Here is a 57,142-nt window from a genome sequence, read left to right as displayed (position 1 = left end):
CCCCTCCGCGTCCAGCGCGTGGTCGGGGAAGACGGCGACCCCGGCGCTGGCCTCCAGCACGAGGGTGAGTCCGTCCAGGTCCAGCGGGGAGCTGAGCGCGGCCACGAGGCCCCGGGTGATCCGGGTCGCCGACGTGGTGGAGTCGGCGACGGGAAGTAAGACGGCGAACTCGTCGCCGCCGAGCCGCGCGGCCTCCGCCCCGCGCGGCAGCGCCTGCCGCAGCCGGTCGGCGGTCTGCAGCAGCAGCCGGTCGCCGGCCAGGTGCCCGAGCGTGTCGTTGACCGACCGGAACCGGTCGAGGTCGATCAGCAGCAGGGCGGAGCGGGCGCCGATGCGCTCGGCGTCGTCCAGCGCGGCCCACGTCCGCTCCAGCAGCCACTGCCGGTTGGGGAGCCCGGTGAGCGGGTCGCGCAGCTGCTCCTCGGCCCGGGCGCGGGCGATCCACAGCGTGGAGTCGAGGGCGATCAGCGGGATCGAGAACAGCGGCAGCAACAGCGGCTTGGCGACGGCGACCACGCAGATCAGCGGGGCGATGCCGAGCAGCGCGACGGCGACCAGTCCGTGTCTGACCAGGGCGCTGCGGGCGACGGTGGGCAGGCCGGCGCGCGGTGTCTGCAGATACCACAGCAGGGCGCGGGTGACGGCGAGGTAGGCGACCGCCACGAGCACCACCTTGGGCACCGCGTACACGCCCCAGGTGTTCGGGTCCCAGGGGTGCTCCACGGACGGTACGGAGCCGCAGACACCCAGCAGCAGGGCACCGGCGGCGATGCCGAGGATGTCCACCGCGCCGTGCAGGACGCCCTGCCGCCAGCGGCCCCGGCGGGCCACACCGACCAGGACCACGACCGTGAGGCTGACCATGCCGGCCGGGACCCACCCGTAGAGCAGCAGCACGGAGAGGGTGAGGGCGGCGCCCGAACCGGTGCCGCCCCACCAGCGGGAGCGGCCGAGCATGACCAGGTGGCCCACGACGACGCCGGTCAGCACGGCCAGGGACCAGCCGGCGATGCCGGACGGGAAGAGGGCGTTGCCGTCGGTGAAGGCCCGGTAGAAGCCGGCGCCCAGCACGAAGGCGGCGGCCGCGACGACCGCCGAGGGCAACGCGGGCCACTGCGGGTGCCGTTCGCCCCCGGTGTCGGACAGGGCTGCGGGGGGACGGGCGGCCGGCGGCGCGGAGTTGCGGGCGTCCGCCGCGGGATGCGGTGCGCCACCACCGTGCTGCCCGAGCCACCGGCTCACGCGCCACGCGCCCACCCTGTGGCGCACGCGCAGCCGTGAGCCCGCGGCGGCGCTCTCGGTCGGTTCCATTCCCGTCCCTCTCACAGCCGGCGGTGCCCACGCCACGCGGCCCCCGCCTCGACCACCATCAACGGCTCCGCGTCGGACAACCCTTCCCCCTGTCCCTGCGGGGCAGGAAAATGCCCCGACCGCAGCTGGGCACGGCAGGCGCACATCTCAACAGTAGGCCGCGGAGGGCTTCCTGGGGCACCGGTCGCCGACGGTTGCCCGAATGCGACCCGGCCACCCGTATGCATCTGGTATGCGCCGAACGGGTGGCCTTCAACCGCTATTCCTCGGCCGAAAGCGCCGCCCCGGCCGCGGCGTCGGGCCCCTGTTCGAGCAGGACGGTGAAACCGTCCTCGTCCAGGACCGGCACCTTCAGTTGCATCGCCTTGTCGTACTTCGACCCGGGGCTGTCGCCGACCACGACGAACGAGGTCTTCTTGGAGACCGATCCGGTCACCTTGGCGCCCCTGCTCTGCAGGGCGTCCTTGGCTCCGTCCCGGGTGAAGTTCTCCAGGGTGCCGGTGACGACGACGGTGAGCCCTTCGAGCGGGCGCGGGCCCTCGTCCTCGCCGGTGGACCGGTCCTCCAGCGGGACTCCGGCCGCCTTCCACTTGCGGACGATCTCGCGGTGCCACTCCTCGGCGAACCACTCCTTGACGGCGGCGGCGATGGTGCCGCCCACCCCGTCCGTGGCCGCCAGCTCCTCTTCCGTCGCCTGCTCGATGCGCTCCATGGACCGGAACTCCCGGGCCAGCGCCTGCGCGGCGACGGGACCCACGTACCGGATGGACAGGCCGTTGAGGAAGCGCGCGAGGGGGCGGGTCTTGGCTTCCTCGATGTGCTTCAGCAGGGCGAGGGTGTTCTTCTTGGGCTCGCCCTCCTTGTTGGCGAAGACCGTGGCGATCTTCTCCTCGCCGGTCTTCGGGTCGCGCTTGGGCAGCCCGCTGTCCGGGTCGAGGACGTACGCCCTGATGGGCAGCAGCTTCTCGACGGTGAGGTCGAAGACGTCGCCCTCGTCCACCAGCGGCGGGTCGGCCGGCTCCAGCGGCGCGGTCAGCGCGGCGGCCACGACGTCGCCGAAGTGCTCGATGTCCAGGCACTCGCGGCCGGCGAGGTAGGAGAGGCGGCCGCGCAACTGGGCCGGGCACTTCTGGGCGTTGGGGCAGCGGAGGTCGATGTCGCCCTCCTTCATGGCCTTCAGCGGCGCCCCGCACTCGGGGCACTCGGCCGGCATCACGAACTCCCGCTCGCTGCCGTCCCTCAGGTCGGCGACCGGTCCGAGGATCTCCGGGATCACGTCGCCGGCCTTGCGCAGCACGACGGTGTCGCCGATGAGCACGCCCTTGGCCTTGACGACCTCCTGGTTGTGCAGCGTGGCGAACTCCACCTCGCTGCCGGCCACGGTGACCGGCTCGACCTGCGCGTACGGCGTGACGCGGCCGGTGCGGCCGACGCCCACCTTGATGTCGACGAGTTTGGTGTTGACCTCCTCCGGCGCGTACTTGTAGGCGATGGCCCAGCGCGGTGCGCGCGCGGTCGAGCCGAGCCGCCCCTGGAGGCGGATCTCGTCGAGCTTCACGACGACGCCGTCGATCTCGTGCGCCACGGAGTGGCGGTTCTCGCCGTAGTACGCGATGAACTCGCGTACGCCGTCGAGGCCGTCGACCACCCGGTTGTGGGGGGAGGTGGGCAGGCCCCAGGTCCTGAGCAGGTCGTAGCCCTGGGAGAGGCGGGTCATGCCCTGGTAGCCCTCCAGGACGCCGATGCCGTGGACCACCATGTGCAGCGGGCGGGTGGCGGTGACGCGCGGGTCCTTCTGGCGCAGCGAACCGGCCGCCGCGTTGCGCGGGTTGGCGAAGGGCTTGTCCCCCGCCTCGTTCAACCGGGCGTTGAGTTCCTGGAACTTCTCCATCGGGAAGTAGACCTCGCCGCGGATCTCCACCAGGTCGGGGACCTCGTCGCCCCGCAGGCGCTCGGGGATGTCGGCGATGGTCCGGACGTTGGGCGTGATGTCCTCGCCGGTGCGGCCGTCGCCGCGGGTGGCCGCGCGCACCAGGCGGCCGCGCTCGTAGGTGAGGTTGACGGCGAGTCCGTCGACCTTCAGCTCGCACAGGAAGTGGTACTCCTGCTCGCCCAGCTCCTTGGCGATGCGCTCGGTCCAGGCGGCGAGCTCCTCGTCGTTGAAGGTGTTGTCGAGGGAGAGCATGCGGGAGCGGTGCTCCACGGCCGTGAACTCGGTCGCGTAGGACCCGGCGACCTTCTGGGTCGGGGAGTCCGGGGTGCGCAGCTCCGGGTACTCCTCCTCCAGCTCCTCCAGGGAGCGCAGCAGCCGGTCGAAGTCCGCGTCGCTGACGACGGGGGCGTCCTTCACGTAGTACCGGAAGCGGTGCTCCTCGATCTGCTCAGCGAGCTGCACGTGCTTCTCGCGCGCCTCGGCGGGCACGCTCGTCGTCTCCGCTTGCTTGTCGCCGGCCACCGTGTGGTCCTCCCGTTACTCTGGGTTGTCCGCGAGGGATCTCGCCGCCCGGACGCAGTGGGCGAGCGCACGGCGGGCGTACTCGGGGGACGCGCCCGCGAGTCCGCACGACGGGGTGACCGTCACCGCCTCCGCGAGCAGCCCCGGATGCAGCCCCAGCCTGCGCCACAGCGTCCTGACACCCATGACGCTACCGGCAGGGTCCGACAATGCGGCGTCCGTGCCGGGCACGACACCGGCGAACAGCCTGGTGCCTCCTTCGACCGCCTCGCCGATCGCCTCGTCGTCACGCTCGGTGAGGAGCGAGAAGTCGAAGGAGACGCCCGCGACGCCGGCCCGGCGCAGCAGGGCGAACGGCACGTCGGGTGCGCAGGAGTGGACCACGACGGGGCCGTCGCCGTGCACGGCGGCGGTGTCGCGCAGGGCGGCCTCGACGACCTGCCGGTCGACGGCCCGGTGGGTGCGGTAGCCGCTGGCGCTGCGCACCTGGCCGCGCAGGACGGCGGTGAGGGACGGCTCGTCGAGCTGGAGCACGGGCCGGGCGCCCGGGATGCGGCGGCGGACCTCGGCGAGGTGCTGACGCAGTCCCTCGGCGAGCGAGGCGGCGAGGTCGCGGCAGGCACCGGGGTCGGAGAGGACGGCCTCGCCGTTCCTGAGTTCCAGCGCGGCGGCGAGCGTCCAGGGGCCCACTGCCTGGACCTTGACCGGTCCCTCGTAGCCCTGGGTGAACTCCTCCAGGGCGTCGAGGTCCTCGCGGAGCCAGGCGCGGGCCCGTTTGGTGTCCCGTCCCGGCCGGTCGCCGAGCCGCCAGCCGCTGGGTTCCACGCGCGCGTACAGCTCGACGAGCATTCCGGCGGTGCGGCCGATCATGTCGGCGCCGGGGCCGCGGGCGGGCAGTTCGGGGAGGAAGGGAAAGTCCTCGGAGCTGCCGGTGGCGGTTTTCACGGCCTCGCGGGCGTCCTGACCCGGCAGGGAGCCGATGCCGGTGGCGGGGCCGAAGGCGGGCTGGCTGATTTCAGTCACCGCAGCAGCCTACGGAGTCGCCGCGGCAGCCTACCGAACGGCCCGGCGCCGTCACCGCCCCGGACGCACCGTCAGGTCGTTGACCTCCGCGTCCCGGGGCAGGTCCAGGGCCATCAGGACCGTCGTGGCCACGGACTCGGGGTCGATCCACTTCGAGGGGTCGTACTCCTTGCCCTCCTGCTGGTGCACCTTGGCCTGCATGGGGCTGGCGGTGCGGCCGGGGTAGACCGAGGTGACGCGCACGCCGTTCGCGTGCTCCTCCTGGCGCAGGGAGTCGGCCAGCGCCTTCAGGCCGTGCTTGGAGGCGGCGTAGGCGGACCAGCCGGCGTGCGCGTTGAGGCCGGACCCGGAGTTGACGAAGAGCACCTGGCCCTGGGCGACGCGCAGCTGCGGCAGGAGGAGGCGGGTCAGCTCGGCCGGGGAGACCAGGTTGACGTTGAGCTGGTTGCGCCACGTCTTGGGGGTGAGGTCGCCGACCGGACCGAGGTCGACCACCCCGGCGATGTGCAGCAGCGAGTCGACCCGCCCGGGCAGCGTCTGGTGCGAGAAGGCCCAGGAGAGCTTGTCGGGGTCCGCGAGGTCGCCGACCAGCGTCTTCGCGCCGGGGAACGCGGCGGCCAGCTCCTTGGCGCGGCCCGCGTCGCGCGCGTGGAGCACGACCTCGTCGCCGCGCTCGTGCAGGCGGCGGGTGACGGCGGCGCCGATGCCGGAGCCCGCTCCGGTGATCACATGTGTAGCCATGCCCGCCATGCTCGCATCACCGCGGGCTCACTCGATGCCCTGGCTCTCCTCCAGGTAGGCCAGCGCCCCGACCGGCTCCTCGGCGAAGAACACCAGCTCGGTGAGGGGACGCGGCAGGAAGCCCTCGTCCTCCATGCGGCGGAACTGCTCCTTGAGGCCGTCGTAGAAGCCCGCCGTGTTGAGCAGGACGACCGGCTTGTCGGTGTGCCCGTGCTTCTTCAGCTCCAGGATCTCCGTCGCCTCGTCCAGGGTGCCGGTGCCGCCCACCATGATCACCACGGCGTCCGCCTTCTCCAGCAGCAGCCGCTTGCGCTCGGCGAGGTCCTTGGCGATCACCATCTCGTCGGCGCCCTGGCGCGCCGTGGCCGCCAGGAAGTCCACCGAGACCCCGAGCAGCCGCCCCCCGGCCTCCTGCACGCCGTCGGCGACCACCTTCATCAGACCGACGTCCGACCCGCCCCAGACGAGGGTGTGGCGGCCCTTCCCGAGCAGTTCGGCGAACTCCTTCGCGGGGCGCGTGTAGCGCTCGTCGAGGTCGGCGGCGGAGAGGAAGACGCAGATGTTCATGGGGTCACGGTACGTTCGGCGCTCCGCCGGGAAGAACCCGGCTGCCGGGCGCGCTGCAGTGACCGGGGCCACCACCGACCGAGGAGGACCGTCGTGACCAAGGGACACCGCATCACCGTCGAGCCGAGCGACCGACATGTACGCGCCGTCCACGGCGACCAGGTTCTGGCGGAGAGCGACGGGGCGCTGGTCCTGCGCGAGACGGGCTGTCCCGACCGCTACTACATCCCGGCCGAGGACGTGCGGTTCGACCTGCTGACGCCGTCCGCCACCCGCACCCACTGCCCGTTCAAGGGCGACGCGACCTACTGGTCGCTGCCGGACGCGGCGGATCTGGTCTGGGCGTACCCGGACCCGAAGCCGGACGTGCGGGAGATCAAGGACCACCTCTGCTTCTACGACGTCGAGGTGTCCTGACCGCCTCGTGTCCTGAGCGATGAACCGCGTGCCGTAGGGCAGTCTGCTCAGGCATGGAGCACACTTCTTCGCGCGACGGCACGCGCATCGCCTACGCACGCACCGGGCAGGGGCCCGCGGTCGTCCTGGTCAGCGGCGCGATGTCCACGGGGGCCACGGTCGCGCCGCTGGCCGCCGCGCTGGCGGACCGCTTCGACGTCACCGTGTACGACCGCCGGGGTCGCGGGGAGAGCGGCGACACGGAGCCCTACGCGGTGGAGCGCGAGGTCGAGGACCTGGCGGCGCTGATCGAGGCGGTGGGCGGCGAGGCCTCGCTGTACGGCGTCTCGTCGGGCGGCGCGCTGGTGCTCCGCGCGGCGGCGAGCGGCCTGCCGGTGCGCCGGGTCGCCGTGTACGAGGTGCCGTACGCCATGGACGACGAGGCCGCGCGGGCCGGCGCCGAGTACACCGAGCGGCTGACCGAGGCGCTGGGGCGGGGGCGGCGCGGGGAGGCGGTGGAGCTGTTCCTGAGGCTCACGGGCCTCGGCGAGGAGATGATCCGCAGCGCCCGCCAGTCCCCCATGTGGGCGGGGATGGAGTCGGTCGCGCCGAGTCTGGCGTACGACGACGCGGTGATGGGCGACCACCGGGCCCCCCGGTCCGTGCTCGCGTCGGTCACCGCGCCCCTGCTGTCCCTGGCGGGCGGCGCGAGCGCGGAGTGGATGCGCGAGGCCGCGAGGACGGTGGCCGAGGCGGCCCCCCAGGGGACGTACCGCGCCCTGGAGGGGCAGTCGCACATGGTGGAGCCGGGCGTGCTGGCGCCGGTCCTCGCGGAGTTCTTCGCCGGTTGAGCGGAGCGGGGCGCCGCTCCGCTCAGACCACGCCGGCCGTCGCGCGCGTGGTGGACGCGATCGTCGCCGAGCCCACCACGCGGGTGCCGTCGTAGAGCACGATCGCCTGGCCGGGGGCGACGCCGCGCACCGGCTCGGCGAACGACACCTCCAGGGCGCCGTCGACCAGTTCGGCCCGTACCTCGGTCTCGCCGCCGTGGGCGCGGAGCTGGGCCGTGTAGGTGCCGGGGCCGGTCGGGGCGGCGCCGCACCAGCGGGGCCTGATCGCCCGCAGCCCGCTGACGTCCAGGGCGTCGGCCGGGCCCACCGTCACCGTGTTGGTCACCGGGGAGATGTCCAGGACGTAGCGGGGCTTGCCGTCGGGGGCCGGGGTGCCGATCCTCAGGCCCTTGCGCTGGCCGATGGTGTAGCCGTACGCCCCCTCGTGGGTGCCGAGCCGGTTGCCCGCCTCGTCGACGATGTCGCCCTCGGCCTTGCCGAGCCGGTCGGCGAGGAAGCCCTGGGTGTCGCCGTCGGCGATGAAGCAGATGTCGTGCGAGTCGGGCTTCTTGGCCACCGCGAGTCCCCTGCGCTCGGCCTCCGCGCGGATCTCGTCCTTGGTGGTGAGGGTGTCGCCGAGCGGGAACAGGGCGTGGGCGAGCTGGCGGTCGTCGAGCACACCGAGGACGTAGCTCTGGTCCTTGGCCATGTCGGAGGCGCGGTGCAGCTCGCGGGTGCCGTCCTCGCGCAGGATCACCTTGGCGTAGTGGCCGGTGCACACGGCGTCGAAGCCGAGCGCCAGGGCCTTGTCGAGCAGCGCGGCGAACTTGATCTTCTCGTTGCAGCGCAGGCAGGGGTTGGGGGTCCGGCCGGCCTCGTACTCGGCGACGAAGTCCTCGACCACGTCCTCCCGGAAGCGGTCGGCGAGGTCCCACACGTAGAACGGGATGCCGATGACGTCCGCCGCGCGGCGGGCGTCCCGCGAGTCCTCGATGGTGCAACAGCCCCGGGCGCCCGTGCGGAAGGACTGCGGGTTCGCGGAGAGCGCGAGATGGACGCCGGTCACGTCGTGCCCCGCCTCGGCCGCGCGGGCGGCGGCGACGGCGGAGTCGACTCCGCCCGACATGGCGGCGAGGACGCGGAGGGGACGGGTGCGCTGCGGGGAGTCAGTCATAACCCCTCCAGGGTACGGGGAGGCGGGAACCGGAGCGCGCGCGTATCCGTTCACGATCACATGGGGGCGAAGCACGAATCGACAGGCGCATCCTCCGGCGGGTCCGGGGACGCGGACCGGCGCATCGGCCGACGGGCGCTGCTCGTCGGCGGTGCCGCGGCGGCCGTGGGCACCGCCGTGCTGGCGCGCGACGAGCTGGCCCGTCTGTGGTGGCGCGCCCCGGGGGTGGAGAAGCCCCGCGAGGAGGGCGCGGTCGACTACGGCGGCGCGCGCTGGGTGGCGGCCTCGGACGCGAACTGGCGGCGTGCCGACCGGCCCGACGACTTCGGCGTCGACATGGTGATCGTCCACGTCACGCAGGGCAGTTTCGCCAGCGCGGTGAAGGCGTTCCAGGACCCGGACCACCAGGCGGCCACGCACTACATCGTCGGGCAGGACGGACGCGTCACCCAGATGATCCGCGAGCTGGACGTGGCCTACCACGCGGGCAACCGCGACTACAACGAACGCAGTGTCGGCATCGAGCACGAGGGCTTCGTGGACCGCCCGCAGGACTTCACCGACGCGATGTACGCGGCCTCCGCGCGGCTCACGGCCGGGATCTGCGCGCGGTACGACATACCCCTGGACCGCGAGCACATCCTCGGTCATGTGGAGGTGCCGGGCACCGACCACACCGACCCGGGGCCGCACTGGGACTGGGACCGGTACATGAAGCTGGTCCGGCGGGCGGCGACGAGCGCGCCGCCGAGCCCCTCGCCCGGCCGCACCGGCACCTGAACCCCCGGGGCCCGGTCCGCCCTAGCTGAGCCCGGCCGCCCGCGCCCGTTCCACCGCCGGGCCGATGGCGTTGGCCAGCGCCTCGACGTCGGCCTGCGTGGAGGTGTGGCCGAGGGAGAAGCGCAGGGTGCCGCGGGCCAGGTCCGGGTCGGTGCCGGTGGCCAGCAGCACGTGGCTGGGCTGGGCGACGCCCGCGGTGCAGGCGGAGCCGGTGGAGCACTCGATGCCCTGGGCGTCGAGCAGGAGCAGCAGGGAGTCGCCCTCGCAGCCGGGGAAGGTGAAGTGGGCGTTGGCCGGGAGGCGGCCCTCCGGTGCGGGATCGCCGCCGAGGATCGCGTCGGGGACCGCCGCGCGGACCGCTTCGACCAGGTCGTCGCGCAGGGCGCCGATCTCGCGGGCGAACCACTCGCGCTGCTCGGCGGCGAGGCGGCCGGCGACCGCGAAGGAGGCCACGGCGGGGACGTCGAGGGTGCCGGAGCGCACGTGGCGTTCCTGGCCGCCGCCGTGCAGGACCGGTACGGGGCTGTACTCACGGCCGAGGAGCAGTGCGCCGATGCCGTAGGGGCCGCCGATCTTGTGGCCGGAGACCGTCATGGCGGCGAGCCCGGAGGCGGCGAAGTCGACCGGGAGCTGGCCGACGGCCTGGACCGCGTCGGAGTGCAACGGGACGTCGAACTCGGCGGCCACGTCGGCGAGTTCACGGATCGGCATGATCGTACCGATCTCGTTGTTGGCCCACATGACGGTGGCGAGGGCCACGTCGGCGGGGTCGCGGGCGATGGCCTCCCGCAGCGCCTCGGGGTGGACGCGGCCGTGGGCGTCCACCGGCAGGTACTCGACCGTCGCGCCCTCGTGCTCGCCGAGCCAGTGGACCGCGTCGAGGACCGCGTGGTGCTCGACGGGGCCGGCCAGGACCCGGGTGCGGGCCGGGTCGGCGTCGCGGCGGGCCCAGTACAGGCCCTTGACGGCGAGGTTGTCGGCCTCGGTGCCGCCGGAGGTGAACACCACCTCGCTGGGCCGGGCACCGAGGGCCTCGGCGAGGGTCTCGCGGGCCTCCTCGACGCTGCGCCGTGCGCGGCGGCCGGACGCGTGCAGGGAGGAGGCGTTGCCGGTGACGCTCAGGTGCGCGGTGAGAGCCTCGACTGCCTCGGGAAGCATCGGGGTGGTCGCGGCGTGGTCGAGGTAAGCCATGGTGACGCCGATTCTACGGGGCGGCCCCACCCGGCCTCGGACCAGAGCCGGTCTGTCCCCTCGCCTCACAGGCTCCAGGACATCGTGTCGTCCGCGGCCATGAAGGCCACCAGGACCAGCAGGTCGGCGACGCCCAGGCCGAGGCCGAGGAGGGCCCGGCCGCGGCGGGCGGTGCCGCGCCACAGGGCGACGCTCGCCAGGGCGATGGCGATCGGGCCGAGGAAGACGTTGAGGACGAGCAGGCCGAGCAGGCCGAGGACGAAGGCGGCGACGGCCATGCCGTCGGTGTCCCGGATTCCGGTCCGGCGGGTGGCCGGTGCGGTGAGCTGCATGGTGTTCTCCCTACTGTGCTGCGGGTCCGTGCGTCAGTGGGCGGAGGTGCTCCGCCGGCGGCCGTGCCGCTCGCGGAGCGCGAAGACGCCGAGCCAGACGGCGATGACCGCGCCGACGGCGACGGAGAAGGTGAGCGGCGCGTGGGCGACGGTGCCCAGCACCACGCCGAGGAGCAGGAGGGCGGCGACGAGAAACAGCATGGAGCGGATCCCCCAACCTTCGGTGAACGGTTGTAGTTACAGTTGTTCACTGACTACCCAGCCTAGCGCGCGCCACGACTTTCCCTTTACAGAGAACAGTTGTTAACTGCATGGCATGAGTCACATCTCCGGCGTCCGGCAGGCCCAGAAGCAGAAGACCCGGCAGGCGCTCCTGGACGCGGCTCTCGGACTGCTGGAGGAGCAGAGCCTGAGCAGTCTCGGTCTGCGGGAGGTCACCCGTGCCGTGGGCGTCGCTCCGACCGCCTTCTACCGGCACTTCCGTTCCACGGCCGACCTCGGCGTGGCGCTGGTGGAGGAGGCGCTGGGCAGCCTGCACCCGATGATCCGGACCACGGTGTCACCGGCCGAGGACAGCGACGAGCGCATCGCCCGCGCGATCGGGCTGATCGCCGGTCATGTGGCCGCGCACCCGGCCCACGTCCGCTTCATCGCCCGCGAGCGGCACGGCGGGGTGCAGCCGGTGCGGGAGGCCATACGGGAGCAGCTGGCGCGGTTCGCCGAGGAGGTGCGGGCGGAGTTGGCCAAGGACCCCGCCTCGGCCCGGTGGAGCGACGCCGACCTGCGGATGCTGGCCGGCCTGTACGTCGACCAGATGCTGATCACGGCGTCGCTGTTCCTGGAGGCGCTGGAGGCACCGGACGCGCCGGAGGAGGAGCGCCGACGTGCCGCCGACACCGCGACCCGCCAGATGCGGCTCATCAGCGTCGGCCGGCGGCACTGGCTGGACTGACGGGGCGCCCGGCGACCGGGGGCGTCAGACGCACGCCACCGCGACGCGGAACGCCCCGGTGACGGCGGATCAGCCGAGCCGGACCCGGGCCAGCTGGCGGGACTGGGCCACCAGGCGGTCGGCGCTGTCCCAGACCTCGGCGTCCTCCTCCAGGAAGCCGCCGGCGAGGTTGCGCGTGGTGATGGCGACGCGCAGCGGGCCCGGCGCCGGACGGCACCGCACGTGCACGGTCAGCTCGACCGTCGGCACCCAGCCCTTGAGCCCCAGCTCGAAGGCGGTCGGGGGCAGCGCGTCCACCGCGAGGAGCAGCGACAGCGGGTCGGCGTCGCGGCCGTCGGCGAGCCCGAACCAGGCCCGCATCTCGCCCTTGCCCGAGGGCTGACCGAGGGCCCAGCCCAGCGTGGCGGGGTCGAGCTTGAGCATCAGCCGGTCGGCGATGGCGGAGCTGCCGTCGACGGGGGCGGGGCCGTCCTCCGGGCCGAAGCACTGGTCCATCGGCGGGATCGCCGGCGGTTTCGCCGAGGTGCGGACGTCGTCGGGCAGCGTGCCGAGGTCGCCGTAGGAGGCGAGGACGCGGATGCGCTCGACCTCGTTGCCCTCGTCGTCGTACTGGAAGAGCGAGGCCTGCCCCGTCGAGAGGGTGCGTCCCGCGCGGACGGTCTCGGTGCGCACGACCGCCGGGCCCGGCTGGGAGGCGGTGAGGTAGTGCGCCGAGACGGTGAAGGGGTCGGGGTGCGGGAGCGCGTCCGCGAGGGCGCGGCCCAGCACGGCCAGCAGATAGCCGCCGTTGACGGCGCTGATGATCGTCCAGCCGGCGGACAGGTCGATGTCGTAGACGCCCGGGGCGCGCCGGGAGACGGCGGTGTCCCGGTCGAACTCGCTGTCGCCGATGGTGGCACGGGTGACCGCTGCGGAGGCTGCTTCTGGCATGGCTGCACGGTACAACAGAGAGGCTACTAAGCGGTAGCTTTTGGCGAGTCCGGCGACGGGACGTCGTCCTCCTCGCGCTCGCGGAGGTACGCCGCCAGTTCGGCCGCCCCCGCCAGCATCGCTCGCCCGCGGGCGGAGACCCGGCCGTGCCAGTCGCGCAGGGTGGCCTCCAGCGGTTCCGGGCCGCCGGCCGTCCGCACCCGGTCGATCACGGGCGCGATCTGGTCCAGCAGGTACCCGCCCCGTCTGAGCAGGTGGACCAGGCGGGCGTCCCGCACGTCGGCCTCGGCGTAGAGGCGGTAGCCGGTCAGCGGGTCCCGGCGCGGGCGCACCAGCCCGGCGCGCTCCCACGTGCGCAGCGTCGCGGGCCGGATGCCCAGCTCCGCCGCCAGCGCCCCGACGAAGGTGCGGCCCGCGCCCGGGCCGACGGCCTCCGCGGCCGGCGCGGGGGCCGAACCGGGCTCCACCGCGGGCGTCAGATCGCGCAGCGCGTCCGCCACGGCTCGCAGGGTCCGCCGGTCGTCGAGGAGCCGGGCGTGGCTCTCGTCGACGAGCCGGAGGGCCTCGTCCGTGGCGCCCCGGTTCACGGCCCGCATGATCGACGCCGCGGACCGGTGCCCGTGGCCGGGCACCAGGGCGAGGAACGCCGCCAGCGCCTGCGCGTGCAGCGGGGTGTAGGCGCGGTAGCCGTGGGCCGAGCGGCCGGCGGCGGGGAGGATGCCGTCCTCCTCGTAGTTCCTGACGGCCTGGGTGGACAGACCGTGCCGACGCGCCAGGTCGATCGGCCGCATAGGGACCTCGCTTTGAAGGTTCCGGGCGTTCAGCCCCATGACGTTCGGCAGAAGTCTCCACCGAATCTTCAACGATACCTTTGAAGGTATGGCTACCGACATCACGGACGGCGCTCAGGCCGTCGAGGCCGCCGCCGTCCTGGGAATGCTCCCGGCGCGGCCCCGCGTCCTCGCACTGGGTGAGCCCACCCACGGCGAGGACGCCCTGCTCGCCCTGCGCAACGACCTCTTCCGGCGGCTCGTCGAGGAGGAGGGCTACCGGACGATCGCCGTCGAGAGCGACTGTCTCAGGGGCCTGGTGGTGGACGCCCATGTCACGTCGGGCACGGGCACCCTGGAGGAGGTCATGGAAGGCGGCTTCAGCCACGAGTGGGGCGCGTACGCCGGCAACCGTGAACTGGTGCGGTGGATGCGCGCGTACAACGACGGCCGGCCGGCCGCCGACCGGCTCCGCTTCGCCGGGATCGACGGTCCGCTGGAGATCACCGGCGCCGAGAGCCCGCGGCGGGCCCTCACCGCGCTCCACGGCTGCCTCGCGGCCCGGGTCGACGACCACCTGCTGCCCTGCACCGCGGAGACGCTCGACCGCCTGCTGGGCCCCGACGAGCGGTGGACGGAGCCCGCCGCGATGACGGACCCGGCCCGGTCCTTCGGGCGGTCCGCCGAGGCCGCACGGCTGCGGCTGCTCGCCGATGACCTGGTGTCGCTGCTCGACGAGCAGGCACCGCGGCTGCTCGCGCACGGGCCGCGGGACGCCTGGGAGCGGGCCCGCCTGCACGCGCGCACCGCGACCGGTCTGCTGCGCTACCACCACTGGATGGCCGACCCCTCACCCGCCCGCATGAACCGGCTGCTGAGCGTGCGGGACCACATGATGGCCGGCAACCTCCTCGCGCTCGCCGCCCGCGGCCCGGTGCTCGTCCACGCCCACAACTCGCACCTCCAGCGGGAGAAGAGCTCGATGCGGATGTGGCAGGGACCGGTGGAGTGGTGGAGCGCCGGTGCGCTGGTGAGCGCCCGGCTCGGCGAGGAGTACGCCTTCCTGGCCACCGCCCTCGGCACGCTCCGGCACCGGGGCGTGGACGCGCCGCCGCCGGACACCCTCGAAGGGCTGCTGTACGCGCTCCCGGAGGACCGCCGCCTCGTCGACCCCCGCCGGCTGGCCGACGCCCTGGGCGAACCGCGGCCGGCGCCCCGCGTCTCCCCCTGGTTCGGCTACGCCCCGCTCGACCCGGACCACCTGGCGGCCGTCGACGGGATCGTGTTCGTCAAGGACGTCACGTAGAACAGCCGGGGAGAGCGCCCGGGGAGAGCGCCGGGGAGCTGCGCTGCCGGGTCCTAGTCCCCTTCCACCACCGTCGACCGCCGGTTCCAGGCGCGCGGCGCCCGCCAGTGGAAACGCAGGGCCAGCAGGCGCAGGACGAAGGCGGTGACCACCGCGAGTCCGCTGGTGAACGGGGTGAGGGCCTCGTAGCGGATGCACAGGGCGACCATGGTGGCGCCGACGATGGCCGGGACGGCGTACAGGTCGCGGTCCCAGCGCAGCAGCGAGGGCACCTCGTTGGCGAGGACGTCCCGGAGCACGCCGCCGCCCACGGCGGTGGCCAGGCCCAGGCAGGCGGAGGCGGTCAGGCCGAGGCCGTAGTCGTACGCCTTGGTGGTACCGGCGACGCAGAACAGGCCGAGGCCGGCCGCGTCGAAGACGTTCACGCCGGTCTGGAGGCGCTCCACGTGCGGGTGGAGGAAGAAGACCAGCGCCGTGGCGAGCAGCGGCGTGACGAAGTACCCGAGGTCGGTGAAGGCCGCGGGCGGTACGGCCCCGATGACCAGGTCCCGGAACAGCCCGCCGCCCAGCGCGGTGACCTCGGCGAGGACGGCGATGCCGAAGACGTCGAAGTTCTTGCGTACGGCCAGCAGCGCGCCGGAGATGGCGAAGACGAAGATGCCGACCAGGTCGAGCGTGTGCTGGACGGTGGGGGTGAAGAGTTGCTCGTACACCCCGCCATTCTCACCTGACACCGAGCCCCCGCCTTGCGAACGAAGGCGGGGGCTCGGCGACGAGGCGGGATCACTTCTCCTTGGCGGGAGACTCCTCGTCATCGCTCTTCGCGGGCTCGGCACCCTTCGCGACGGGCTCGGCACCCTCATCGCTCTCGGCGGCCGGCTCCGCAGCCTCCGCGACCGGCTCCGCAGCCTCCGCGACCGGCTCCGTGGTCTTCGCGGCCGGCTCGGCGGTCTTCGCGGCCGGCTCGGCGCCGTCCGCCTCCGGCGCGTTCCCGGCGTGCTCGGCGATGGCCTCGACCTCCGCGGCCACCGCCGCCGAGGTCGCCGCGGACTCGGCCAGGGCCTCCTCCGACACCAGCTCCGCCGCCTCCTTGGCCGCGGTCAGCAGGACGACGTCCTGCGGGGCCTGGTCCTCGAAGTTCTCCGGGTGGTGGCAGGCCACCTGCTGGCCCGGCCGCAGCTCCTTCAGCGGCGGCTCGGTGGTCGTGCAGATCTGCGTCGCCTTCCAGCACCGGGTGTGGAAGCGGCATCCGCTCGGCGGCGAGATCGGCGAGGGCACGTCACCCTTGAGCAGGATGCGCTCGCTCTTGGCCGACTTGCGGGACGGGTCCGGGATCGGCACCGCCGACAGCAGGGCCTTGGTGTACGGGTGCATCGGCGACTTGTAGAGCTGGTCGCGGTCGGCCAGCTCCATGATCTTGCCGAGGTACATCACCGCGATCCGGTCCGAGACGTGCCGGACGACGGACAGGTCGTGCGCGATGATCACGTACGTCAGGCCCAGCTCCTGCTGGAGGTCGTCGAGGAGGTTGACGACCTGGGCCTGGATCGAGACGTCGAGCGCGGAGACCGGCTCGTCGGCCACGACCAGCTTCGGGTTGAGCGCGAGCGCGCGGGCGATGCCGATGCGCTGGCGCTGGCCGCCGGAGAACTCGTGCGGGTAGCGGTTGTAGTGCTCGGGGTTGAGACCGACCACCGACAGCAGCCGCTGCACCTCCTTCTTGACCCCGCCCTCGGGCTCGACGCCCTGGAGCTTGAAGGGGGCGCTGATGATCGTGCCGATGGTGTGGCGCGGGTTCAGCGAGGAGTACGGGTCCTGGAAGATCATCTGCACGTCGCGGCGCAGCGGACGCATGCCGCCGACCCCGAGGTGGGTGATGTCCTTGCCCTCGAACTCGACCTTGCCCGCGGTCGGTTCGAGGAGCCGGGTGATCAGCCGGCCCATGGTCGACTTGCCGCAGCCCGACTCGCCCACGACGCCGAGGGTCTCACCGGACCTGACCTCGAAGTCGATGCCGTCGACGGCGCGGACGGCGCCGACCTGGCGCTGCAGCAGGCCCTTCTTGATCGGGAAGTGCTTCTGCAGCCCGGTCACCTTCAGCAGGATCTCGCCGGGGGCGGGGTCCTTGGTGAGGGTCGCGGCGCCCTCTGCGCTGCCGGTCTGTGCGGGGATCGTCACCGCTTTGTCCTCTGCCTTGTCGCTCACAGCTTCGGCGCAATCTCTTCGGTCCAGATACGCTCCCGCTGCTCCTGCGACATGTGGCAGGCGGCCCAGTGCTTGCTGCCGACCTCGGTCAGCTCGGGGCGGACCGTGCGGGTGACGTCGTCCTTGGGCACGTCGGCGTACGGGCAGCGCGGGTTGAAGGCGCAGCCGGACGGGAGGTTGATGAGGGAGGGCGGGGAGCCCTTGACCGGGATGAGGCGTTCCTGCTGGTCGCGGTCGAGCCGCGGCATCGAGCCGAGCAGGCCCCAGGTGTAGGGGTGCCGGGGCTCGTAGAACACCTTCTCCGCCGGGCCGCGCTCGACGCACCGGCCGCCGTACATCACCAGGAGGTCGTCGGCCAGCTCGGCGACGACGCCCAGGTCGTGGGTGATGACGATGACCGCGGAGCCGAACTCCTTCTGCAGGTCGCGGATGAGGTCGAGGATCTGCGCCTGGACGGTCACGTCCAGCGCGGTGGTCGGCTCGTCCGCGATGAGCAGCTCGGGGTTGTTGACCAGCGACATCGCGATCATCGCGCGCTGGCGCATACCGCCGGAGAACTCGTGCGGGTAGCTGTCCACGCGCTTGTCCGGCTGCGGGATGCCGACGCGGTCGAGCATCTCCACGGCACGGCGCTTGGCGGTCTTCTTGTCCACGTCGTGGTGGATGCGGTACGCCTCCACGATCTGCTGCCCGATCGTGTAGTACGGGTGCAGCGCGGACAGCGGGTCCTGGAAGATCATCGCCATCTGCCGGCCGCGCAGCTTGCGCACGTGGTCCGGGTCGGCGCCGAGCAGCTCGGTGCCGTCCAGCCAGATCTCGCCCGAGATCTGCGCCTTGCGCTTGCCGTACTGGCCGGCGGTGTGCAGGCCCATGATGCCGAGCGAGGTCACCGACTTGCCGGAGCCGGACTCGCCGACGATGCCGAGGGTCTTGCCCTTCTCCAGCTGGAAGCTGAGTCCGTCGACGGACTTGACCAGGCCGTCGTCGGTCGGGAAGTGCACCTTGAGGTCGCGCACCTCCAGGAAGGCCTTCGGCGCGGGCGAGGTGCCGGTGGGCTCGCCCACGGCTGCTCCGCTCTTGCTCAGGTCGGTCATGTGAGCCTCACTCGGGGGTCGATCACGGCGTACAGGATGTCCACCACGAGGTTGGCGATCAGCACCGCGAGGGAAGTGATCAGGACGACGCCCAGGATGAAGGGCAGGTCCTGGGTCTGGATCGCGTCCAGCACCTTCTGGCCGAGGCCGGGGAGGCTGAACGTGGTCTCGGTCAGGATCGCGCCGCCCATGAGGGCGCCGAGGTCCATGCCGAGCATGGTGAGCAGCGGGGTCAGGGTCGACCGCATGGCGTGCTTGCGGATGACGACCTGCTCCTTGAGGCCCTTGGCGCGCGCGGTGCGGATGTAGTCCTCGCCGAGGATCTCCATCATGGTCGCCCGGGTGATCCGGGCGTACATCGCGGCGTACAGGAAGGCCAGGGTGACCCACGGCAGGATCATGCCGCCGAGCCATCCGGTGAAGCTCTCCTCCAGGGGCACGAACTGACCGTCGATCCAGCCCAGTCCGTAGGAGAAGACGGCCAGGCTGACCAGGCCGGTGAAGTAGATGGGGAGGGAGACGCCCGCGAGCGCGACGACCATCGCGCCGCGGTCCCACAGGGTGCCCCGCTTGAGCGCGGAGAGCACACCCGCGGCGAGTCCGAAGATCAGCCACAGCACGGCCGCACCGAGCGCGAGAGCCAGGGTCACCGGGAAACGCTCGGTCAGGACGGGCCAGACGGACTGCTCGGTACGGAAGGAGTACCCGAAGCACGGCGCGGAGCACTGGGTGACGTCACCGCCGGCCGCGTAGGTGCGGCCCACGAAGATGCCCTTGAAGAACTCCCAGGCCTGGACGAAGACCGGGTCGGACAGACCCAGCTTCTGTCGCACACCCTCGACGGCGGCGGGGTCCGCCTGCTTGCCCACGAAGCTCAGGGCGACGTCGACGCCCGCCCACTTGGGGACGAGGAAGAAGATGCCGAAGACCACCAGAATGATGACCACCAGCATCACTGCGGCGGCGAACAGCCGCCTGATGAGATAAGCGAGCACGGGTTGCGGCCCGCTGCGGACCACGGGCCGCCGGAGATCATCCGGCGGCCCACGGTCACGCCGCGCCGGCCTTCACCTGCCTTTCGTGCCGTACGGCGGGTGTACCGGTTACTTCTTCAGGCCGATGTTGACGAAGTCGTACATACCGCTGTAGCCGTCGGTGGTGTACACGTTCGCCAGTCGGCTGGAGCGCCAGTTGATGAACTTCTCGAAGACGAAGGGCAGGTAGTACGCGCCCTCCATGACCTTGTGGTTGATCTCGGTGGCGATCTTCGCCTTGCCGGAGTCGTCCAGCTCGGTCAGGTAGTCGGCGAACAGACCGTCGATCGCCTTGTCCTTGATCATCGCGAAGTTGTTGTTCGCGCTGTCGAGGATGTAGTCGCTGTGCCACAGCGGCAGGCCGTAGCCCTGCACGGACGGGAAGTCCGGGCCCCAGCCCATGATGATGATGCCGTAGCCCTTCTTGGCCACGTTGGTCGGGCTGCCGATGACGCTGGCGTACTGGGCACCGTCGTACTGGTAGATCTCGACGTCGATGCCGACCTTCTTGAGCGACGCCTGGAGCGACTCGGCGGTGGCGACCTCGACCGGCTTGTTGTTGCGGACCGCGACGGTGGTCTTGAAGCCGTTCGGCTTGCCGCAGGCCTTCAGCTCTTCCTTGGCCTTGGCGACGTTGCCCTTCTTGTTCTCACCGGCCATGCCGTACGGGTCGTACTTCTGGCCCTCGGAGCCCGGGACGGACGGCGGCAGCATGTTGGTGCCGATGTCGCCACCGGCGACCGGGCCGCCGCGCGCGGTCTGCAGGGAGACGTGGTCGGCCCCGTAGAGCACGGCCTTGCGGCAGTGGATGTTGTCGAAGGGCTTCACGTTCTGCGGGAAGGACGCGTAGCGGATGTAACCCGAGACCGGGTTGTCCAGGTTGCCCTTGTGCTCCTGCAGGGCGGTGGTGCGGCCCTGCGGGGACAGGCCGGTCTGGGCCAGGTCGATGTCGTAGTCACCGGCCAGCAGGCGGGCGTCCAGGTCGTTGGCGTTGGAGAAGAACTTGATCGAGATCTTGTCCGGGTACGCCTTGCGGACCGGGTCCGACTCCTGCTTCCACTCGGTGTTGCGGACCAGCTTGAGGTCCTTGCCCGGGCTGTAGGACTCGAACTTGTAGGGGCCCGAGGAGAACGGACGCAGGCCGTACTTCGCCTTGGTGTCCTTGTCCTGACGGACCGGGGACGCCGAGGTCAGCGCGAGCATCTCCTCGAAGTCCGAGTTGGCCTGCGGGAGCTTGAAGACGATGGTCTTGTCGTCCGGCGTCTCGATGGCCTTCAGGCCGAGCTTGTCCGCGGACTTGTCCTTGTACGGACCCTTGTACTCGTCCTTCGGGTCGAGCACCTCCTTGAGGTACGTCGGACCGCCGGACAGCACGTCCTGCGCCCAGACGCGCTCGATGCCGTACTTGACGTCCTTGGAGGTGATCGGCTTGCCGTCCTCCCAGGTGACGCCGTCACGCAGGGTGTACGTGTACGTCTTGCCGTCGTCGGAGACCTTGGCGACGTCGGTGGCGAGGTCGGGGGTGACCTCCGCGCCCGCCTTGCCCGGCTCGGTCTTGTTCGTGACGAGCTGGCGGCTGTAGTAGCGCGAGAAGTTCCACATGAAGCCGTAGTAGCCGCGGGTGGTGTCCCACGAGTCGGCGTCCTGCGCGCTGGCGAACTTCAGCTCGCCGCCCTTCTTGGCCTCGGCGGCCTGAAGGACCTTGTTGTTGGCCGCGTCGAACTGGGGCGCGCCGTTCTTCGAACCGCCACTGCTGTCGTCGCCGCCGCCGCCGCACGCCGCTGTGGTCAGCAGCGCGGCGACCACTGCGGCAGCGGCCAAAGCCTGCTTGCGCCGCCCTGAGGTGCGTTGGGTAGTCACGATCTCGGATCCTCCGGATTAGATGAGAGACCCCGTGCAAATACCACGGGTCGCTTGCCGGTACGGCAGGTCAGCGGGAGCCCTTCGGGTCCAGCGCATCGCGTACGCCGTCGCCGAAGAGGTTGAAGGCAAGAACGGTGATGAAGATCGCCACACCGGGGACCACCATGTACATGGGGTCCGACTTGTAGTAGTCGATCGCGCTCGAGAGCATCTGCCCCCACGACGAGGTGGGCGGCTTGACGCCCACGCCCAGGAAGCTGAGCGCCGCCTCGGTGAGGATGTTGGTGGGGATCATCATCGTCGTGTAGACGATGATCGGCGCCACCAGGTTGGGCAGCAGTTCCTTGAACAGGATGTAGAACCGTCCGGCTCCCAGGGACCGGGCCGCCTCGACGTACTCCCGCTCACGCATGGAGAGTGTCTGACCGCGGACCACGCGGCCGATGTAGGGCCAGCCGAAGAAGCCGATGACCAGGATCATCATGAGCAGACGGACGCCCGTGCCGCTCAGTCCCAGCATGTTGTCGGGCATGACGGAGACCAGCGCGATGATGAACAGCAGCTGCGGGAAGGCGAGCAGACCGTCCATGACCCGGCTGATGAGGGCGTCGACCCAGCCACCGAAGAAGCCGGCCAGGATGCCGAGGACGGTGCCGAGGACCACCGCGACGAGCGCGGAGAGGAAGCCGACGAGCAGCGAGATCTGGGCGCCGTGCACGATGCGGGCGAAGATGTCACGGCCGTTGACCGGCTCGACGCCCAGCCAGTGCTCGCCGCTGATGCCGCCCAGGGACCCCACCGGGGTGCCGAAGAGCGGGTCGATCCTGTCCTCGTTGAACGCGTTGGGGTCCTGCCCGTAGAGGGAGGTGATCACGGGGGCGAGCACCGCGATCAGGATGAGGACGAGCACCACCACGCCGCCCCCGAGGGCCAGCTTGTCCCGTTTCAGGCGCTCCCAGGCGATCCTGCCCAGGGAACGCCCCTGTACCGCCTTGGCTTCGGCGCCGGCAACCGCCGCTTCCTCGGCCGCACTCGGGGCCGCTTCCGCGGTCGGCTCGTGCAATGGTGCCGTCATCTGGCAGGGACCCCTCTCAACCGGCGGTAGCCGGCCCGCACTTGCCGCTGTAGCGGCGTGATCAGTCCGTCGTACACAGGGGCGAACAATCACCCCCTGTTGCGGGAGTCTTCAACGCTTTGGCGATCTGTAGCCAGACTTGGCGGGGAATGGATGCGTAACCGTGATGCTGTTTGAGGTGTTCCGTTATCCGGACACTGGGTAACGGGGGTCGGACGCGGACGAGTTGGGACATCAGGGACAAATAGGTGTCTTACGCCCTCGTCTACGCGCGAAGATGTCCGCCCAGCACCGAGACGGCGGCCCCGCGACGGTCAGTATCCGCCCCCGGCCGGAGGGTACCCGTAGCCCCCCGCCGGAGCCTGGGCGGGGGCCGCCGCGTGGGCTTCGCGGTCGTAGAAGGGCCGGGCGTTGTCACGCAGCCACATCGCGACCGGGTCGTGGAGGTCGGTCATCGCCACCGTCGACACCGGCAGCCCGTCCGGCACCGCGCCGACGGACTGCTGCATCATGGCGCGGACCGCGTCCACGGCGGGCGGGGAGGTGTCGTACACGTCGAGGCCGATGGCGAGGTACGGCGCCCCGAGGGCCGGCTGCACCCAGGCACGGCGCAGGGCGCGGACCGCCGGGGTGCGGTGGGCGTTCTGCGCGAGCAGCGCGTAGAACTGCGGAACCTCGATGGCCGGTTCGGACAGGCGCAGGGGCCCGGCGGGCTGGCGGTCCAGGCCGGAGGCGATGCGGCGCAGGTCGAGCCACGGGATGCCGACGCCGCCGCCCCGGGCGTGCGGGTTCAGCCAGAGGCCGTAGTGGTCCGGGTAGAGGGCGCGGGCCACTTCGAGCCCGTCCACCACCTCGTACGACCGGTTCCAGCCGCTGGCCGACAGCTCCTGGGCGGAGGTGACACAGGGCGCGTAGCCGAAGCCCTCGACCTCCATGTTCCCGTACTGCGCGTCCGGGGAGCCGGCCTGACCGTGCCAGAGCAGCATCCACACCTGGCCGGAGGTGGGAGTGGCGAGCGCGCGCAGCAGGGCCTCGTAGGCGTCGTAGCGCCCGGGCGTCACCTGGCGCAGCATGTGCTCGACCTGTCCGGTCGTGGTGCCGCTGGCGCTCACGCGTATCGCCCCTTCGAGAAGTTCCCCGGTTGTGGCACCAGCTTAAGGCTCCGCCGGGCAGGGGTCCCCTGCGCTCGGGGTGCTTCGTCCGTTCCCGGGGCGGGCTCCTCGTCGCGGGCCGCTCCTCACAGGTCCCGGTCGTAGAACGGGCGGACGTGCGCGCGCATCCAGTCGCAGACCGGGTCGTGGGCCGCCTCCAGGAGGACCAGGTTGACCTGCGTCTTCAGGGGGGCCGTGGCGAGGGCGCGGCCCAGGGCGTCCAGGGGCAGGGCGCGGGCGTCACCCTCCCAGTGGGTCAGCTCGACGCCGACGAACATGACCGGGTCGGCGGTCTCGACGGCGGCCAGGCAGCGGCGGGCGGTGCGCACGACGCCGATGGCGGCGAACTCGGCGGAGGCCGCGGCGAGGAAGTCCACCGGGTCGTCCTGCCAGTCCGGCTCGAAGAGGCGGACCCGGCCGCCGGACGCGGGCCCGTCGAGCGGGGTGCGGCCGGCCCGGCACAGCTCGGCCACGGCCGGGGGCGGCAGCGGGATGCCGACCACGCCGTCCGGGTTCACGGCGATGCCGATCTGCGGGGGCAGACCGCGGGCGAACTCCGCGGCGGGGGCGACGGTGTACGCCATCTGCGCGCCGGCGACCTGGCGGAGCTGCTCCTCGGAGCTGAAGACCGGCACGTAGGCCTGGCCCTCGATCTCCAGCGAGGGCAGGTCGAGGGGGCCGCTGTCCGGTCCGCCGCCGTTCGGCAGGGGGATCCACAGGAAGCTGCGGCCGAGGACCTCCACGATCCGGCCGCCGGCGCCCGGCACGCCGAGGGAGGCGGACAGCACCTCCTCCAGTTCGTTGCCGGGCCATCCGCCGTGCGGGTGGGGGTGCGCCTGGGCCGGGAAGCCGGCGGAGAAGTCCGCCGGGAGGCCCCCTGGGATGTCCATCTGCCTACCGCCTGCCTGGTACCGCTGCTGTGGCTGAAAAGGCTAACCCGTTCGGTACCGGGGGCCTACGGGGTGTCACCCCGTGAAGGCGATCCGGCGCAGCACGCCCGCGGCCTCCCGGTCCAGGAGGATCGCCGAGGTGCAGCCGACGGGCAGGGAGCCCTCGGTGACCGCGCGCAGCAGCCGGGCGTTGGCCGCGCGGTGCCGCAGGAACGCGTACCGCGAGACGCCTCGGCCGCGCTCGCGCTGGCCGGCCAGCGCCTCGTCGGCGTCGACGTCGATCAGCAGCAGGTGCAGGGTGCCCTTGCGGCGCCGCGCCTCGCGGGCCAGCCAGCCGCGCACCCAGACCTGGGTGCCGCAGTCGTGCACGACCACGCCCTCGCCGGAGCGCAGGGCGCGGCGCAGTCCGGCGTAGTGGGCGAGGCGGACGAGGGGGCGGTAGAGCGCGTACGGCAGGAAGCGCGGCATGCGGCGGTCCCAGCGGTCGCGGGCGTCCTGGGAGTCGATGCGCGGGCCGCGCACGGTGCGCTCCATCAGCGTGGACTTCCCGCTGCCGGGCAGGCCGGTGATCACCACCAGGTCCCGGGGTCCGAAGAGCAGGGCGTGCGGGCTGTGGCCGCCGCGGTCCCGCAGGTCGCGGACGACGGGCGCGGGCAGTTCGGCGCACTTCTCCGGGGCCGGGGCGGCGGGCTGCTCGGGCAGCGCGAGACCCGTGGTGGTGGCGTACGCCGTGGTCCTGTTCACCGTGATCGTCCTCCCCTGGGGCGGTTCACGAAGTCCCCTCCCCGTCGAGTGTAAAGAGAAGGTAATGCGCAGGTCTCGCGTTTTCGTTCGCTTACTGCCACAAGCCGGTTACAGATCACGGTCTGCCACGGATCGGCCCGGCATGCAATGATGGCGGCGCCAACTGCATACCGGCCGTTTGAATCCGCGCGGGAGAGTCCCCGGCCGTCGCCGGGGCGCCGAAGGAGCAAGTCCCTCCCTTGAATCTCTCAGGCACCGTTACCGCGCGGGCGAGGCACATCTGAAAAGCGGGCCGCCGCGCGACGGCTGCCCCACCCAAGGTGCAAGTCCTGACCGCCGCGCTCCGGTGGTCATGGCGAACCTCTCAGGTTCCGATGACAGATGGGGAGGATCGACCTCGCCCCGTCCTGTCCTGGGAGACGACCGACCGATGAGCAGTACCGAACTCCGCCGTACCGCGCTCGACGCCACGCATCGGGCGCTGGGCGCGACGATGACCGACTTCGCCGGCTGGGACATGCCCCTGCGCTACGGCTCCGAGCGCGACGAGCACCTCGCGGTGCGCACCCGCGCCGGGCTCTTCGACCTCTCGCACATGGGCGAGATCACGGTCACCGGGCCGGCCGCGGCCGACCTGCTGAACTTCGCGCTGGTCGGCAACATCGGCAGCGTGAAGCCGGGCCGCGCCCGCTACACCATGATCTGCCGCGAGGACGGCGGCATCCTGGACGACCTGATCGTCTACCGGCTGGGCGACGCCGAGGCCGCTTCTTCCCACTACATGGTGGTCGCCAACGCCTCCAACGCCCAGGTCGTGCTCGACGCGCTGACCGAGCGGGCCGCAGGCTTCGACGCCGAGGTCCGCGACGACCGCGACGCGTACGCGCTGCTCGCCGTCCAGGGCCCCCAGTCCCCGGCCATCCTGAAGAGCCTCACCGACGCCGACCTGGACGGTCTGAAGTACTACGCCGGTCTGCCCGGCACCGTGGCCGGCGTCCCGGCCCTGATCGCGCGCACCGGCTACACCGGCGAGGACGGCTTCGAGCTGTTCGTGAAGCCGGAGCACGCCGTCGGGCTGTGGCAGGCGCTGACCGAGGCGGGCGAGGGCGCCGGACTGGTCCCCTGCGGCCTGTCCTGCCGGGACACGCTCCGCCTGGAGGCCGGCATGCCGCTGTACGGGCACGAGCTGACGACGGCGCTGACGCCCTTCGACGCCGGGCTCGGCCGGGTGGTGAAGTTCGAGAAGGAGGGCGACTTCGTGGGGCGCGCGGCGCTCACCGAGGCCGCTGCCCTGGCGGAGCGGAAGCCGCCCCGGGTCCTGGTCGGGCTGGTCGCCGAGGGCCGCCGCGTCCCGCGCGCCGGGTACCAGGTCGTGGCCGGCGGCGAGGTGGTCGGCGAGGTCACCTCCGGCGCCCCCTCGCCGACGCTGGGCAAGCCGATCGCCATGGCGTACGTCGACCCGGCGCACGCGGCTCCGGGGACGCCGGGTGTCGGCGTGGACATCCGGGGCAGCCACGAGCCGTACGAGGTCGTGGCGCTGCCGTTCTACAAGCGGCAGAAGTAGACACTGGGCGACGGGGCCCGGCCGCTCCGCACACGCCCGCTGCCCGCTCTCGTCGTCCACCGGCGGTTTCAGCATCCCCCCTCGCATCACCCCCTTCAGCAGCACTCCCCCGCGTACAGGAGAATTCAGGCCATGAGCAACCCCCAGCAGCTGCGCTACAGCAAGGAGCACGAGTGGCTGTCGGGCGCCGAGGACGGCGCCTCGACGGTCGGCATCACGGAGCACGCGGCCAACGCGCTCGGTGACGTGGTCTTCGTCCAGCTCCCCGAGGTCGGCGACTCCGTCACCGCGGGCGAGACCTGCGGCGAACTGGAGTCGACCAAGTCGGTCTCCGACCTGTACTCCCCCGTCTCCGGCGAGGTCACCGAGGTCAACGAGGACGTCGTCAACGACCCGTCGCTGGTGAACTCGGCCCCCTTCGAGGGCGGCTGGCTCTTCAAGGTACGGATCACGGACGAGCCGGCCGACCTGCTCTCCGCCGACGAGTACACCGCCTTCACCGCCGGCTGAGGAGTCACGGACCGCATGTCGCTTCTGAACACACCCCTGCACGAGCTCGACCCCGACGTCGCCGCCGCCGTCGACGCCGAGCTGGACCGCCAGCAGTCCACCCTGGAGATGATCGCCTCGGAGAACTTCGCTCCGGTCGCGGTCATGGAGGCCCAGGGCTCGGTCCTCACCAACAAGTACGCCGAGGGCTACCCCGGCCGCCGCTACTACGGTGGCTGCGAGCACGTCGACGTCGTCGAGCAGATCGCCATCGACCGGGTCAAGGCGCTCTTCGGCGCGGAGCACGCCAACGTGCAGCCGCACTCGGGCGCCCAGGCCAACGCGGCCGCGATGTTCGCGCTGCTCAAGCCCGGCGACACGATCATGGGTCTCAACCTCGCCCACGGCGGGCACCTGACCCACGGCATGAAGATCAACTTCTCCGGCAAGCTCTACGACGTCGTGCCCTACCACGTCGGCGACGACGGCCAGGTGGACATGGCCGAGGTGGAGCGCCTCGCCAAGGAGCACAAGCCGAAGCTGATCGTGGCCGGCTGGTCGGCCTACCCCCGGCAGCTGGACTTCGCCGCGTTCCGCAAGGTCGCGGACGAGGTCGGCGCGTACCTGATGGTCGACATGGCGCACTTCGCCGGTCTGGTGGCGGCGGGCCTGCACCCGAACCCGGTCCCGCACGCCCACGTCGTGACCACCACCACCCACAAGACGCTGGGCGGCCCGCGCGGCGGTGTGATCCTCTCCACGGCCGAGCTGGCCAAGAAGATCAACTCCGCCGTCTTCCCCGGTCAGCAGGGTGGCCCGCTGGAGCACGTGGTGGCCGCCAAGGCCGTCGCCTTCAAGGTCGCCGCGAGCGAGGACTTCAAGGAGCGCCAGCGTCGTACGCTGGAAGGCGCCCGCATCCTGGCCGAGCGCCTGGTGAAGGACGACGCGAAGGCGGCGGGCGTGTCGGTCCTGACCGGCGGCACGGACGTCCACCTGGTCCTCGTCGACCTGCGCGACTCCGAGCTGGACGGCCAGCAGGCCGAGGACCGCCTCCACGAGGTCGGCATCACGGTCAACCGCAACGCCGTCCCGAACGACCCGCGTCCGCCGATGGTGACCTCCGGTCTCCGCATCGGTACGCCGGCCCTGGCGACCCGCGGCTTCACCGCCGAGGACTTCGCCGAGGTCGCGGACGTGATCGCCGAGGCGCTGAAGCCGTCCTACGACGCCCAGGCCCTCAAGGCCCGGGTGAAGGCCCTGGCCGACAAGCACCCGCTGTACCCGGGTCTGAACAAGTAGACACCGCGTGACCGGGGCGCCGGGCCCGCCACAAGCGAGCCCGGCGCCCCACCCCCGAGCACCGCCCTCTGCACCACCCCCGTTCTGAGGAGTCCCCGTGGCCATCTCGGTCTTCGACCTGTTCTCGATCGGCATCGGCCCGTCGAGCTCGCACACGGTCGGCCCGATGCGCGCGGCCCGCATGTTCGCCCGCCGACTGCGCGGCGAGGAGCTGCTGGGCTCCGTCGCCTCGGTCCGCGCCGAGCTGTACGGCTCGCTCGGCGCCACCGGCCACGGCCACGGCACCCCCAAGGCGGTGCTGCTCGGCCTGGAGGGCGACTCCCCGCGCACGGTGGATGTCGAGACGGCCGACGACCGCGTGGAGACGATCAGGTCCTCGGGCCGCCTCAGCCTGCTCGGCGAGCGCGAGATCGCCTTCTCCTACGACGACGACATGGTCCTGCACCGCCGCAAGGCACTCCCCTACCACGCCAACGGCATGACGCTGTGGGCGTACGACGCGCAGGGCGCCGAGGTGCTGACCAAGACCTACTACTCGGTCGGCGGCGGCTTCGTCGTCGACGAGGACGCGGTGGGCGCCGACCGCATCGTGCTCGACGACACCGTGCTGAAGTACCCCTTCCGCACCGGCGACGAGCTGCTGCGGCTGGCCCGCGAGACGGGCCTGTCCATCTCCGCCCTGATGCTGGAGAACGAGCGGGCCTGGCGCGACGAGGACGAGATCCGCGAGGGCCTGCTGGAGATCTGGCGCGTGATGCAGGCCTGTGTGGAGCGCGGCATGTCCCGCGAGGGCATACTCCCCGGCGGCCTCAAGGTCCGCCGCCGCGCCGCCAACACCGCGCGCAAGCTCCGCTCCGAGGGCGACCCGCTGGCCCTGTCGATGGAGTGGATCACGCTCTACGCCATGGCCGTGAACGAGGAGAACGCGGCCGGCGGCCGGGTCGTCACGGCCCCCACCAACGGCGCGGCCGGCATCATCCCGGCGGTTCTGCACTACTACATGAACTTCGTCCCCGGCGCCGACGAGGACGGCGTGGTGCGCTTCCTCCTCGCGGCCGGCGCGATCGGCATGCTCTTCAAGGAGAACGCCTCCATCTCCGGCGCCGAGGTCGGCTGCCAGGGCGAGGTGGGCTCCGCCTGTTCCATGGCGGCCGGCGCGCTCGCCGAGGTGCTGGGCGGCAGCCCCGAGCAGGTGGAGAACGCGGCCGAGATCGGCATGGAGCACAACCTCGGGCTCACCTGCGACCCGGTCGGCGGCCTGGTCCAGATCCCGTGCATCGAGCGCAACGGCATGGCCGCGGTGAAGGCCGTCACGGCCGCGCGGATGGCGATGCGCGGCGACGGCTCCCACAAGGTGTCCCTCGACAAGGTCATCAAGACCATGAAGGACACCGGCGCCGACATGTCGGTCAAGTACAAGGAGACGGCCCGGGGCGGGCTGGCGGTCAACATCATCGAGTGCTGAGCGGCGCCGGGCGCGCGGGGCACTGATCACGCGTCTCACATCGTGACATGGGACAACTGAAAAATGAGACGCCTGAGATCGTGGCGGTGCCAGCACCTTTCGCACGTGAAAGACCGAGACATGCCCGCACCAGCCTCAGGACCGTCCCCGGCGCCCGTCAATCCGCGCTCCCGCGTCCTCGTCGCCAGCCTCATGGGCACGACGATCGAGTTCTACGACTTCTACATCTACGCGACCGCGGCCGTACTGGTCTTCCCGAAGCTCTTCTTCCCGAGCAGCGACCCGACCACCGCCCTGCTCTCCTCCTTCGCGGTCTTCGGCGCCGCGATGGTGGCCCGCCCGATCGGGGCCGTCGTCTTCGGCCACCTCGGCGACCGGCTCGGCCGCAAGAAGACGCTGGTGGTCTCACTCCTCACCATGGGCATCGCCACGTTCCTGATCGGCGTCCTGCCCACCTACGCCCAGGCCGGCTGGGTCGCCACCGCGCTGCTGGTGCTGATGCGGATCGCGCAGGGCTTCGCGCTCGGCGGCGAGTGGAGCGGCGCGGCCCTGGTCGCCACCGAGAACGCCCCCCGCGGCAAGCGCGCCCTGTACGGGACCTTCCCGCAGCTGGGCGCCCCGCTCGGCTTCATCATCGGCAACGGCCTGTTCCTGATCATCGGGGCGCTGCTGCCCTCCACGGCCGGCGCCGACCCCACGCAGCCCTCCGACGCCTTCGTCGAGTGGGGCTGGCGCATCCCGTTCCTGTTCTCGGCCGTGATGGTCGCGATCGGCCTGTGGGTGCGCTCGCGGCTGGTCGAGTCGGCGGTCTTCGCCAAGACCCAGGAGGCCGGCCGGGTGCGCAAGCTGCCGCTGGCCACCGTGGTGCAGGGCCACTGGAAGCAGCTGGTCCTGGGCACCTTCATCATGCTGGCGACGTACGTGCTCTTCTACCTGATGACCACGTTCTCGCTGAGCTACGGGCGGGCCGCCGAGGACGCCGCCGTGCCCGGTCTCGGATACGGCTACACCACCTTCGTCCTGATGATGATCTTCGGCGTGCTGTTCTTCGCCGCGTTCACTCTGGTCTCCGGCCCGCTCGCCGACCGGTACGGCCGCCGTTCCACCCTGATCTGGATCACCGCGGCGATCGTGGTCTTCGGGCTGGTCTGGGTGCCGCTGATCGGCCTGGGCACGCTCGGTGTGGTGCTCTGGCTGGTGCTCGGCTTCACGCTGATGGGCATGACCTTCGGCCCGATGGGCGCGCTGCTGCCCGAGCTGTTCCCCACCAGCGTGCGCTACACCGGCTCCGGCATCTCGTACAACGTCAGCTCCATCCTCGGGGCGGCCGTCGCCCCGTTCATCGCGGTGGCGCTGTGGGAGGCCGGTGACGGCTCGCCGTGGCTCGTCGGTGTCTACCTCTCGGCGATGGCGGTGCTGACGCTGGTCGCGCTGCTCCTCTCCAAGGAGACGAAGGACGTCTCCCTCGACGACGGCGAGGCGGCCCCCGCCGACGCCGCCGCCCCCCGGGCCGCGGTCACCTCCTCCGCCCCCTGATGCGACCGGCGTTCACCCCTCCCGTACGCCGAGCGTCCTCGCGCCCGGCGTACGGCCGCCGATCCCGGGCATAACAACAACCTCCGTCCACCGGGCACTTCAGCCCCACAGGCTACGAGGGAGTTCTCATGCTGCGCGGCATCGACGTGAGCGCGTACCAGTCCTCCAGCTACGGCACGGACGGCCTCTCCTTCGTCTTCGTCAAGGCGACGGAGGGCCGTTCGTACGTCAACCCCAAGCTCGGCGCCCAGACGGAACGGGCCCGCGACGCCGGACTCGTCGTCGGCTTCTACCACTTCCTGTGGCCGGGCAACCTCACCGCCCAGGCCGAGTACTTCGTCTCCAAGGCACCCGACCGGCCCGGCGACATCCTCGCCGTCGACTGGGAGACGACGGGCGAGGGCACCCACGCGAGCAACGCGGAGAAGGACAGCTTCATCCGCAAGGTGAAGGCGCTGCGGCCGGACAATCGCGTCGTCCTCTACTGCAACCGCAATTTCTGGCTCAACGTCGACACCACCTCGTACGCCGGCGACGGTCTCTGGATCGCCGACTACGTCGCGGCCGGCAAGCCCCGCATCCAGGCCACCTGGCGCTTCCACCAGTACACCGACGACCCCGTCGACACGAACGTGGCGGACTTCGCGAGCAAGGCCGCGCTGAAGACGTGGGCCGACGGCGCCTGAGGCGGGTCAGCCGCGGAAGTCGGCCTGCCGTTCCGGGGACGCTTCCGCCAGCGCCTTGGTGACGCCCTCGACACCCTCGCGCAGGCCGTACACCGGGGTGCCGGGCTGCTGGCGCCAGGACTCGTCGAGGCCGCCCGCGTCTACGGTGTCGAAGCCCAACTCGTCGATCAGCGAACGGACCTTCGCCTTGGCCGCCGCGTCGTCACCGGCGACCGGGAGGGCCATGCGGTCCGGGTCGCCGGACGGGCGCGGGCGGTCCAGGATGTCCTGTGCGTAGGTGCCGTTGAAGGCCTTGACCACGGTGTGGCCGAGGTGGCGTGCGGTCCAGCGGCTCTCGGTGAGGCCCTCGTCCTCGATGGCGGCGATCCTGCCGTCGCGCTGGCGCGGGTAGTAGTTGCCGGTGTCGATGACGGCCACGTCGTCGGCCGCCCCGTCGAGCACGCCGGACGGAAGGTCGGGGACCGCCTTCAGAGGGACGGTGACGACCACGATCTCGGCGCCGCGCGCCGCTTCCCCGACCGGTACGGGGGTCGCGCCGGTCTCCTCGGCCAGTGCGGTGAGCGTGTGCGGGCCGCGGGAGTTCGCCACCGAGACGTCGTGCCCGAGGGCGGTGAGCCGTCGGGTGAGGTTGCCGCCGATGTTGCCCGCGCCGATGATGCCGATCTTCATGATGCTGACTCGCCTGGCCTTCCGGAGGTCGTGTCGTGCGGAGACCGGCGGCTCGCGCCGGTCTCCGGTGCCAACACGCCCGCGCCGCCGGGTGTTCCGCGGCCCGCCGGACATGCCGCAGGGGCGCCCTCCGGGTGACCGGAGGGCGCCCCTGTGCACGGCGTCGTCACTTGTTCAGGTGGGCCTGGAACTCGTCGAACGACAGCAGCTTGTCCCCGTCGAGGTCACGGCCGGCGATGATCGCCTCGGCCACCGACTCGGTGACGTTCCAGTCGCCGCCCTGGGCCAGTGCGGTCTTGAACTCGGCCGCGGTGATGAAGCCGTCACCGTCCGTGTCGATCCGGTCGAACTGCTTGCGTGCTTCCTCGATGTCCGCCACCGATCCGCCCCTCATTCCGTGCTCCGCCCGTACGCTGGTCACCCCAGCGGACGCGTCTGACGCAGGTCAGATTAGCTGCCCCCGCCCGCCTGCGACGCGGCGACCACCCCCGGGCGGACGAGACACGAGGAGCACGGTGTGACGGGGAGTCTGCGCGACATTCTGGACTCGGTGGCGCGGGGCGTCTTCCCTGCGGCCGACGGCGGTACCACCGTGGTACCGCAGCACGGCACCCGGGACGCGGGCGTGATCGCCTTCACGGCGCACTCGGTGGTCTTCACGGACGAGGACCCGGGGTGGGTGCGCAAGACGCTGGACGGGCTCGGCTGCGATCCCCTCGCCGCGACGATGAACGCCCGGTTCCTGACTGCCTTCGCGGAGCGCACGGGCAGGACGACGGACACGATCGACGTGCTGCTGACCGGCGCTCCGCTTCCGGGCGGGCCGGGCACCGCGCTGACGGAGGTCGCCGATCCCGGGCATCCCCGGGTGGTGGCCGCCCGCAGGCGGCGCGACGAGGTGCGGGTGTGGGCGGCGGACGGCGGCGTGCTGGTGCTGGGCCGGGGGGTCGCCGGACGTCTGGAGGTCGCCGTGGAGGTGGCGGAAGGGGCCCGGCACCGGGGGCTGGGGCGGCACCTGGTGACGGCGGCGCGGCAGTTGGCGGGGGGTGAGCCGGTGTGGGCGCAGGTGTCGGCGGGGAACGCCCGCAGCCTGCGGGCGTTCCAGGCGGCGGGCTACACGCCGGTGGGGTCGGAGGCGCTGTTCCTGCGGCCCTGAGCGGGCCGGGGCGGTCAGTGCCAGGGCTTGTAGTGCGGGTTGCTCTCGCACTCGCTCATGATCTCGGTCTTGGTCTCCCGGTCGACCGGGCAGACGCCGATGATGTACTGCCGCTGGATGCCGCCGGGGAAGGCGACCTCGAGCTGGTCGGCCCACCTGTGCGTGTCGCCGATTGTCTTGTTGACGTCGATGCCGCCGGGAGCGTCGACGTAGTAGTTGTAACCGGACTTGTACCAGGTCTTGTACAGGTCGTGGTCGTAGGTGGTGGAGACGTACGGCGAGGGCTGGTTGACCAGGACGTACTTCTCGATGTCGTACTGGCCGTTCTTGACGTCCTTGGCGTGGAAGCCCTCTTCGAAGACGACCTGCGGGCCGCGGCTGTCGCTGCGGTAGAGGGTGCCGCAGGAGGTGCGCCAGACCGGCTCGGGGGTGATGCGGTCGACGTCGACCGTGCGGTCGGTGGCGGCCTCGATGCGGTCGTCGAGCAGGGGGCAGGCGGGGGCGGCCTTCGCGGGCGCCGTCGTGGGGGCCGCTTCGGGCACGGTGGCGGCCGAGGTGGCGAGGATGGCGGAGAGGGAGAGGACGGCGGCGGCGGCCCGGCGCCGCAGGCGAGTCGTGATCATGCGGGTACGATCCCGGCTGCCGGGCGCCGGAGGGCGGATCGTCACCCGTAGGCGGCGTGTTGGGCGAACGGGGTTGCGCGCGGCGGCAGATGGGTCGTCAGCGGTCCAGGACCCGCATCTCGAACCAGGTGGTCTTGCCGCGCGGCAGCAGGTCGACGCCCCATCGGTCGGACAGCTTGTCGACGAGGAAGAGGCCGCGCCCGCTGATGTCCGTCTCCTGCACCGGCATCAGACAGGGCAGGCCGCGGGAGGGGTCGCGGACCTCGACGCGGATCCAGCCGGGGCGGCGCCGCATACGCAGGCCGAAGATCCGGGCGCCGGTGTGGCGTACGGCGTTGCCCACCAGTTCGGAGACGAGCAGGACGGCGTCTTCCGTGATCTTGGGGCCGAGGTTCCACTGGCGCAGGGCGACGATCTGGGCCAGTCGGCGGGCGGTGGCCGCGGACTCCGGGAGGGACGGCAGCGGAACCTCGCACTCTGTGGGGCTGCCGAACAACTCGAGTGCCTTCAGTGCGCGTTCGTCCTCCACCGCCGGCGACCAGCGCGCCGCGGTCGCACGTCCGGCTCCCCGCGGCTGTTCCGTGTCCTCCAGCCCCGCCATATCCCCATCATGGCCGCCCCCGGGGGCCACCGGGGGCGTTCCCGGCGAATACGCACCCGCGGGGGCGGGGACGGACGGCGTCCGTCCAGCATATGCCAGAGGCAGTTCAGGAGCCGAAACAGCCCCACTGACCTGCGCGGACGGATGGACCGGTAACAAGCTGGGAGCTCCCTCGGCACGACGCGCTTAATGGTGCGTTAAGGCTGCCATAAACCGCCCCATCGAGGGACCCGGATCAGACACCGCGTCAACTGCGAGAGGTGAGCGGGGACTTCGCGGGCGGGTCGCGGAGGTCCCTCAGAGGAACTTCGCCTTCCCCGGGCCCTCCTCCACGAAGCTGCGCATCCCGCGCTCACGGTCCTCGGTGGCGAACAGGCCGGCGAACCAGTTCCGCTCGACGGCGAGACCGGTCTCGATGTCCGTCTCCAGACCCGTGTCGACGGACTCCTTCGCCGCGCGCAGCGCGATCGCGGGGCCCTTGGCGAGCCGGGCGGCCCAGGCGTGCGCCTGCTCGTACACCTCGCCGGCCGGCACCACCCGGTCCACCAGGCCGAGGGTGAGCGCCTCGTCGGCCCTGACCTGGCGGCCCGTGAAGATGAGGTCCTTGGCCCGGGAGGGGCCGATCAGCCGGGACAGCCGCTGGGTGCCGCCGGCGCCGGGGATCAGGCCGAGCAGGATCTCGGGCTGGCCGAGCTTGGCGTTCTCGCCGGCGATGCGGAAGTCGGCGCAGAGCGCGAGTTCGCAGCCGCCGCCGAGGGCGTAGCCGGTGACGGCCGCGACCACCGGCTTGGGGATGCGGGCGACCGCCGTGAAGGAGTCCTGGAGGGCACGGGCGCGCACGATCATCGCCGCGTGGTCCATCGCCTGCATCTCCTTGATGTCCGCGCCGGCGGCGAACACCTTCTCGCCGCCGTACAGCACGACGGCGCGTACGTCCTCGCGGCGGGTGGCCTCCTCGGCCAGCTCCTTGAGCCGGTCCTGGGTGGCGATGTCCAGCGCGTTCATGGGCGGGCGGTCCAGGCGCAGCGTGCCGACGCCGTCGGCGACTTCGAGATTCACGGTCATGCCCAGCAGGTTAACGGGGACTAACGGCATCGGCCCCGGTGCCGTACCTCACACGGAGGTCGGTACCGGGGCCGCGGGCCGGTGCGGGCTCAGGCCTTCCACTTCTCCCAGGACATGTTCCAGCCGTTGAGGCCGTTGTCCGGGGCGATGGTGGCGTCGTCGGAGTTCTTCACCACGACCACGTCGCCGATGAGCGAGTTCTCGAAGAACCAGGCGGCCGGCGCCTTCTCGTCCCAGCCGCCGCGGACGTCGCGCAGGCCGATGCAGCCGTGGCTGGCGTTGCGGTTGCCGAAGGCGTCGCCGCCCCAGTAGTTGCCGTGGATGAAGGTGCCGGAGGTGGACAGGCGCATGGCGTGCGGGACGTCCTTGATGTCGTACTCGCCGCCGTAGCCGACGGTCTCGCCGTTCATGCGGGTCACGGGGAGCCGCTCGGTGATGACCATCTGGCCGTTCCAGGTCTCGTAGCCGGGCGCGCCGGTGGTGACCGGGATGGTCTTGACGGTCTTGCCGTCGCGCACGACCTTCATGGTGAGCTTCTTGGCGTCGACGACGGAGACCTGGCTGCGGCCGACGGTGAAGGAGACGGTCTTGGCCTGTTCGCCGTAGACGCCGTCGCGGCCCTCGACGCCGTCGAGGGCGAGGTCGACGGTGACCTCGGTGCCGGGCTTCCAGTACTTCTCGGGGCGGAAGTCGAGGCGGTCGTTGCCGAACCAGTGGCCCTCGACCTCGACGGCCGGTTCGGTCCTGATGCGGATGGCCTTCTCGACGTCCTCCGGGTTGGTGATGCCCCGGGAGAAGCGGATCGAGAACGGCATGCCGACGCCGACCTTCGAGCCGTCCTCCGGTGTGAAGGTGCCGGTGAAGGTGTTCTCCGGTGTCAGGGTGGTGAAGCGGGAGTCCTCGGCGGCCGTGCGGCCCTCGGAGTCCTTGGCGACCGCGTGCACGGTGTAGGTGGTGGAGGCGGCCAGGTGGGTGGACGGCGTCCAGGTGGCGCCGTCGCCGGCTATCTTCCCGTCGACCCTGCCGCCGTCGGCGTCCTTGACCACGACCTCGGTCAGCTTGCCCTTGGCGGCGCCTATCTTCAGGTCACCGCTGGTGTCCACGGCCTTCGCCCCGTCCTTCGGGGCGATCGTGACCACGGCCTCGGACTGCTTGCCCTGGGCGGCGGTGGAGTCCTTGGCGTGTCTGCCGCCGTCCCCGGATCCGGCGCCCGAGCCCGATCCGCCCCCGCCGCAGGCGGTGACCGTGAGCAGTACGCCCAGTGCCAGCGCCGGCAGTGCCCTGCCGCGTCCCTTGCCGCCCCGTCCCCGGATGCCCGCCGGTGACGCCCCCGATATCGGACGCACGTTCAACTCGTCTCCCCTCGCCGGGCCCGGTCCGGGGCCCGCACCCCAGTGCGCCCGCGCGCACCGGCGCATCGTAACCGCAGGCCAGGGGCGCCGGGGACCGTGCAAATGTCACTGTTCCGTACCGAGTTGCGGGGGCGCGTGTCAGGGTCACTTCACCGCGGTGCCCGCCTTCCACTTCTTCCAGTTCATGTTCCAGCCACCGAGCCCGTTGTCAGGGGCGACGGTCTTGTCCTTGCTGTGGACCACCTCGACGACGTCGCCGATCAGGCTGCGGTCGAAGAACCACCCCGCCGGGGTGTCGGCACCACCGCCCTTGACGTCGCGCAGGCCGACGCAGCCGTGGCTGACGTTGGCCCGGCCGAAGGTGTCGGTGGGCGCCCAGTAGTTGCCGTGCAGGAAGGTGCCGGAGCTGGTCAGACGGATGGCGTGCGGGACGTCGGGGATGTCGTACTCGCCGCCGAAGCCGACCGTGCGGCTGTTCATGCGGGTGACGTCGAGCATCTCGGTGATCACCATCTTGCCGTTGTAGGTGGGGGTGGACGGCGCTCCGGCGGTGATCGGCACGGTGGTCAGCAGGGTGCCGTCGCGGCGCACCTGCATGGTCCGCTCGGCCGCGTCGACGAGCGAGACCTGGCTGCGGCCGACGGTGAAGGAGAACGACTTGCGCTGGAGCCCGTACACCCCCGGCGCGCCCTCGACGTCCCGCAGCCGCAGGTCGACGGTGACCTTGGTGCCGGGTTTCCAGTACTCCTCGGGGCGGAAGTCGAGGCGGTCCTTGCCGAACCAGTGGGGGCGGATCTCGGTGGCGGGCTTCGCGGTGACCGAGACGGCGCGCTCGACGGCGGCGCGGTCGGTGATCTCCCGGCTGAACGACAGCGAGACGATCATGCCGGTGCCGACGACCGAGCGGTTCTCGGGAGCGGCGTACGCGATGAAGCGCTCCTCGGGGACGTAGGTGGTGAAGGTGGTGTGCCGGGCCGCGCGGCGCGCGTGGCCGTCCAGGGCCACGACGTCGACGGTGTACTTCGCGGCGAGTGCCAGCCGGTCGTCGTCGGGCCGCCAGCTCAGGCCGTCGTCGGAGATCCGGCCCGGTACCGGGGTCTCCCGCGCGTCCTGCGACCTGACCACCTTCACCGACTCCAGGCGCCCGCCGGGCACCCGGACCGACAGCTTCCCGTCCGGCCGGACGCCCTTGCTGCCGTCGTCCGGGGTCACCCGGATGACGTCCTCGGCGGCGGGGGGTTTGCCGAAGACCTCGCCGATCCCACCCCCGTCCGAGGTGCATCCGGCGGCCCCGGCCAGCAGTCCTGCCCATGTCAGTACGGCGGCCAGAGCGGCCCCCGCGCGCCGTGCGCGCCCATGTACGTGCCTCACATCCACCCGTAACGACCGGTCCGCCCTGGGGAAACGTGAGTGCGAGCCATGCGGTGGGCAGAACAGTGGGGAGGACGACGCGACGGGGAGCAGCGGTGGGGACGCCGCGCCCTTCTCCCCGTAGCCGGCACGTCGTTCCACGAGCCGCAGGAGGCTGACAGGTGTCCAGCGCAGCCGAGCAGGAGGCGGTGGCCGGGAAGCCGGCCGCCGAGGACGGGCACCCCGCCGTCGTGGTGAACGGCTCGCGGCGTGCCGCGCCGCCCACCGCCGTGCCGGCCTGGCCGGGCACACCCGTGCCGTTGGGCGCCCGGTTCCGGACCGGACCGGACCAGGTGGCGGGCACCAACTTCGCGCTGTGGGCGGGCGGGGCGGAGGCGGTGGAGCTGTGCCTGTTCGACGAGCGGGGCCCCGGGGGCGGGGAGCGCCGGGTGCGGCTGACGGAGCTGACGCACGAGATCTGGCACGGTTTCGTGCCGGGCGTGGGCCCCGGGCAGCGGTACGGCTTCCGGGTGCACGGCCGCTGGGACCCGTGGACCGGCGCCCGCTGGAACCCGGCGAAGCTGCTGCTCGACCCGTACGCCCGTGCGGTGGACGGCGACTTCGCGCTGCCGCCCGAGGTGTACGGGCACGTGCGGGACTGGCCGGAGCAGCATGTGGCGGACACCGTGCGCGACGACCGGGACTCGGCGCCGTACGTCCCGAAGGGCGTGGTCGTCCATGACGACGACGACTGGTCGGACGACCGTCGGCCGAAGACGCCCTGGGCGGACTCGGTGATCTACGAACTGCACGTGCGGGGCTTCACCAAGCTGCACCCCGGCATCCCCGAGGAGCTGCGCGGGACCTACGCCGGCCTGGCGCATCCGGCGGCGATCGAGCACCTGGTGCGGCTCGGCGTGACGGCGGTGGAGCTGCTGCCGGTGCACCAGTTCGCGCACGAGGACCACCTGCTGAAGCGCGGCCTGAAGAACTACTGGGGTTACAACTCGATCGGCTACTTCGCCCCGCACGCCGGCTACGCCGCCGCCGGCACCCGGGGTGAGCAGGTCGGCGAGTTCAAGCGGATGGTGCGCGCGCTGCACGCGGCCGGGATCGAGGTCATCCTCGACGTGGTCTACAACCACACGGCCGAGGCGGGCGAGCTGGGCCCGACGCTCTCCCTGAAGGGCGTCGACAACCGCGGCTACTACCGCCTCCAGCCGGACGCCCGCCGCTACGCCGACTACACGGGCTGCGGCAACACCCTGCACGTCGTCCAGCCGCACGTACTGCGCCTGATCACCGACTCCCTGCGGTACTGGGTGACGGAGATGGGGGTGGACGGCTTCCGCTTCGACCTGGCGGCGGCGCTGGCCCGCTCCATGCACGACGTCGACATGCTGTCCCCGTTCCTCGCGGTGATCGCGCAGGACCCGGTGCTGCGGCGGGTGAAGCTGATCGCCGAGCCCTGGGACGTCGGCTCGGGAGGCTACCAGGTGGGTGCCTTCCCGCCCCTGTGGACGGAGTGGAACGACCGCTATCGCGACGCCGTGCGGGACTTCTGGCGGCACGCGCTGCCGGACGTGCGGGAGATGGGCTACCGGCTGTCGGGCTCCAGCGACCTGTACGCGTGGGGCGGGCGGCGGCCGTACGCGTCGGTCAACTTCGTCACCGCGCACGACGGCTTCACACTGCGCGACCTGGTCTCCTACGGGCGCAAGCACAACGAGGCCAACGGCGAGGGCAACCGGGACGGCACGGACGACAACCGGTCCTGGAACTGCGGCACGGAGGGGGAGACGGACGACGAGGCGGTACGGGCGCTGCGGCGGCGCCAGCTGCGCAACCTGATGACGACGCTGCTGCTGTCGACCGGGGTGCCGATGCTGGTCGCGGGCGACGAGCTGGGCCGCACCCAGCGCGGCAGCAACAACGCCTACTGCCAGGACAACGCGATCAGCTGGGTCGACTGGAGCCTGCTGGACGACCCGGAGTGGCGGCCCCTGTTCGAGCTGACCTCCCGGCTGATCGCGCTGCGCCACCGGCATCCGGTGCTGCGCCGCCGCGCGTTCTTCTCCGGCCGCGCGCACTCCGCGGACGGCCTGCGCGACCTGGCCTGGTTCACCCCGCGGGGCACGGAGATGACGGAACGGGACTGGTACGCGCCCGCCGCCACCCTCGGCATGTACCTGTCCGGGCGGGACATCCCGGGCCGCGACGAGCGCGGGGACGCCATCGTGGACGACAGCTTCCTCGCGGTGCTGCACGCCGGGGAGCGCCCCGCGCCCTTCGTCCTGCCGGCCGCGCCGTGGGCGGAGCGGTACGAGGTGGTCGTCGACACCAGCGGGGAGGAGCAGGCCGAGGCGCCGGGCGGGACCCACCCGGCGGGCGCGGAGGTCCCGGTCCCGGCGCGGTCGGTGCTGCTGTTGCGGGTCGTCGGCTGAGCTGTCGTTTCGGCTCCGTGAACTCCGCGGTGATCTTCTTGACCGGGGCACCGGCCTGCTGGGAGCGTCCCTGCCCATGAGGTCTTCCGCTGCCCGCCGGTGCGTGGGCGTCGCGCTCGTGGCGCGACGCCACGTCGACCTGTGCCGGCACGCCGGCGCCGTCTGTCGCTGACCCGCGCGCGCCTCCCCCTCCCTCCCTTTCTTCTCGCTCCTCCTTCCCCTGGGATCACGCATGTCTGAGATGTCCCGTCGTGTCTTCGGCGGCCTGCTCGGCGGCGGCGCGGTGACGGCCGTGGCCGGTCCGTCCGCGTCCGCCGCGCCCGCCGCGCCCGCCCCCGCCGAACGCCCCTTCCGGGCCCGCCCCGGCGCCGGACCGCGCAGACGCCCCAACGTCCTGTTCATCCTCGGCGACGACCTCGGCTGGGCCGACCTGTCCTCCTACGGCGCGCCGCACATCCGCACGCCCCACCTGGACCGGCTGGCGGCGCAGGGCGTCCGGTTCACGCAGGCCTACGCGGGGTCGGCGACCTGCTCCCCGACCCGGTTCAGCCTGTACACGGGCCGCTTCCCGGGGCGTACGGAGGGCGGACTGGCCGAGCCTCTCGGCGACCGGTCCCAGGGCCTGGACCCGGACCACCCGACGCTCGCGTCCCTGCTGAAGGGGGCGGGGTACGCCACCGCCCTGATCGGCAAGTGGCACTGCGGATGGCTGCCGGACCACAGCCCCACCAAGTCCGGCTGGGACGAGTTCTTCGGCAACTTCGGCGGGGCGCTGGAGTACTTCTCCAAGCTGGGCCAACTGGGCGACTACGACCTGTACGAGGGCGACACCACCTACCAGGACCTGCGCTACTACACGACCGTCCTCACCGAGCGCGCCGTCGAGTACGTCGGCCGCGACCACGACCGCCCCTGGCTGCTCAACCTCAACTACACCACCCCGCACTGGCCGTGGCTCACCGAGGACGACGCGCGTGAGGGCGCGGAGATCGCCGCCGAGATCCGCACCGGGAACGTGCTGGGCGCGCTGCTGCACCGCGACGGCGGTTCGGTGGAGAAGTACAGGGAGATGGTCGAGGACCTGGACGCCTCGGTCGGCAAGGTCCTCGCCGCGCTGCGCCGCTCCGGCCAGGAGGAGAACACCCTCGTGGTCTTCGCCAGCGACAACGGCGGCGAGCGCTTCTCGTACCAGTGGCCGCTCAGCGGCGGCAAGTCCGAACTGCTGGAGGGGGGCATCCGCATACCGACCGTGCTGCGCTGGCCGGCCCGCGTCGACGGCCGGCAGGTCAGCCACGAGCCGGTGTACTCGCCGGACTGGACGGCGACCCTGCTGGAGCTGGGCGGCGCCCGGCCGGACCCGGAGTACCCGCTGGACGGCCGGAGCCTGGCCGGCTACCTCCTGCGCGGCGAGGAGGTGCCCGAGCGCGACCTGTTCTGGCGGGTGCGCGGCAACCGGGCGCTGCGCCGGGGCGACTGGAAGTACTACCGGGACGCGGACGGCAGGGACCATCTGTACGACCTCGGTGCCGACGCCCGCGAGCAGGCGGACCTGGCCGCCGAACGGCCCCGGCTGCTCGCCGAACTGCGGGCGGCCTGGGAGAAGGTGGACGGCGGCCTGCTGCCGTACCCCGCGGCCTGAGCCCCGCGGGGTCGCACCCGGGAGGCCGTCCGTCCGCCGGAGCCGGTGGCGGCGGCCGCCCGTGGTGCGGAGGGGGTGCGCGGTGCGGCGGCGGGCGTGTCCTCCGGGCGCATCGGCCGGTCGTCCGATGCGCCCGTACGACCCCGGGTGCCGCGGAAACTCGGTGGGCAGTGTCAGTGGTGAACCGTAGGCTCGCTGCTGATGTCGACGACACCCGCCTCCGCCGAGACCCCCGCCCAGGACCGGTCCACCGTTCGCGCGCTGCTGCGGCTGTGGCCCTATGTGCGGCCCGTGCGTACGCGGTTGGCGACCGCCGCGGGCGTGGCGATCCTCGCCTCGTGCCTGGGTCTGGTGATCCCGCTCGTCCTGAAGTGGATGGTGGACGGGCCGGTCGCCGACCGCGACCCGGCCGGTGTGTGGCTCGGGGCGCTGTACCTGCTGCTGCTCGGGCTCGCGGAGGCCCTGCTGTTCGGGCTGCGGCGGTGGCTGGTGGCCCGGCCGCTGTCCGCGGTCGAGGCGGGGATGCGGGCGGACCTGTACCGGCACCTGCAACGGCTCCCGGTGGCCTTCCACGACCGGTGGGCTTCGGGCCAGTTGCTCTCGCGCGGCACGACCGACCTGATGCTGCTGCGCATGTTCCTCGCCTTTCCGCTGACGTTCCTGCTGGTCAACGGCGTGACGATCCTCGTCGGCGTGGGCATCATGCTGGTCCAGGACTGGACGCTGGGCCTGGTGATCCTCGGTCCTGCCCTCCCCGTGATGATCATGTGCGGGATCTTCGAGAAGAAGTACTCGCAGGTCGCGCGGCGGGCGCAGGACCAGGTCGGGGATCTGACGACCGTGGTCGAGGAGAGCGTCCTCGGCATCCGCATCATCAAGGGCTTCGGACGGCACCGCAGCCAGGCCCGGGCCTTCCACGAGCTGTCGCACCGGCTGCGGGGGACGGAGCTGCGCAAGGCACGGCTGCTGGCGGCGATCTGGGCGGTCATCGTCACGCTGCCGGAGGTGGCGATCGGGGCGGCGCTGGTCGTCGGGTCGGTGCAGGTGGCGGACGGCTCGCTGTCGGCGGGGACCCTGGTGGCGTTCCTGTCCACGGCGCTGGCCCTGCGGTGGCCCGTCGAGTCGATCGGCTTCCTGCTGGCGATGAGCCAGGAGGCGGCGACGGCAACGGACCGGTACTTCGAGGTGATGGACGCGCCGGTCGAGGAGGACGGGCCGACCGCGCGGGTCGAGGAGAAGGCACCGCCCGCTCCGGCGTCGCGGGGCGGCACGGCGCGGGGGGACGGCCTGCGCTTCGAGGGCGTCCGCTTCCGCTACCCGGACGCGCCCCCGGGCTCCCCGCCCGTCCTCGACCGCGTCGACCTGCACATCCGTTCCGGTGAGTCCATGGCCCTGGTCGGGGCCACCGGCAGCGGCAAGACGACGCTGACCGCGCTCGTCCCCCGGCTGCACGAGGCGACCTCCGGACGGATCACGCTGGACGGCGAGGACATCACCGCCCTGTCCCGCGAGGAGCTGCGCTCCATGGTCGCCGTGGCCTTCGAGGAGCCCACCCTCTTCTCGGCGACCGTCGGGGAGAACGTGCTGATGGGGGCCGCGGAGGGCGCCGGCGAGAAGGAGCTGGGGCGGGCGCTGGACGTGGCGCAGGCCGGCTTCGCGCACGACCTGCCCCAGGGCACCGGCACCCAGGTCGGGGAGCAGGGCCTGAGCCTCTCCGGCGGCCAGCGCCAACGCCTCGCGCTCGCCCGGGCGGTGGTCGGCGGGCCGAGGTTCCTCGTCCTGGACGACCCGCTCTCCGCGCTGGACGTGCACACCGAGGCCGCCGTGGAGGCCGCCCTGCGGCAGGTCCTCGCGGACACCACCGCCCTGATCGTGGCGCACCGCCCGTCCACGGTCCTGCTCGCCGACCGTGTCGCCCTGCTCTCGGACGGCCGCATCACCGCCGTCGGCACCCACCAGGAACTGCTGCGCGCCAATGCCGAGTACGCCCACCTGATGTCCGGGCTCGACGGGCACGACGACCGCCCGGAGCTCCGGGAACACCGGGAACACCGGGAAGGAGAGGGCCGATGACCTCGCCCACCGCCACCGCGCCGGACCGGGGACGACCGCGGCACGGAGGCGAGGCTGCCGAGGCGGCCGAGGCGGAGACCCGCGCGGCCGACGACCTCTTCGACCGGGACGTCCTGCCGAGCCCGCCGGGCGCCACCGCCGCCCTGCTCCGCTCCCTGCTGGCCCCCCTGAAGGCACGCGTCGCCCTCACCACCTTCCTCCTGCTCCTCCAGCAGGCGGCCGTGCAGGCGGGCCCGCTGCTGGTGGCGTACGCCATCGACCGGGCGGTGCCGGCCCTGCGGGACGACGACCAGGGTCCGCTGATCGCGGTCGGCGCCGGGTACCTGCTGTGCTCGCTGGCCGCGGGCGGACTGCAGTACGCGTTCGTGGCCACCGCGGCCCGGGTCAGCCAGGACGTGCTCCTGGACCTCAGGGGCCGGATCTTCCGGCACGCGCAGGCGCTGAGCGTCGACTTCCACGAGCGGTACACCTCGGGCCGGCTCATCTCCCGCTCCACCACGGACGTGGAGTCGCTGCGCGAGCTGCTCGACGAGGGCCTCCAGGAACTCGTGACGGTCATCCTCTCCTTCGTCTACATCGCGGCGCTGCTGCTCTGGCTGGACCTGGGGCTGGGCGGCGTCGCCGTGGCCTCGTTCGTGCCGCTGTACGCGCTGGTGCGGCGGTACCAGCGGCGCGCGGGACGGGTGTACCGGCAGCGGTCCACGGCGATCGCGGCGGTGATCGTGAAGTTCGTGGAGACGATGAACGGCATCCGCCCGGTGCGCGCCTTCCGCCGGGAGGCCGCCAACGACGCCGAGTTCGCGGCCCTGAACCGGCGCCACGAGCGGACCAACGGCGACGCGCTCCTGGAGATGGCCCGTTACGTCGTCGGCTCGCGGCTGGTCGCCAACACGGCCGTCGCGGGCATCGTGCTGTGGGGCGCCCACCGCGTCGCGGACCGCACGCTGGCGCTGGGTGTCCTGGCGGCGGCCGTGCTGTACCTGCGGCGGCTGTACGACCCGATCGACCGGCTCGGCATGTTCCTGAACTCCTACCAGTCGGCGGCGGCCTCCCTGGAGAAGATCGCCGGCCTGCTGGCGCAGACGCCGTCCGTGCCCGAGCCGACCGCGCCGAAGGAGCTGCCCGCGCGGGAGTCGGAGCACCCCGGCCGCGAGGTGGTCTTCGACGGGGTCCGCTTCGCCTACCGCACCGGCGGCGAGGTGCTGCCCCGCTTCGACCTGACGATCCCGGCGGGCCAGACCGTCGCCGTCGTGGGCTCCACCGGCGCGGGCAAGTCGACGCTGGCCAAGCTGCTCGCCCGGTTCTACGACGCCTCCGACGGGCGGGTCCTGCTGGACGGCACCGACCTGCGCGACCTGGCCGTGCCGGAACTGCGGCGCGGGGTGGTGATGGTGACGCAGGAGGCGTTCCTGTTCTCCGGCACGGTCGCCGAGAACATCGCCATCGGCCGCCCGGAGGCGACCCGGGAGGAGATCGAGCGGGCCGCGAAGGCGATCGGCGCCCACGACTTCGTCGCCGCCCTGCCCGACGGCTACGACACCGACGTGCGCAAGCGGGGCGGCCGGATCTCCGCCGGGCAGCGGCAGCTCGTGGCGTTCGCGCGGGCGTTGCTCGCGGACCCGGCGGTGCTGATCCTGGACGAGGCGACCAGCTCGCTGGACGTGCCCGGTGAGCGCGCGGTGCAGCGGGCGATGGCGACGGTGCTGAAGGGCCGTACGGCGGTGGTGATCGCGCACCGGCTGTCCACCGTGGAGATCGCCGACCGGGTGCTGGTGATGGAGCACGGCCGGATCGTGGAGGACGGCGCGCCGGCGGAACTGATCGCCGGTACCGGCAGGTTCGCGGACCTCCACCGGGCCTGGCGGGACAGCCTGGCGTGAGGTCGGGATCGCGCCGGCCCGGTGCGCCGGACAGGGGGGGGAGCCACCGGTGATCGACGCGTACGAGGACCCCGGCACGCCGGACCGCCGAGGCGGCTGGCGGTACCTGGGGTGGCTGGTCCGGCGACAGTGGCCGCGCTGCCTTGCGGGGGCCGGGCTCGCCAGTGTCTGGATGGTGCTGCTGGCGGCGACGCCGTACCTGATGGGGCGGGCGGTCGACCACGGCCTGGTCCCCGGAGACCTGGGCGCGCTGACGCTGTGGACGGGTGCGCTGGTCGCCGTGGGGGCGTTCAACGCCTGGCTGGGCATCATGCGGCACCGCACGATGACCCGGGTGCGGATGGACGCCAACTTCCGGACGGTCAAGGTGGTCGTCGGGCACTCCGCACGGCTCGGTGCGGCGCTGCGCCGGCAGGTCGGGACCGGGGAGGTCGTCACCATCGGCGTGGGTGACGTGCAGACGATCAGCACGTCGCTGACTGCCGTGGGGCCGGGCGTCGGAGCGGTCGTCGCCTACGCGGCCGTCGGGACGCTGATGCTGTCGGTGTCGACCCGGCTCGCCCTGGTGGTGCTGCTCGGCGTGCCGGTGCTCGGCGTGCTGCTGGGCCCGCTCATGGGGCGGTTGCAGGGCAGGGAGGCCGAGTACCGGGAGCGGCAGTCCGTGCTGACCGCGCGGATCGGGGACCTCGCGGGCGGGCTGCGGGTGCTCAACGGGCTGGGCGGCAAGGGCCTGGTCGCGGACGCGTTCCGCCGGGACTCGGGGCGGCTGCGCGAGCAGGGCTACCGGGTGGGGGCGGTGACCAGTTGGATCCAGGCCCTCGGGGTCGGCCTGCCGATGCTGTTCCTGGCCCTGGTGACCTGGATGGGCGCCCGGCTGGCCGCGCAGGGCCGGATCAGTGTGGGCGAGCTGGTGGCGGTGTACGGCTACGTGGTGGCGCTGGGCTGGCCGGTGGCGTTCCTGATCGAGATGGCCCACCAGCTCAGCCGGGGTGTGGTGGCCGCCCGCCGGGTCGTCGCGTTCCTGCGGCTGGAGCCCGACCCGGACACCGGCACCCGGGACGCCCCGGCCGAGCCCTCGCCGTTGTCCGACCCGGCCTCCGGGGTGCGGATCCTCCCCGGCCGCCTGACCGCACTGGCCGGGGCCCGTCCCGCGGACGCCGCCGAGGTCGTCGACCGCCTCGGCCGGTACGCCCCCTCCGAGGTGAGGTGGGGCGACGTCCCGTTGGCCGACGTGCCGCTCGCCCAGGTCCGGGCCCGCATCCTGGTCGCCGACGCGGAGGCCGACCTCTTCGCGGGCACCCTGCGCGAGGTGATCGGCGAGGCGGTGACGGACCCGGGGGACGCGGACGGCGCGGGCGCGGGACCGCACCGCGGGGGCGCGGCCGGCCGCGAGGCCTCGGCCGACGGGCGGCGGCGTGCCGGGGCGCTCCGGAAGGACGACCTGGCCCGGTCACTGCACGCGGCCGCCGCCGAGGACGTGGTCCAGTCCCTCCCCGAGGGCCTGGACGGCCCCGTCGCGGCCCAGGGCCGCAGTCTCTCCGGCGGCCAGCGCCAACGCGTCCGACTGGCCCGCGCGCTGTTCGCCGACCCCGAGGTGCTGCTGGCCGTCGAGCCGACCTCCGCGCTGGACGCCCACACCGAGGCCACGGTGGCGGACCGGCTGCGGGACGCCCGCGCGGGCCGTACGACCGTGGTGGCCTGCACCTCTCCCCTGCTGCTCGACCGGGCGGACGTCGTGCACCTCCTGGTCGACGGCAAGGTCGTCGCCACCGGCACGCACCGCGAACTGCTCGGCGCCGAGCCGGGGTACCGGGCGCTGGTCGCCCGGGACGACGAGGAGGACCGATGACGTCCACGTCCACATCCACGGCCACGTCCGCATCCGCATCCCGGCCCGCGTCCGGGGCCGCGTCGACGTCCGCGGGGCAGCTCCCCGTCGCCGGGCGGGCCGACGTCCGCCGGGCGGCGGCCGGGCTGGTCGGCGCCGACCGGCGGGCCTTCGCGCTCGTCCTCGGTCTGAACGCGCTGGCCGCCCTGGCCGGTCTCGCGGGTCCGTGGCTGCTCGGCCGGATCGTCGACGAGGTCCGCGCGGGGGGCGGGGTCGGCGCGGTGGACCGGATGGCACTGGCCATCCTGCTGTGCTCGCTGGCCCAGTTGCTGCTGGCCCGCTGGGCGCGGTACGTGGGCCACCGGTTCGGGGAGCGGACGCTCGCCCGGGTGCGGGAGCGGTTCGTGGACCGGACGCTGGCCCTCCCGGCCTCCGTGGTGGAGCGCGCGGGCACCGGGGACCTGACGACCCGCGGCACCGCCGACGTGACCACCGTCGGCACGACGCTGCGGGACGCCGGACCGGAACTGCTGATCAACTCCGTGCAGGCGCTGTTCCTGGCCGGCGCGGTGTTCGTGCTCGACCCGCTGCTCGGCGTGGTGGGCGTGCTGGGCCTGACGCCGGTGTGGGGCGCGCTGCGCTGGTACCTGCGCCGGGCGCGGGCCGCCTACCTCGCCGAGGGCGCGGCCACCTCGGAGGTCGCCGAGAGCCTCGCCGCCACGGTGGCCGGGGCGCGCACGGTGGAGGCGTTCCGGCTGGCCGACCGGCGCGTGCGGAGCAACCGGGACACGCTGGAGGTCTCCCGGCGCACCCGCCTCCACACGCTGTATCTGCGCAGCGTGTTCTTCCCGGCGGTGGAGGTCTCCTACGTCGTCCCGGTGGCGTGCGTGCTGCTCCTCGGCGGGGTCCTGCACGCGCACGGCTCGGTGAGTCTCGGCGCGGTGGTGGCGGGCGCCGTGTACCTCCAGCAGCTGGCCGGGCCGCTCGACGAGGTGCTGATGCGGATCGAGCAGCTCCAGGCGGGCGGTGCCTCCTTCGCCCGGGTGGAGGGGCTGGCGCGGGCCCCGCGGGCGGTGGCGGGCGACTCCCCGGTCCCGGCCGACGACCGGATCGAGGTGTCCGGGGTGCGGTACTCCTACGAGCGGGGCGGCGAGGTGCTGCGCGGGGTGGACCTGACCGTGCGGCCGGGCGAACGGCTGGCGGTCGTCGGTCCGTCCGGGGCCGGCAAGACCACGCTGAGCCGGCTGCTGGCGGGCGTCGACGCGCCGACCGAGGGCTCGGTGACGGTGGGCGGGGTGCCCGTGGTCGGCCTCGGACCGGAGCGGCTGCGCCGTCAGGTCGTGCTGGTCACCCAGGAGCACCACGTGTTCCTCGGCACGGTCCGCGACAACCTGCTCATCGCCGAACCGGCGGCCCCGGACGAGCGGTTGTGGGCCGCGCTCGCCTCGGTGGGCGCCGAGGAGTGGGTGCGGGAGCTGCCGGACGGCCTCGACACCGAACTGGGCACCGGCGGCCGACGGACGGACGGTGCGCAGGCCCAGCAGCTCGCGCTGGCCCGCGTGGTGCTGGCCGACCCGCACACGCTGATCCTCGACGAGGCCACCGCCCTGCTGGACCCGACGACGGCCCGGCACACCGAGCGCGCGCTGGCCGCCGTACTGGAGGGCCGTACGGTCATCGCCGTCGCGCACCGCCTGCACACCGCGCACGACGCCGACCGGGTGGCCGTGATGGAGGACGGCCTGCTGACCGAGCTGGGCACGCACGACGAACTGGTGGCGTCCGGCGGGGCGTACGCGGCGCTCTGGGGGTCCTGGCACGGGGAGCCGTCGGGACCCGGACTCGGGCGCGGGGAGCCCTCGGGGCCCGGAGCGGGCCTGCCTCCCGAGCCCGCGCGGGGCGGGTCGGCAGGTCCCGCCGCCGACTGAGCGGACGGTCAGTACGACACTCGGGCAACCGCTCCGTATATCGAACATGAACGCCCGGACAACGAACCATTTCCGGCCAACTTCCTGACGCGCTCCTGACAGAATGCGCGTTCCCCTGCCACTCTTCCCACGGCCGCTCCACAGCGCCCCCACAGCTTCCTCACCGTGCGCCGTGCCGTGGCCCGCTCCTAGCACGTGGTTTCTGCGTACCGCCCAGTACCGCCCGGCCGGCCCACCCGCCGACCGGTCTCCCCTGGCCGCGCGACCCGCGGCCACGCAGAAGGAGTCAGTGTTGAGCAGCAGTTCTCCCCACAGACGCACCTCCCACACCACGTCCCGCCGCTCCACCCACCGCCGCGCCGCCGCCGTCGCCCTGGCCGGTGTCGCCGCGCTGATCGCCACGGCGGTCCAGTCCGGCGCCGCCACCGCGGCACCCCGGCAGGCCCCCGTCCCGGGCGCCGAGTCCGTCAAGCTGACCCCGGCCCAGCGCGCCGAACTGATCCGCGACGCCGACGCCGCCACGGCGCGGACCGCGGGCGAACTCGGCCTGGGCGCGAAGGAGAAGCTGGTCGTCCGCGACGTCCTCAAGGACCGCGACGGCACCGTGCACACCCGCTACGAGCGCACCTACGACGGGCTGCCCGTCCTCGGCGGCGACCTGGTCGTCACCGTCGACGGCGGGAAGACCGAGCGGGTCGTCAAGGCCACGTCGAAGGCGATCAGGCCGGCCACCGTGACGCCGAAGATCTCCGCCGGCAAGGCCGAGGCCCAGGCCGTGTCCGTCGCCAAGGCCGCCGGCGCCGAGCAGGTGGAGGCGGACCGCGCCCCGCGCAAGGTGGTCTGGGCGGCGAACGGCACCCCGGTCCTGGCGTACGAGACGGTCGTGGGCGGCCTCCAGGAGGACGGCACCCCGAACGAGCTGCACGTGGTCACCGACGCGGCCACCGGCGCCAAGCTCTTCGAGTACCAGGCCATCCACAACGGCACCGGCAACACGATGTACAGCGGCACGGTGCCGCTGGGCACCGCGCAGTCCGGGTCGTCGTACACGCTGACCGACACCACGCGCGGCAACCACAAGACGTACAACCTCAACCGGGGCACCTCCGGCACCGGCACGCTCTTCTCCGGCCCCGACGACGTCTGGGGCAACGGCCAGGCCTCCAACGCCGAGACCGCCGGCGCCGACGCCCACTACGGGGCCGCGCTGACCTGGGACTACTACAAGAACGTCCAGGGCCGCTCCGGCATCCGCGGCGACGGCGTGGGCGCGTACTCCCGCGTCCACTACGGCAACAACTACGTCAACGCCTTCTGGTCGGACAGCTGCTTCTGCATGACGTACGGCGACGGCTCGGGCAACGCCAACCCGCTGACCTCGATCGACGTGGCCGCGCACGAGATGACCCACGGCGTCACCTCCAACACCGCGGGCCTGGTCTACAGCGGCGAGTCCGGCGGACTCAACGAGGCGACCTCCGACATCTTCGGCGCGGCCGTCGAGTTCCACGCCAACAACTCCTCCGACGTCGGTGACTACCTCATCGGCGAGGAGATCGACATCAACGGCGACGGCACCCCGCTGCGCTACATGGACAAGCCCAGCAAGGACGGCGCGTCCAAGGACGCCTGGTACTCGGGCATCGGCGGGATCGACGTGCACTACTCGTCCGGCCCGGCCAACCACTTCTTCTACCTGCTGAGCGAGGGCAGCGGCACCAAGACCATCAACGGTGTCACCTACGACTCGCCCACCTCGGACGGCCTCCCGGTCGCCGGCATCGGCCGCGACAAGGCCGCGAAGATCTGGTTCCGCGCGCTCACCACCAAGTTCACGTCCACCACCAACTACGCGGCGGCCCGCACCGGCACCCTCGCGGCGGCCGGTGAGCTGTACGGCACCGACAGCGACGAGTACAAGCGGGTGCAGGACGCGTGGGCGGGCATCAACGTGGGCGCCCGCTCCGGCGGCGGCGGTGGCGGCACCTCCTTCGAGAACGCCGCCGACGTGGCGATCCCGGACAACGGAGCGGCGGTCACCTCCTCGGTCACGGTGACCGGACGGGCCGGCAACGCGCCCGCCAACCTCCAGGCCGCGGTGGACATCGTGCACACCTGGCGCGGTGACCTGGTGGTCGACCTGCTGGCCCCGGACGGGACCGCGTACCGCCTGAAGAACAGCAGTTCGTCGGACTCGGCGGACAACGTGAACCAGACGTACACGGTGAACGCCTCCTCGGAGACCGCCAACGGCACCTGGAAGCTGCGGGTCCAGGACGTGGCGGCCCGGGACACCGGTTACATCAACTCCTTCAAGCTCACCTTCCCGTAGGCCCCCGGCAGGGCTCCACGGCCAGGGCGCCGTCCCGGCGGTCCACACCCCGGGGCGGCGCCGTCGGCGCGAGACGGCACGGCGCAACACGGCGGGCGGCACCCGGAACCAGCGGTTTCCGGGTGCCGCCCTAGTCTTGGTGCCCATGTCCTTCACGTACGACGACGTCGGCGCCACCCGCGAGCAGGGCCACTGCCCGCCCGGCTTCCGCTCCATGCACGTCCGCACGCGCCTCGGGGAGGGCGAACCGGTGTTCCGGCGGGCGGCCGAGGCCGTCCTCACCTGGGAGATGCACCGGGAGATGGGCGTCGGCATCGACGCGAGCGCGGAGCGCGCCGCGCCCGGCGTCGACGTCACCGTCACCCTCGCCGGAATGATCAAGGCGCCCTGCCGGGTGGTGTGGACCCTGGAGGAGCACCGCCGGGCCGGGTGGGCCTACGGCACGCTGCCCGGTCACCCCGAGTCCGGCGAGGAGGCCTTCGTGGTCGACCGCACGGGCGACGGCACGGTCTGGCTGACCGTGACCGCCTTCAGCCGCCCCGCCAAGTGGTACGCCAAGGCCGGCGGACCGGCCGCCCGCGCCTTCCAGCACGCCTACGCCCGCCGCTGCGGCACGGTGCTGCGACGGCTGAGCGGCGGCGACGAGGAGGACTGACGGCCCCCGCGCCACCGCCGCCCGCGGCGTTCACCTCATCACCAGCCCGGCCGCCTGGAGCACGTCGTCCGACGGCACCGCGACCAGCCCCGCCTCCGCCCCGGAGGCCAGCAGCCGGTGCGCGGGCAGGATGCGGACCGTGTAGCCGAAGGGCCCGGTGCGGTCCAGGGCCAGCGGACCCTCGTACGCCCAGCGGCCCTCCAGGTCGGGACCGCCCACCGGCTTCAGCGGCACGGTGGCCGCGTCCGTGATCCGGTCCTCGGAGTCCACCCGGCCGGAGACCGCCTGCACCTCGACGTCGTCCGGGGCGAGGTCGCCGAGGTTCACCCGCACCCGCAGCCCGAGCGTCGAGCCCAGCTCCGCCGTCGCGCCGGCCGCGGACGTCTCCACGTGGTCGACGCTCACCCCCGGCCAGGCCGCCCGCACCCGGTCCTTCCACTCGGCCAGGGCCCGGGCGGAGTCCGGGTCCATCGCGCGGTGCGCCTCGGCCGCCGGGGTGTAGAGCCGCTCCACGTACTCCCGGACCATGCGTCCGGCCAGCACCTTCGGGCCGAGCATGCTCAGGGTGCGGCGGACCATCTCGATCCACCGGTCGGGCAGCCCGCTCGCGCCCCGCTCGTAGAAGCGGGGGGTGATCCGCTGCTCCAGCAGGTCGTAGAGGGCGGAGGCCTCTATGGCGTCGCGCCGGTCCGGGTCGGTACCCGCGCCGTCGGCGGTGGGGATCGCCCAGCCGAAGTCCGGCTGGAACCACTCGTCCCACCAGCCGTCCAGCACCGAGAGGTTGAGGCAGCCGTTGAGCGCCGCCTTCATGCCGGAGGTGCCGCACGCCTCCAGGGGCCGCAGCGGGTTGTTCAGCCAGATGTCGCAGCCCGGGTAGAGCTTCTGCGCCATCGCCATGCCGTAGTCCGGCAGGAACACGATCCGGTGCCGCAACCTCGGGTCGTCCGCGAACCGCACCAGCTCCTGCACCAGCCGCTTGCCACCGTCGTCCGCCGGGTGCGCCTTGCCCGCGACCACGATCTGGATCGGCCGCTCGGCGTGCAGCAGCAGGTCCATCAGCCGATCCCGGTCGCGCAGCATCAGCGTCAGGCGCTTGTACGACGGGACGCGCCGCGCGAAGCCGATGGTGAGCACGTCCGGGTCGAGGACGTCGTCGATCCAGCCCAGCTCGGCGGTCCCGGCCCCGCGCTGCCGCCAGGAGGCGCGCAACCGCTCCCGTACCTCCTCGACGAGCTGCTCGCGCAGGGTGCGGCGCAGCTCCCAGATGTCCTGGTCGGGGATGTCGGCGACCGAGTCCCAGCGGTCCGAGCCGCCGACGGTCAGCGCGTCCTCGGCCCGCTGGGCACCGCTCTGCCGGGCCCCGAGCCGGAACACCTCCGGCGCGACCCAGGTCGGGGCGTGCACCCCGTTGGTGACCGAGGTGATCGGCACCTCCTCGGCGTCGAAGCCGGGCCACAGTCCGGCGAACATCTCCCGGCTGACCCCGCCGTGCAGCAGGGAGACGCCGTTGGCGCGCTGGGCCAGCCGCAGACCCATCACGGCCATGTTGAAGAGGTTCGGTTCGCCGCCGGGGTAGGTCTCCATGCCGAGCCGCAGGACGCGTTCGACGTCGATGCGTGGGAGTTCCGCGTCGGGGCCGAAGTGGCGGGCGACCAGCTCGCGGTCGAAGCGGTCGATGCCGGCCGGCACGGGGGTGTGGGTGGTGAAGACGGTGCCGGCCCGCACCGCCTCCAGCGCCGACCCGAACTCCAGGCCCTCGTCGCACAGTTCCGAGATGCGCTCCAGGCCGAGGAAGCCGGCGTGGCCCTCGTTGGTGTGGAACACCTCGGGCGCGTCGTGCCCGGTGAGCCGGCAGTACGTGCGCACCGCCCGGACACCTCCTATGCCCAGCAGCATCTCCTGGAGGAGCCGGTGCTCGCTGCCGCCGCCGTAGAGCCGGTCGGTGACCCCGCGTTCGCCGAGGTCGTTCTCCTCGACGTCCGAGTCCAGCAGCAGCAGCGGGACGCGGCCGACCTGGGCCAGCCAGATCCGGGCCCGCAGCTCCCGGCCGCCGGGCAGGGCGAGGGCGACGTGCGCGGGGGTGCCGTCGGCCTCCTTCAGGAGGGCGAGCGGCAGCTCGTGCGGGTCGAGGACGGGGTAGTGCTCCTGCTGCCAGCCGTCCCGGGACAGGGACTGGCGGAAGTAGCCGTGGCGGTAGAGCAGGCCGACGCCGATGAGCGGCACGCCCAGGTCGCTGGCCGCCTTGAGGTGGTCGCCCGCCAGGATGCCCAGGCCGCCGGAGTACTGGGGCAGGGCGGCGGTGATGCCGAACTCGGGCGAGAAGTAGGCGACGGCGGCGGGGAGTCGGCCCGACCGGGCCTGGTACCAGCGGTCGCCGGACATGTAGTGATCGAGGTCGTCGGCCACCGCGGTCAGCCGGCGCAGGAAGCGCCGGTCCTCGGCCAGCTCCGCCAGGCGCCCGGGCGGAACGGTGCCGAGCAGCCGTACCGGGTCGCGGCCGGAGGCGGCCCAGCACTCGGGGTCGACGGACTGGAAGAGGTCGCGGGTCTCCGGGTGCCAGGACCAGCGCAGATTGCGGGCCAGGTCACTGAGCGGCCGGAGGGGGTCGGGGAGAACGGGACGGACGGTCAGTCGACGGATCGCCTTCACCCCCACGACGTTACCGGGGTGATGTGTCCCTCGCCGGGGGCTTCGCCCACAGTCCTCCGAATCGGCCTGAACGGCGTCGTTCCCGGTCTCCGGACGGGCTAATAACCATCGGCGTGACGATCTTGTGGCGGGGAAGGTGTCCGGTCAGGGTCGTCGCGTGTGCCGACATACGCGTGAGTAGTTAACAAAGTGCCGGATTGCCCACCCGAGGAGTGGGGGAAGGCTCCTGCGGTACACCCCACACGCACCTCCGCAGGACCCACCTCCCCAGAGTCATCCGCCCACCCACGTTGACGCGGACAGGAGCGGTCATGCCCGCCACGCACCACTCGTCAGCGCCCCCCGCGGGGCCACCGGAGCAGTCTTCCGGGGTGCCGCCCGCGGACGGCACCACCGTCGTCGGACGGATACCCGTCCTGGACGTCCGCCCGGTGGTCCGCCAGGGGCGCAGGCCCGCCAAGGCCGTCACCGGCGAGTCCTTCGAGATATCGGCCACCGTGTTCCGCGAGGGGCACGACGCGGTCGCGGCCGACGTGGTCCTGAGAGATCCGCGGGGCCGCCCGGGCCCGTGGACGCCGATGCGCGAGCTGGCCCCGGGCACCGACCGCTGGGGGGCCACCGTCACCGCCGGTGAGCCCGGACTGTGGACCTACACCGTGGAGGCCTGGGGCGACCCGGTCACCACCTGGCGGCACCACGCGCGGATCAAGGTCCCGGCGGGCATCGACACGGACCTGGTCCTGGAGGAGGGCGCCCGGCTGTACGAGCGCGCGGCCGCCGGCGTGCCGGGCGCCGGGGACCGGCGCGAGCTGCTCGCCGCCGTCGACGCGCTGCGGGACGAGTCCCGGCCGGCCGCGTCACGGCTGGCGGCGGCGTTGACGCCGCAGGTGGACGCGGTGCTGGCCCGGCATCCGCTGCGGGAGCTGGTCACCAGCTCCGACCCGCTGCCCCTGCTGGTGGAACGCGAACGCGCCCTGTACGGCGCCTGGTACGAGTTCTTCCCCCGCTCCGAGGGCACCCCCGAGCGGCCCCACGGCACCTTCCG

The 57,142-nt window shown here is 72.5% G+C and carries 50 protein-coding genes and 1 riboswitch (1 of these 51 cut by a window edge); of the genes, 22 read left to right on the top strand and 28 right to left on the bottom strand.

Translation table 11 applies throughout. The features are described 5' to 3' along the window. From ACGF5T_RS23660 to ACGF5T_RS23640, 5 genes are all read right to left on the bottom strand, one after another. A protein-coding gene (locus ACGF5T_RS23660) for a bifunctional diguanylate cyclase/phosphodiesterase (RefSeq protein WP_361013086.1) crosses the window boundary here: on the bottom strand, positions 1–1,311 show its 5' portion. 912 nt of this gene lie to the left of the window's left edge; the window shows 1,311 of its 2,223 coding nt (coding positions 1–1,311); the start codon lies at positions 1,309–1,311; the stop codon falls past the left edge of the window. 259 nt (positions 1,312–1,570) lie between these two features. Further along, positions 1,571–3,766: an NAD-dependent DNA ligase LigA gene (gene ligA / locus ACGF5T_RS23655; protein WP_356610495.1), complete on the bottom strand. Its 2,196-nt coding sequence runs from the start codon at positions 3,764–3,766 to the stop codon at positions 1,571–1,573. Positions 3,767–3,781: 15 nt separating this feature from the next. Continuing rightward, positions 3,782–4,789, bottom strand: a complete 1,008-nt coding sequence (locus ACGF5T_RS23650) for a methionine synthase (RefSeq protein ID WP_356610494.1) — start codon at positions 4,787–4,789, stop codon at positions 3,782–3,784. Between the two features lie 51 nt (positions 4,790–4,840). Next, positions 4,841–5,539 (bottom strand): SDR family oxidoreductase, encoded by a 699-nt coding sequence (locus ACGF5T_RS23645; protein ID WP_356610493.1) that lies wholly within the window; start codon positions 5,537–5,539, stop codon positions 4,841–4,843. Between the two features lie 18 nt (positions 5,540–5,557). Further along, on the bottom strand, positions 5,558–6,097 hold the full coding sequence (locus tag ACGF5T_RS23640; protein WP_356610492.1) for a TIGR00730 family Rossman fold protein: 540 nt from the start codon (positions 6,095–6,097) through the stop codon (positions 5,558–5,560). A 93-nt stretch (positions 6,098–6,190) separates the two neighbouring features. Between ACGF5T_RS23640 and ACGF5T_RS23635 the strand changes: the two genes are divergently transcribed. Together ACGF5T_RS23635 and ACGF5T_RS23630 are read left to right on the top strand one after the other, a co-directional pair. Then, a complete protein-coding gene (locus tag ACGF5T_RS23635) occupies positions 6,191–6,514 on the top strand; it encodes a DUF427 domain-containing protein (protein WP_356610491.1) in 324 nt (107 codons plus the stop codon). Between the two features lie 53 nt (positions 6,515–6,567). Further along, a complete protein-coding gene (locus ACGF5T_RS23630) occupies positions 6,568–7,344 on the top strand; it encodes an alpha/beta hydrolase (RefSeq protein WP_356610490.1) in 777 nt (258 codons plus the stop codon). Positions 7,345–7,366: 22 nt separating this feature from the next. Here the strand turns inward: ACGF5T_RS23630 and mnmA are convergent, their stop codons facing one another. Further along, positions 7,367–8,497, bottom strand: coding sequence for a tRNA 2-thiouridine(34) synthase MnmA (gene mnmA / locus ACGF5T_RS23625; protein WP_356610489.1), 1,131 nt, complete (start codon positions 8,495–8,497; stop codon positions 7,367–7,369). Positions 8,498–8,557: 60 nt separating this feature from the next. Between mnmA and ACGF5T_RS23620 the strand changes: the two genes are divergently transcribed. Continuing rightward, entirely contained in the window at positions 8,558–9,277 is a 720-nt protein-coding gene (locus ACGF5T_RS23620) for an N-acetylmuramoyl-L-alanine amidase (RefSeq protein WP_356610488.1), read from the top strand. Between the two features lie 21 nt (positions 9,278–9,298). Here ACGF5T_RS23620 and ACGF5T_RS23615 read toward each other — a convergent pair whose 3' ends face one another. The 3 genes from ACGF5T_RS23615 to ACGF5T_RS23605 all read right to left on the bottom strand — a co-directional run bounded on the left by ACGF5T_RS23615 (position 9,299) and on the right by ACGF5T_RS23605 (position 11,001). Then, complete coding sequence (locus ACGF5T_RS23615; protein ID WP_356610487.1) at positions 9,299–10,468, bottom strand: cysteine desulfurase family protein; 1,170 nt, start codon at positions 10,466–10,468, stop codon at positions 9,299–9,301. Positions 10,469–10,533: 65 nt separating this feature from the next. After that, the gene (locus ACGF5T_RS23610; protein WP_356610486.1) at positions 10,534–10,800 is read right to left on the bottom strand and encodes a DUF4190 domain-containing protein; all 267 of its coding nucleotides are present in this window, start codon (positions 10,798–10,800) and stop codon (positions 10,534–10,536) included. Between the two features lie 33 nt (positions 10,801–10,833). Further along, on the bottom strand, positions 10,834–11,001 hold the full coding sequence (locus ACGF5T_RS23605; RefSeq protein WP_356610485.1) for a hypothetical protein: 168 nt from the start codon (positions 10,999–11,001) through the stop codon (positions 10,834–10,836). Between the two features lie 115 nt (positions 11,002–11,116). Between ACGF5T_RS23605 and ACGF5T_RS23600 the strand changes: the two genes are divergently transcribed. After that, positions 11,117–11,752, top strand: a complete 636-nt coding sequence (locus tag ACGF5T_RS23600) for a TetR family transcriptional regulator (RefSeq protein WP_366767326.1) — start codon at positions 11,117–11,119, stop codon at positions 11,750–11,752. A 69-nt stretch (positions 11,753–11,821) separates the two neighbouring features. Here the strand turns inward: ACGF5T_RS23600 and ACGF5T_RS23595 are convergent, their stop codons facing one another. Then, entirely contained in the window at positions 11,822–12,682 is an 861-nt protein-coding gene (locus tag ACGF5T_RS23595) for a thioesterase family protein (protein WP_366767325.1), read from the bottom strand. 26 nt (positions 12,683–12,708) lie between these two features. Beyond that, the gene (locus ACGF5T_RS23590; protein ID WP_366767324.1) at positions 12,709–13,512 is read right to left on the bottom strand and encodes a TioE family transcriptional regulator; all 804 of its coding nucleotides are present in this window, start codon (positions 13,510–13,512) and stop codon (positions 12,709–12,711) included. Between the two features lie 49 nt (positions 13,513–13,561). Between ACGF5T_RS23590 and ACGF5T_RS23585 the strand changes: the two genes are divergently transcribed. Further along, complete coding sequence (locus tag ACGF5T_RS23585; protein ID WP_366767323.1) at positions 13,562–14,758, top strand: erythromycin esterase family protein; 1,197 nt, start codon at positions 13,562–13,564, stop codon at positions 14,756–14,758. A 53-nt stretch (positions 14,759–14,811) separates the two neighbouring features. Here ACGF5T_RS23585 and ACGF5T_RS23580 read toward each other — a convergent pair whose 3' ends face one another. The 9 genes from ACGF5T_RS23580 to ACGF5T_RS23540 form a co-directional block, all read right to left on the bottom strand. Continuing rightward, complete coding sequence (locus ACGF5T_RS23580; RefSeq protein WP_356610480.1) at positions 14,812–15,471, bottom strand: trimeric intracellular cation channel family protein; 660 nt, start codon at positions 15,469–15,471, stop codon at positions 14,812–14,814. Positions 15,472–15,541: 70 nt separating this feature from the next. Further along, entirely contained in the window at positions 15,542–16,936 is a 1,395-nt protein-coding gene (locus tag ACGF5T_RS23575; protein WP_366767322.1) for a dipeptide ABC transporter ATP-binding protein, read from the bottom strand. 23 nt (positions 16,937–16,959) lie between these two features. Next, positions 16,960–18,057 (bottom strand): ABC transporter ATP-binding protein, encoded by a 1,098-nt coding sequence (locus tag ACGF5T_RS23570; RefSeq protein ID WP_356610478.1) that lies wholly within the window; start codon positions 18,055–18,057, stop codon positions 16,960–16,962. Then, positions 18,054–19,052 (bottom strand): ABC transporter permease, encoded by a 999-nt coding sequence (locus ACGF5T_RS23565; RefSeq protein WP_356610477.1) that lies wholly within the window; start codon positions 19,050–19,052, stop codon positions 18,054–18,056. Before ACGF5T_RS23565 ends, ACGF5T_RS23570 begins: the two co-directional genes overlap by 4 nt. Positions 19,053–19,160: 108 nt before the next feature. Continuing rightward, on the bottom strand, positions 19,161–20,951 hold the full coding sequence (locus ACGF5T_RS23560; protein WP_356610476.1) for an ABC transporter substrate-binding protein: 1,791 nt from the start codon (positions 20,949–20,951) through the stop codon (positions 19,161–19,163). A gap of 70 nt (positions 20,952–21,021) precedes the next feature. Beyond that, a complete protein-coding gene (locus ACGF5T_RS23555) occupies positions 21,022–22,029 on the bottom strand; it encodes an ABC transporter permease (protein WP_356610475.1) in 1,008 nt (335 codons plus the stop codon). A gap of 314 nt (positions 22,030–22,343) precedes the next feature. Further along, positions 22,344–23,141 carry an enhanced serine sensitivity protein SseB C-terminal domain-containing protein gene (locus tag ACGF5T_RS23550; protein ID WP_356610474.1) on the bottom strand — a complete coding sequence of 266 codons (798 nt, stop codon included), beginning with the start codon at positions 23,139–23,141 and terminating at the stop codon, positions 22,344–22,346. A 125-nt stretch (positions 23,142–23,266) separates the two neighbouring features. Then, positions 23,267–24,070, bottom strand: coding sequence for an enhanced serine sensitivity protein SseB (locus ACGF5T_RS23545; RefSeq protein ID WP_356610473.1), 804 nt, complete (start codon positions 24,068–24,070; stop codon positions 23,267–23,269). Positions 24,071–24,145: 75 nt separating this feature from the next. Continuing rightward, positions 24,146–24,814, bottom strand: coding sequence for an AAA family ATPase (locus tag ACGF5T_RS23540; protein WP_361013127.1), 669 nt, complete (start codon positions 24,812–24,814; stop codon positions 24,146–24,148). Positions 24,815–24,993: 179 nt separating this feature from the next. Further along, positions 24,994–25,088: riboswitch (glycine riboswitch) on the top strand. 156 nt (positions 25,089–25,244) lie between these two features. Here ACGF5T_RS23540 and gcvT point away from each other — a divergent pair. The 6 genes from gcvT (at position 25,245) to ACGF5T_RS23510 (ending at position 31,853) form a co-directional block, all read left to right on the top strand. Next, positions 25,245–26,378 (top strand): glycine cleavage system aminomethyltransferase GcvT, encoded by a 1,134-nt coding sequence (gene gcvT / locus ACGF5T_RS23535; RefSeq protein ID WP_361013130.1) that lies wholly within the window; start codon positions 25,245–25,247, stop codon positions 26,376–26,378. 132 nt (positions 26,379–26,510) lie between these two features. Next, positions 26,511–26,888: a glycine cleavage system protein GcvH gene (gene gcvH, locus ACGF5T_RS23530; RefSeq protein WP_104633323.1), complete on the top strand. Its 378-nt coding sequence runs from the start codon at positions 26,511–26,513 to the stop codon at positions 26,886–26,888. A 15-nt stretch (positions 26,889–26,903) separates the two neighbouring features. Further along, positions 26,904–28,166 (top strand): serine hydroxymethyltransferase, encoded by a 1,263-nt coding sequence (gene glyA, locus ACGF5T_RS23525; RefSeq protein WP_366767321.1) that lies wholly within the window; start codon positions 26,904–26,906, stop codon positions 28,164–28,166. A 97-nt stretch (positions 28,167–28,263) separates the two neighbouring features. Continuing rightward, positions 28,264–29,631 (top strand): L-serine ammonia-lyase, encoded by a 1,368-nt coding sequence (locus tag ACGF5T_RS23520; RefSeq protein WP_361013137.1) that lies wholly within the window; start codon positions 28,264–28,266, stop codon positions 29,629–29,631. Positions 29,632–29,751: 120 nt separating this feature from the next. Beyond that, a complete protein-coding gene (locus ACGF5T_RS23515; protein WP_366767320.1) occupies positions 29,752–31,167 on the top strand; it encodes an MFS transporter in 1,416 nt (471 codons plus the stop codon). Between the two features lie 128 nt (positions 31,168–31,295). Continuing rightward, complete coding sequence (locus ACGF5T_RS23510) at positions 31,296–31,853, top strand: glycoside hydrolase family 25 protein (protein WP_366767319.1); 558 nt, start codon at positions 31,296–31,298, stop codon at positions 31,851–31,853. A 6-nt stretch (positions 31,854–31,859) separates the two neighbouring features. On the opposite strand, the gene ACGF5T_RS23505 is transcribed toward ACGF5T_RS23510, so the two are convergent. Together ACGF5T_RS23505 and ACGF5T_RS23500 are read right to left on the bottom strand one after the other, a co-directional pair. Next, a complete protein-coding gene (locus tag ACGF5T_RS23505) occupies positions 31,860–32,636 on the bottom strand; it encodes an NAD(P)-binding domain-containing protein (RefSeq protein ID WP_356610466.1) in 777 nt (258 codons plus the stop codon). Positions 32,637–32,688: 52 nt separating this feature from the next. Continuing rightward, positions 32,689–32,901, bottom strand: a complete 213-nt coding sequence (locus tag ACGF5T_RS23500) for an EF-hand domain-containing protein (protein ID WP_356610558.1) — start codon at positions 32,899–32,901, stop codon at positions 32,689–32,691. Positions 32,902–33,039: 138 nt separating this feature from the next. Here ACGF5T_RS23500 and ACGF5T_RS23495 point away from each other — a divergent pair, with 138 nt between their 5' ends. After that, on the top strand, positions 33,040–33,678 hold the full coding sequence (locus ACGF5T_RS23495; protein WP_366767318.1) for a GNAT family N-acetyltransferase: 639 nt from the start codon (positions 33,040–33,042) through the stop codon (positions 33,676–33,678). A gap of 14 nt (positions 33,679–33,692) precedes the next feature. Here ACGF5T_RS23495 and ACGF5T_RS23490 read toward each other — a convergent pair whose 3' ends face one another. The 5 genes from ACGF5T_RS23490 to ACGF5T_RS23470 form a co-directional block, all read right to left on the bottom strand. Beyond that, the gene (locus tag ACGF5T_RS23490; RefSeq protein WP_366767317.1) at positions 33,693–34,301 is read right to left on the bottom strand and encodes an ADP-ribosyltransferase; all 609 of its coding nucleotides are present in this window, start codon (positions 34,299–34,301) and stop codon (positions 33,693–33,695) included. 97 nt (positions 34,302–34,398) lie between these two features. Then, a complete protein-coding gene (locus ACGF5T_RS23485) occupies positions 34,399–34,902 on the bottom strand; it encodes an ATP-binding protein (RefSeq protein WP_356610463.1) in 504 nt (167 codons plus the stop codon). Between the two features lie 297 nt (positions 34,903–35,199). Then, complete coding sequence (locus ACGF5T_RS23480) at positions 35,200–35,967, bottom strand: enoyl-CoA hydratase-related protein (protein ID WP_361013154.1); 768 nt, start codon at positions 35,965–35,967, stop codon at positions 35,200–35,202. A gap of 89 nt (positions 35,968–36,056) precedes the next feature. After that, positions 36,057–37,319: an Ig-like domain-containing protein gene (locus tag ACGF5T_RS23475; protein ID WP_392889082.1), complete on the bottom strand. Its 1,263-nt coding sequence runs from the start codon at positions 37,317–37,319 to the stop codon at positions 36,057–36,059. Between the two features lie 144 nt (positions 37,320–37,463). Then, entirely contained in the window at positions 37,464–38,690 is a 1,227-nt protein-coding gene (locus ACGF5T_RS23470) for an Ig-like domain-containing protein (RefSeq protein ID WP_356610461.1), read from the bottom strand. 161 nt (positions 38,691–38,851) lie between these two features. On the opposite strand from ACGF5T_RS23470, the gene glgX reads away from it, so the two are divergent. The 9 genes from glgX to ACGF5T_RS23425 all read left to right on the top strand — a co-directional run bounded on the left by glgX (position 38,852) and on the right by ACGF5T_RS23425 (position 53,448). Next, entirely contained in the window at positions 38,852–41,113 is a 2,262-nt protein-coding gene (glgX, locus tag ACGF5T_RS23465; protein ID WP_366767316.1) for a glycogen debranching protein GlgX, read from the top strand. A 76-nt stretch (positions 41,114–41,189) separates the two neighbouring features. Further along, the gene (locus ACGF5T_RS23460; RefSeq protein WP_356610459.1) at positions 41,190–41,285 is read left to right on the top strand and encodes a putative leader peptide; all 96 of its coding nucleotides are present in this window, start codon (positions 41,190–41,192) and stop codon (positions 41,283–41,285) included. A gap of 60 nt (positions 41,286–41,345) precedes the next feature. Beyond that, a complete protein-coding gene (locus ACGF5T_RS23455; protein ID WP_366767315.1) occupies positions 41,346–42,752 on the top strand; it encodes a sulfatase-like hydrolase/transferase in 1,407 nt (468 codons plus the stop codon). Between the two features lie 201 nt (positions 42,753–42,953). Beyond that, entirely contained in the window at positions 42,954–44,825 is a 1,872-nt protein-coding gene (locus ACGF5T_RS23450; protein ID WP_366767314.1) for an ABC transporter ATP-binding protein, read from the top strand. Next, on the top strand, positions 44,822–46,705 hold the full coding sequence (locus ACGF5T_RS23445; RefSeq protein ID WP_366767313.1) for an ABC transporter ATP-binding protein: 1,884 nt from the start codon (positions 44,822–44,824) through the stop codon (positions 46,703–46,705). The genes ACGF5T_RS23450 and ACGF5T_RS23445 overlap by 4 nt, the downstream gene beginning before the upstream one ends. A gap of 49 nt (positions 46,706–46,754) precedes the next feature. Next, on the top strand, positions 46,755–48,554 hold the full coding sequence (locus ACGF5T_RS23440; RefSeq protein WP_366767312.1) for an ABC transporter ATP-binding protein: 1,800 nt from the start codon (positions 46,755–46,757) through the stop codon (positions 48,552–48,554). Next, positions 48,551–50,461: an ABC transporter ATP-binding protein gene (locus ACGF5T_RS23435; protein ID WP_366767311.1), complete on the top strand. Its 1,911-nt coding sequence runs from the start codon at positions 48,551–48,553 to the stop codon at positions 50,459–50,461. Before ACGF5T_RS23440 ends, ACGF5T_RS23435 begins: the two co-directional genes overlap by 4 nt. Before the next feature lie 292 nt (positions 50,462–50,753). After that, complete coding sequence (locus ACGF5T_RS23430) at positions 50,754–52,793, top strand: M4 family metallopeptidase (protein ID WP_366767310.1); 2,040 nt, start codon at positions 50,754–50,756, stop codon at positions 52,791–52,793. A 145-nt stretch (positions 52,794–52,938) separates the two neighbouring features. Next, positions 52,939–53,448, top strand: coding sequence for a DUF1990 family protein (locus ACGF5T_RS23425; protein ID WP_053142831.1), 510 nt, complete (start codon positions 52,939–52,941; stop codon positions 53,446–53,448). Between the two features lie 30 nt (positions 53,449–53,478). Here the strand turns inward: ACGF5T_RS23425 and ACGF5T_RS23420 are convergent, their stop codons facing one another. Continuing rightward, positions 53,479–56,097: a glycosyltransferase family 1 protein gene (locus tag ACGF5T_RS23420; protein WP_366767309.1), complete on the bottom strand. Its 2,619-nt coding sequence runs from the start codon at positions 56,095–56,097 to the stop codon at positions 53,479–53,481. A gap of 311 nt (positions 56,098–56,408) precedes the next feature. Here ACGF5T_RS23420 and ACGF5T_RS23415 point away from each other — a divergent pair. Continuing rightward, on the top strand, positions 56,409–57,142 hold a 734-nt coding region (locus ACGF5T_RS23415), incomplete at its 3' end, for a maltotransferase domain-containing protein (protein ID WP_366767308.1).

It is taken from the genome of Streptomyces sp. NPDC047853, assembly GCF_043204535.1.
Taxonomy (GTDB): Bacteria; Actinomycetota; Actinomycetes; order Streptomycetales; family Streptomycetaceae; genus Streptomyces.
The sequence above is the reverse complement of the archived record's forward strand: the minus strand, read 5'-3'. Positions and strand labels throughout refer to the sequence as shown.

Bases quoted from the DNA above. Each gene is read 5' to 3' on its own strand.
- ACGF5T_RS23645 (WP_356610493.1), bottom strand. From the start codon at position 5,539: ATGGCGGGCATGGCTACACATGTGATCACCGGAGCGGGCTCCGGCATC.
- ACGF5T_RS23640 (WP_356610492.1), bottom strand. From the start codon at position 6,097: ATGAACATCTGCGTCTTCCTCTCCGCCGCCGACCTCGACGAGCGCTAC.
- ACGF5T_RS23630 (WP_356610490.1), top strand. From the start codon at position 6,568: ATGGAGCACACTTCTTCGCGCGACGGCACGCGCATCGCCTACGCACGC.
- mnmA (WP_356610489.1), bottom strand. From the start codon at position 8,497: ATGACTGACTCCCCGCAGCGCACCCGTCCCCTCCGCGTCCTCGCCGCC.
- ACGF5T_RS23620 (WP_356610488.1), top strand. From the start codon at position 8,558: ATGGGGGCGAAGCACGAATCGACAGGCGCATCCTCCGGCGGGTCCGGG.
- ACGF5T_RS23615 (WP_356610487.1), bottom strand. From the start codon at position 10,468: ATGGCTTACCTCGACCACGCCGCGACCACCCCGATGCTTCCCGAGGCA.
- ACGF5T_RS23610 (WP_356610486.1), bottom strand. From the start codon at position 10,800: ATGCAGCTCACCGCACCGGCCACCCGCCGGACCGGAATCCGGGACACC.
- ACGF5T_RS23605 (WP_356610485.1), bottom strand. From the start codon at position 11,001: ATGCTGTTTCTCGTCGCCGCCCTCCTGCTCCTCGGCGTGGTGCTGGGC.
- ACGF5T_RS23600 (WP_366767326.1), top strand. From the start codon at position 11,117: ATGAGTCACATCTCCGGCGTCCGGCAGGCCCAGAAGCAGAAGACCCGG.
- ACGF5T_RS23595 (WP_366767325.1), bottom strand. From the start codon at position 12,682: ATGCCAGAAGCAGCCTCCGCAGCGGTCACCCGTGCCACCATCGGCGAC.
- ACGF5T_RS23590 (WP_366767324.1), bottom strand. From the start codon at position 13,512: ATGGGGCTGAACGCCCGGAACCTTCAAAGCGAGGTCCCTATGCGGCCG.
- ACGF5T_RS23585 (WP_366767323.1), top strand. From the start codon at position 13,562: ATGGCTACCGACATCACGGACGGCGCTCAGGCCGTCGAGGCCGCCGCC.
- ACGF5T_RS23570 (WP_356610478.1), bottom strand. From the start codon at position 18,057: ATGACCGACCTGAGCAAGAGCGGAGCAGCCGTGGGCGAGCCCACCGGC.
- ACGF5T_RS23555 (WP_356610475.1), bottom strand. From the start codon at position 22,029: ATGACGGCACCATTGCACGAGCCGACCGCGGAAGCGGCCCCGAGTGCG.
- ACGF5T_RS23545 (WP_356610473.1), bottom strand. From the start codon at position 24,070: ATGGACATCCCAGGGGGCCTCCCGGCGGACTTCTCCGCCGGCTTCCCG.
- gcvT (WP_361013130.1), top strand. From the start codon at position 25,245: ATGAGCAGTACCGAACTCCGCCGTACCGCGCTCGACGCCACGCATCGG.
- gcvH (WP_104633323.1), top strand. From the start codon at position 26,511: ATGAGCAACCCCCAGCAGCTGCGCTACAGCAAGGAGCACGAGTGGCTG.
- glyA (WP_366767321.1), top strand. From the start codon at position 26,904: ATGTCGCTTCTGAACACACCCCTGCACGAGCTCGACCCCGACGTCGCC.
- ACGF5T_RS23515 (WP_366767320.1), top strand. From the start codon at position 29,752: ATGCCCGCACCAGCCTCAGGACCGTCCCCGGCGCCCGTCAATCCGCGC.
- ACGF5T_RS23510 (WP_366767319.1), top strand. From the start codon at position 31,296: ATGCTGCGCGGCATCGACGTGAGCGCGTACCAGTCCTCCAGCTACGGC.
- ACGF5T_RS23505 (WP_356610466.1), bottom strand. From the start codon at position 32,636: ATGTCCGGCGGGCCGCGGAACACCCGGCGGCGCGGGCGTGTTGGCACC.
- ACGF5T_RS23490 (WP_366767317.1), bottom strand. From the start codon at position 34,301: ATGATCACGACTCGCCTGCGGCGCCGGGCCGCCGCCGCCGTCCTCTCC.
- ACGF5T_RS23485 (WP_356610463.1), bottom strand. From the start codon at position 34,902: ATGGCGGGGCTGGAGGACACGGAACAGCCGCGGGGAGCCGGACGTGCG.
- ACGF5T_RS23480 (WP_361013154.1), bottom strand. From the start codon at position 35,967: ATGACCGTGAATCTCGAAGTCGCCGACGGCGTCGGCACGCTGCGCCTG.
- ACGF5T_RS23460 (WP_356610459.1), top strand. From the start codon at position 41,190: ATGAGGTCTTCCGCTGCCCGCCGGTGCGTGGGCGTCGCGCTCGTGGCG.
- ACGF5T_RS23455 (WP_366767315.1), top strand. From the start codon at position 41,346: ATGTCTGAGATGTCCCGTCGTGTCTTCGGCGGCCTGCTCGGCGGCGGC.
- ACGF5T_RS23450 (WP_366767314.1), top strand. From the start codon at position 42,954: ATGTCGACGACACCCGCCTCCGCCGAGACCCCCGCCCAGGACCGGTCC.
- ACGF5T_RS23445 (WP_366767313.1), top strand. From the start codon at position 44,822: ATGACCTCGCCCACCGCCACCGCGCCGGACCGGGGACGACCGCGGCAC.
- ACGF5T_RS23435 (WP_366767311.1), top strand. From the start codon at position 48,551: ATGACGTCCACGTCCACATCCACGGCCACGTCCGCATCCGCATCCCGG.
- ACGF5T_RS23425 (WP_053142831.1), top strand. From the start codon at position 52,939: ATGTCCTTCACGTACGACGACGTCGGCGCCACCCGCGAGCAGGGCCAC.